The organism is Rahnella ecdela (genome assembly GCF_019049625.1).
GTDB lineage: Bacteria > Pseudomonadota > Gammaproteobacteria > Enterobacterales > Enterobacteriaceae > Rahnella > Rahnella ecdela.
Map to the genome: position 1 here is coordinate 1 of NZ_JAFMOY010000119.1, position 57,671 is coordinate 57,671.

Below are 57,671 nucleotides of genomic sequence, written 5' to 3' on the forward strand. Positions count from 1 at the left end.
CTTCTGGTGCGTTATCGATCTGGTCGAATGCGCGTGCAGAACCGCCGTAGGTTTTAGCCAGAACGGTAGTGATTGCTGCAGTCAGGGTAGTTTTACCGTGGTCGACGTGGCCGATAGTACCAACGTTGACGTGCGGTTTGTTACGTTCAAATTTTTCTTTAGACACGGCTATATTCCTTACTCTTGTGCTCTCCCTTCATAGAGAGAGCACGGGATCATTGTGTTTAAACCAGTGGCTTATTTGCCACGAGCTTCAATAACGGCCAGGGCCACGTTATTCGGCGCATCATCGTACTTCAGGAATTCCATGGAGTAAGATGCACGGCCTTTGGTCAGTGAACGCAGCTGAGTCGCATAACCGAACATTTCGGAAAGCGGAACTTCAGCATGAATCACAACGCCAGTAGCGTTAGATTCTTGACCTTTCAGCATACCACGACGACGGCTAAGGTCACCGATGACGTCACCAGTGTTCTCTTCCGGAGTTTCTACTTCAACCTTCATGATCGGCTCAAGCAGAACTGGTTTCGCTTTCTTAAAGCCATCTTTGAAAGCGATAGAAGCGGCCAGTTTAAACGCCAGCTCGGAGGAGTCAACGTCATGGTAAGAACCGAAGTGCAGACGCACGCCCAGATCTACTACCGGGTAACCCGCCAGTGGACCAGACTTCAGCTGTTCCTGGATGCCTTTGTCAATCGCGCTGATGAATTCGCCAGGAATTACACCGCCTTTGATTTCGTTGACAAACTCATACCCTTTCGGATTTGTGCCAGGCTCTAATGGATACATGTCGATCACAACGTGACCGTACTGACCACGACCACCAGACTGCTTAGCGTGTTTACCTTCAACATCGGTAACTTTCGCGCGGATAGCTTCACGGTATGCAACCTGCGGCTTACCGACGTTAGCTTCAACGTTAAATTCACGACGCATACGGTCAACCAGGATATCCAGGTGAAGTTCACCCATACCTGCGATGATTGTCTGACCAGACTCTTCATCAGTCCAAACGCGGAATGATGGGTCTTCTTTCGCCAGACGGCCCAGAGCCAGACCCATTTTTTCCTGGTCAGCTTTGGTTTTCGGTTCTACCGCAACGGAGATTACCGGCTCAGGGAATTCCATGCGTTCCAGAATGATTACGTTATCTGGATCACACAGGGTATCACCTGTAGTCACGTCTTTCAGACCGATCGCTGCGGCGATATCGCCTGCACGAACTTCTTTAATTTCTTCACGCTTGTTAGCGTGCATCTGAACGATACGGCCCAGACGTTCGCGCTGTGATTTCACTGGGTTAAATACAGTGTCACCAGAGTTGACGAGACCGGAATAAACACGGAAGAACGTCAAGTTACCCACGAATGGGTCAGTAGCGATTTTGAACGCCAGAGCAGAGAACGGCTCGGAATCGTCAGAATGGCGAACTGCAGGAGTGTCTTTACCGTCATCCAACAGGCCGTTGATAGCTTCAACGTCGGTTGGTGCTGGCAGATACTCAACAACAGCATCCAGCATTGCCTGTACGCCTTTGTTTTTAAACGCAGAACCACAGGTAACCAGGATGATTTCGTTGTTCAGAACGCGCTTACGCAGAGAAGTTTTGATCTCTTCTTCGGTCAGCTCTTCGCCACCAAAGAATTTCTCCATCAGCTCATCAGAGCCTTCAGCAGCGGCCTCGACGAGTTTCTGACGCCATTCTTCAGCCAGTTCTTGCATGTTCGCAGGGATCTCTTCGTATTCGAAGGTCACGCCCTGATCAGCTTCGTTCCAGTTGATAGCTTTCATCTTCACCAGGTCAACAACACCGGTGAATTTTTCTTCCGCGCCGATTGCCAGTTGCAGTGGCACCGGAGTTGCGCCCAGACGTTTTTCAATCTGGTCAACAACTTTCAGGAAGTTAGCACCCATACGGTCCATTTTGTTAACGAACGCGATACGAGGAACTTTATATTTGTTTGCCTGACGCCATACGGTCTCAGACTGTGGCTGAACACCACCAACAGCACAGTAAACCATTACCGCGCCATCAAGAACACGCATGGAACGTTCAACTTCGATGGTGAAGTCAACGTGCCCTGGGGTGTCGATGATGTTGATGTGGTGTGGTTCGAACTGCTTAGCCATACCTGACCAGAAACAGGTGGTCGCAGCGGACGTGATGGTAATACCACGCTCCTGCTCCTGCTCCATCCAGTCCATGGTGGCTGCGCCATCATGCACTTCACCGATTTTGTGGTTTACACCGGTGTAGAACAGAACACGTTCGGTAGTGGTTGTCTTACCGGCGTCGATGTGAGCACTGATACCAATGTTACGGTAGCGCTCAATGGGTGTTTTACGAGCCATTTGATTCCTCTATAACTAGGACGTTCAAGTTCAGTTAACCCAAGCGGGTTGGCTTCTTGAAGCGCCCGCTTGGTTAGCATAACTACTGCGAAGTGATTACCAGCGGTAGTGGGCGAACGCCTTGTTGGCTTCAGCCATACGGTGAACGTCTTCACGTTTCTTAACTGCAGTACCTTTGTTCTCTGCAGCATCAGAAAGTTCGTTCGCCAGGCGGAGAGCCATGGATTTATCACCGCGTTTACGAGCAGCTTCAACGATCCAACGCATTGCCAGAGCATTACGACGAACCGGACGGACTTCAACTGGAACCTGATAAGTAGAACCACCTACGCGGCGGGACTTAACTTCGACAGTCGGACGAACGTTGTCCAGAGCGACTTCGAAAGCTTCCAGGTGGCCTTTACCGCTACGTTGAGCCAGGGTCTCAAGAGCAGTGTAGACGATTGCTTCTGCAGTAGATTTTTTACCATCTACCATCAGAATGTTTACGAATTTAGCCAGCAGTTCGGATCCGAACTTAGGATCTGGCAGGATTTTACGTTGACCAATGACGCGACGACGTGGCATGGAAATACTCCGTTGTTAATTCAGGATTGTCCAAAACTCTAAGAGTTTATTTTGACAGTAATGTAAAAATGTTTGGCCTTACTTAACGGAGAACCATTAAGACTTCGGCTTTTTAACGCCGTATTTAGAACGAGATTGCTTACGATCCTTAACGCCTGAACAGTCCAGCGCGCCACGGACGGTGTGATAACGCACACCTGGCAAGTCTTTTACACGACCGCCACGGATCAGGATCACGGAGTGTTCCTGCAGGTTATGACCTTCACCGCCGATGTAGGAGGTAACTTCAAAACCGTTAGTCAAACGTACACGGCATACTTTACGCAGTGCGGAGTTTGGTTTTTTAGGGGTGGTAGTATATACACGAGTACATACGCCACGTTTCTGCGGGCAAGCTTCCAGCGCTGGAACGTTGCTTTTAGCAACCTTCGTAGAGCGTGGTTTGCGTACCAGCTGATTAATTGTTGCCATTAAAAAGCTCCTGGATTTTGGTTCATAAACTACTTTGTAAACGCGTGATAAATCGCCCCACAAAAAGCATTAGCTAATATGGGGACGCAGAATTTTAGGGCTGACCTAAGAGGGTGTCAAGAAATATACAGCACATCAGTAAATCACCATGCTGTTTGCTGGGTGTGTTTCTCAGTCAGCGCGACGAATCCAGTATAGTCGATCAATGTGATTTTGTGCGAAATTTGACCAACCAATCCTCGGGCTGCCAGATCTTCGCTGAGGGCATAAACTGACTGAACATGCCGGCTGAGCAGGTTACAGGCCTCGCTGCCATCGATCGCAGCCAGTACGCCATCCTGCATCAGCAAAAGTGCATCTTCCTGAGTGACCAGCTTAACAATCAATGAGAAATCACATTGTTGCGGGGAACGGGCAAGAGTAAAAAGCATGAGGTTTCCTGATTTAAAACGTCATCACCACATCAAAACTGGCCAGACGTCCGCGAATTTCTGCCGCGGACAGCGGCTCCACATCCAGCACCCATTCATGTCCCACAGACAATCCACGTGACTTCAGAGAGTCCTCACAGACAAAGCACTGGTCGACGTCGTAAAGTGATAACACACCGAATGTGGCAATATAATTACGGGCGAGAATTTTTTCGGGTTGCTGTGCTGGCATGAGCTGAAAAACACCATCAGCCATAAAAAATACGCCGATCTCTTCCGTCAGGGCTGACGTTGCCAGCAGCGCATCGAGGCCTTCTCTTCCCGCCGAAGTGCCGTGCGGGCCCTGAGTAAATACAAACGCTATCTTCTTCATTGCCTGGTCCTGCCATAGTCCATCAGAACTGCACCATGCGGTCGCAGGTCAGCGACGCTTCTGCGAGGCTGCCCAATCCGGTCAGAGCAAAACCGGCTTGTAAATTCGTCTGACCGTGTCCCTGATTATGGGCTTCTGTTTCATCGATGACACCGCGACGTAATGCTGCTGCCACGCAAACATTGAGAGCAACCTGATGGTCCGCTGCCATACGCTGCCAGGATCTGACGAGGTCAAATTCATCGGAAGCAGGTGCAGAAAGCATATTGCCGTTAAGGACGCCTTCACGATAAAAAAACACGCTGCCCAGCTGATGACCGCAGCTTATCAACGCCAGTGCGAACTGATACGCTGCACTGGCTTGTTGTGTTCCGTATGCAGGACCGGTTACCAGAAGGCAATAACGCAGTTTCAACGCTCGTTCCCCACCAGATCCCCGCTTTTAAACTGGCGGATATACAGGTAAACCGTGTGCTTGGAAATATTCAGACGGTCAGCGACCTGATTGATGGCATCTTTGATATCAAAAATACCCTTTTCATAAAGATTCAGCACCACCTGACGGTTCTTCGCATTGTTGGAAACATTGCGGTCAGCGTTCACTTCTTCAATGGTGAATTCCAGCGTTTGTGCCACGAGGTCATCCACAGAAGAGGCAAAGTTTACCGACGATGCCACTTCCTGAGTTTCTGGCGGCATAAAGGTCTGAATAATTTGCGAGAAAGGTACGTCGAGATTCATGTTGATACAAAGAAGACCAATGACACGCTGCTCACGGTTACGAATGGCGATGGTGACAGATTTCATCAGCACACCACTTTTCGCACGGGTGAAATAGGCTTTGGACACATTGCTGTCCGCGCCGGTCATATCATGCAACATGCGCAGGGCTAAATCGGTAATCGGTGAGCCGATCTTACGGCCGGTATGCTCACCATTTGCAATACGAACCGCTGAACATTTCAGGTCTTCCAGTGAATGCAGAACAATTTCGCAATGCTCACCGATCAGCATCGCAAGCCCGTCCACCACGGCCTCGTATGAAGACAAAATCTCATGATCGACCTGGCTGAACGGACGTTGGTCCAGCAAATCCAGTTCACCGGTTTCGCCAGTTATAAGCGAATTAGACATCGAAGCTACCACCCTCTCTATCGCGCCTTCCAACGGGAGTCAGGACGCATTATTCATCATTTCACGGTCGTTACTGTATCAAAGACACAGATAAAACGGCCTTACGATTATATGGATCTGTGACGTTATGCCGGGGAAACAAAAGCGTCAAGTTATCATCATAGAGTAACCTCAATAAAATGAAGGCCGGGCCCGAAGAAAAGTTAAAGGCGAAAAAAAACCGCCGCATTTAGCGACGGTTTTCTGTAACAGCTCAATAGCAAATTAGTTTGCTTTTGGTGCCGCTTCAGCTTCAGCTGGTTTTTCAGCTGCTTTCGGGTCAGCCTTCGGTGCCGCTTTCACGTCCAGCAGTTCAACATCGAACACCAGAGTGGAGTTAGCAGGGATCCCCGGGACGCCAGTTTTACCGTAAGCCAGTGCTGGTGGAATGACCAGCTTGATTTTGCCGCCTTTCTTAATGTGTTTCAGGCCTTCGGTCCAGCCTGGGATAACACCATCAAGACGGAAGGACAGTGGCTCGCCGCGGGTATAAGAGTTATCAAACTCAGTACCGTCGGTCAGAGTCCCTTTGTAGTTTACTACAACGGTGTCACTGTCTTTAGGTGCTGCGCCAGTACCTGGTTTTTCTACCTGATACAGCAGCCCTGATTCAGTCTTCTTCACGCCTTTTTCTTTGGCGAAATCAGCACGGAATTTGTCGCCTTTGTCAGCATTAGCTTTAGCGTCCTGCTCCATCTTAGCCTGTGCAGATGCTTTCACACGGCCTTCGAAGGTTTGCAGAGTTTGCTCAATTTCCTGATCGGACAGTTTGCTTTTGTTAGCAAACGCATCCTGAACACCGGCGATCAGCTGGTCTTTATCCAGTTTGATGCCCAGCTTTTCTTGTTCTTTCAGGGAGTTGTCCATATAACGACCCAGTGATGCACCCAGAGCATAAGCAGCCTGCTCGTCGTCGCTTTTGAACTTGGTCTTATCTGTTGCTGCCGGTGCAGCTGCAGCGGCTGGCGCAGGAGCAGCAGCGGCCGGTGCGGTGGCTTCAGCAGCCATAACCTGAGTGGCATTCAGGGCAATTGCCATGGTGGTTGCCAGCAGAGTTACTTTAAACAGTGATTTCATCCATTTCTCCAAGACCAGAAGCGTATGACCTCTGGTAATAATTACGAAAGTTCGGCGGTTACTATAACTGTCCGTCTCACGACAAAACAATCTCTATACACGCCATTAGCGTCATATTCAGACCTTTTTTGCATCAATTAGTTTCGTCTGGCTATGAAGAGTCCGAGATAAAGCACCGCTGAGTTCAGGCAATTAAGCCGGTTTACGGGTAGAATCGCCGGTCTACAATACAGTATGGGGTTCCGGTCAGTGCTCAATCTGATCAACTTGAGCCGCACAATGAGGGAAAGATTATGGACTCAAACACCGTTGAACAACGTCTGGAGATGCTGGAAAACAAGCTGGCTTTTCAGGAAATCACTATCGAAGAACTGAATTTGATCGTCACCCAGCACCAGCTGGAAATGAGCAGACTGCATGATCACCTGCGTCTGCTGACAGATAAACTGCGCGCCAGCCAGCCATCAATGATTGCCGACCAGTCGGAAGAAACGCCTCCGCCACATTATTGATTCTGTTTCTGACGCAACAAAAAGGCGCCCATAAGGCGCCTTTCGTTTTTATCGCTTTGCAGGCAAAGTGATCAGTGGCAACCGCAGCCGCCGTTACCGCCACAACCGCCTTTTTTACCGTGATCATGACCGTGGTCGTGATCATGGTCGTGGCCGTGACCACCGCAGCAGCCTTCGCCGTGTTCATGGTCGTGATCATGGTCGTGTCCGTGTTCGCCGTGAACGTGGCCGTGAGCGAGTTCTTCTTCGGTTGCTTCACGGATTGCCACAACTTCAACGTGGAAGTTCAGATCCTGACCTGCCAGCATGTGGTTGCCATCGACAACAACGTGGTCGCCGTCAACTTCAGTGATTTCAACAGGAACCGGGCCCTGATCGGTGTCAGCCAGGAAACGCATACCCACTTCCAGCTCATCAACACCCATGAAGACGTCTTTAGGTACGCGCTGAACCAGGTTTTCGTCGTAGTTGCCGTAAGCGTCGTTTGCGCCAACATGCACGTCAAATACATCACCAATTGCATGACCTTCCAGCGCAGTTTCCAGACCGGAGATCAGGGAACCGTGACCATGCAGGTAATCCAACGGCGCGCTCACCGGAGATTCATCAACCAACACACCGTCTTCTGTACGTACCTGATATGCCACGCTGATGACCAGGTCTTTTGCTACTTTCATGATAACTCCTACCGTTGGAAACTCAATTTGTTGTCTGCGGGCGTTTCATAACGCACGCAACTTCGCTTAAGGCTAATTCAGTGACGGCCACTTTTCGATGAGATCATCCTGAAAAGCGCGACCGGATAAATTTGGCGAAGAGTGTAGCGGAAATCCGCGTCTCTGTACTACCAGCATAAAAAAACACGAGCAATAACGCTACTTCGGATCGAAAATACCAATCACCTGCTCTTCCGGGCGAAGCTTCTTGCTGACCTGAGCATCGGTCTGACGCTGATGGTGCCCGCACTTCACACACTCCACCACTTCAACCTGATCTTCCTGCCATAAAGCCAGCGTATCCATCGCCTTACATTTCGGACATACCGCACCAGCGATAAACCGTTTACGGGTTGTAGCCATGTTACTTCTCCTGAAAGTTGCGACATTGCGTCCGGTCATTTTTCATTCAGACGGCAAAATTATTTTTCCGCCAGCCGGACTATTCGTCGTCGTCCCAGCCATCTAGCTGACGACGTTCGTTATGCATTTCGCTCTGGAAGATATCCTCCAGCTCGCGCCGTGCTTCTTTCACACGGGAAATCTGCGCTACGTCGCCGCGATTTTGCGGCACCAGTTCACGCAGCATCCGCATGTCGAGACGGCGGAAATGTTGTTGCGCGCGATACGCACTGTGCGGATGCATACCCAGCGTGACAAGCGCCTTTTTGCCTAATTCCAGCGCACTGGAGAACGTCTCACGGGAGAAATTAGCTACACCGGCCTGCAACAGTTCATGCGCCTCAACACGTCCACGGGCGCGCGCCAGAATATTCAGATGCGGAAAATGCTGCTGACACAAATGCACGATGGTCATGGTGTCCGCGGGCTCATCACAAGTGATCACAATCGATTTTGCCTTTTCAGCCCCCGAAGCCCTGAGCAATTCGAGCTCCGTTGCATCGCCGTAATACACTTTATAGCCGTAGGTCCGCATCAGACCGACGGCGCTAATATCACGCTCAAGCACCGTGATGCGCATTTTATTTGCCATCAGCAAGCGTCCGATCACCTGCCCGAAACGTCCGAAGCCGACGATAATCACCTGCGGCTCATCATCCTGCACAAAATGCTTTTCGTCGCTCTCTTCACCGTCGTTGTAACGACGCACCAGGATCCGGTCGACCCATTGCATCAGTAGCGGCGTAGTCATCATTGATAACGTCACCACCACCAGCAACAAAGAAAGCTGCGATGAGGAAATCACTTTCTGCGCGCCAGCCGCCGAGAACAGCACGAAAGCAAATTCACCGCCCTGGCTCAACACGGCAGAAAACTGCAAGCGTACGGATGTCCGCAGGCCAAATATTCGCGACAACCCGTACAGCACCGCTCCTTTGACCGTCACCAGAATAATCACGCCTGCCAGAACCAGCAAAATGTGGGTGTAAAGCACGCCCAGATTCAGCGCCATGCCGACAGAAATAAAGAACAGCCCGAGCAGTAAACCCTTAAACGGCTCGATAGCGATTTCCAGTTCGTGCTGATATTCGCTTTCGGCCAGTAAAATCCCGGCGATAAACGTGCCGAGCGCCATCGAAAAGCCCAGCGTATCCATAAAGAGTGCTGAACCGAGCACCACCAGCAGCGCGGCGGCAGTAAACACTTCACGCACGCCGGAAGCCACAATCAGCCGGAAAATTGGTCGCAGCAGATAACGTCCGCCGATCAGCATTCCGCCAAAGGCCAGCACTTTCAGGCCGATCATTTCCCAGTTATTGCCGCCTTCGGAGCCGCCCGCAAGAATCGGGATCAGCGCCAAAGCCGGAATAACCGCGATATCCTGGAACAGCAGCACGGCAAAACCCAGCTGACCGCCTTCGTTACGCGTCATGCCTTTGTCACGCATAAGCTGCAACGCCATCGCCGTAGATGACATTGCCAGCCCGATACCGCCAATTACCGCGGCCTGCCAGGAAAACTTCGTCAGATAAAGCAGACCACCGAGCACCAGCGCAGTCAGGATCACCTGTCCAGCACCGACGCCAAATATTTGCCGGCGCAATGCCCACAGCTTGCCGGGATTCAGTTCCAGCCCGATGATAAACATCAGGAAAACCACGCCAAGTTCGGAGAAATGCAGAATTTCATCCACGTCGCGGATAAAACCCAGTCCCCACGGACCGATGGCAATACCGGCCAGCAAATAGCCGAGCACCGCACCAATCCCTAAGCGTTGGGCAACAGGCACGGCGACGACGGCGGCGAACAGAAACAGCAGGATCGCCATCGGAATATTGGAAACATCCATTATGCAATCCCTCCATGTGGCAACGGGGATTGCAGCCATTCGCCGTAAGCTTCGGCATGGCTTTGCAGCACATCAGGTTTCTGACGGCGCGCCCAGTAAATGATGATGGGCGTCATCCAGTGCATATGGCACATGGCTGAAGTCAGCTCGAAAGGACGCATAATGTCGGACATCGGGTAACGGTTATAGCCGCCCGCACGGTAAGCGCCCTCCGGTTCACCGGTCGTGACTACCGAACGCCAGTACTTACCATTGAGCGCATTGCCGCCTGCCCCGCTGGCAAAACCGCGCGCCAGCACGCGATCCATCCACTCCTTCAACAACGCCGGACAACTGTAGGTATAAAGGGGATGCTGGAAAACAATCACCTTATGGTCGCGCAGCAGTTGCTGCTCACGATGGATATCAATAAAAAAATCAGGATAGTGGGCGTACAAATCATGCACGGTGACATGTTCAAGCTGTTGTGCTTGTTGCAGTAAAACGCGGTTGGCGACCGAATCGGGTGATTCCGGATGGGCATACAGCAGCAAAACCTTTGGTGGCTGCGACATCAATACCTCCAAAGCGTCGTCAGGGTGCGGTTTTTCCGTTACCATGCTTCGCAAAGACAAAATGGGACGCGATACGTCTTGTTTAGATCATTATCATGACAATTTAACATACTCTCAACACGGCGCTTTATGATTGTTTTCTCCTCCTTACAAATCCGACGCGGCACTAATGTGCTGCTGGACAACGCGTCTGCGACCATCAATCCCGGCCAGAAAGTCGGACTGGTGGGTAAAAACGGCTGCGGTAAATCCACCCTGATTTCCCTGTTAAAAGGTGAAATGAGTGCCGATGCAGGCAACCTGACGTTTCCGTCTAACTGGGCTCTGGCCTGGGTAAATCAGGAAACGCCAGCGCTGGACGAACCGGCGATAGAGTATGTTATCGACGGCGACCGCGAATTCCGCCAGCTCGAAGCACAATTACAACAAGCCAACGAGCGGGATGATGGCCACGCCATCGCCACGCTGCACGGTAAACTCGACGCCATTAACGCCTGGACCATTCCGGCACGCGCCGCCAGCCTGCTCAGCGGATTGGGCTTTACTCAGAATCAGCTACAGCAACCGGTGAAATCGTTCTCCGGCGGCTGGCGTATGCGCCTGAACCTGGCGCAGGCGCTGATTTGCCGTTCTGATTTACTCCTGCTCGACGAACCGACCAACCACCTGGATTTGGACGCGGTGATCTGGCTGGAGAAATGGCTGAAAAGCTACACCGGTACGCTGGTGCTGATTTCCCATGATCGTGATTTCCTCGATCCGATCATCGATAAAATCATGCATATCGAACAGCAGTCGCTGAACGAATACACCGGTAACTACTCGTCTTTCGAACGCCAGCGAGCGACCAAACTGTCGCAACAGCAGGCATTGTTTGAAAGCCAGCAGGAAAAAGTGGCGCATCTGCAAAGCTATATCGACCGTTTCCGCGCGCAGGCGACCAAGGCCAAACAGGCGCAAAGTCGCATCAAAATGCTGGAACGCATGGAACTGATTGCACCGGCGCACGTTGACAATCCTTTTCATTTTAGCTTCCGTTCGCCGGAAAGTTTGCCCGATCCGCTGCTGCGCATGGAAAAAGTCAGCGCCGGTTATGGTGACACCACCATTCTGGAGTCGATCAAACTGAATCTGGTGCCGGGGTCGCGTATCGGCCTGCTGGGCCGTAACGGTGCCGGTAAATCCACGCTGATCAAATTGCTGGCGGGTACCATGCCGCCGCTTCAGGGTGATATCGGACTGGCGAAAGGCGTTAAGCTCGGTTATTTCGCTCAGCATCAACTCGAGTTTCTTCGTGCTGAAGATTCGCCGCTGCAACATCTGGTCCGTCTGGCCAATAAAGAAACCGAACAGCAACTGCGCGATTATCTCGGCGGATTTGGTTTCCACGGCGATAAAGTCACGGATCCGACGGGACGTTTTTCCGGCGGCGAAAAAGCACGTCTGGTGCTGGCCCTGATTGTCTGGCAGCGCCCTAACCTGCTGCTGCTCGATGAACCGACCAACCACTTAGATCTCGATATGCGTCAGGCGCTGACCGAAGCGCTGATCGACTTCGAAGGCGCGATGGTCGTCGTTTCGCATGACCGTCACTTACTGCGTTCCACCACCGACGATTTGTATCTGGTTCACGGCGGTAAAGTGGAACAGTTCGACGGCGATCTGGAAGATTATCAGCAATGGCTGGTGGACATTCAGCGTCAGGAAAGCCAGCAGGATGCGCCGGCCAAAGACGGTGGCATCAACAGCGCGCAGTCGCGTAAGGACCAGAAACGTCGCGAAGCCGATTTCCGCAACCAGACTCAGCCTCTGCGTAAACAAATCACCAAACTCGAAGCGCAGATGGAAAAACTGAGTACCGAGCTGGCATCCATCGAAGAGCGTCTGGCAGATTCCGCGATTTACGAAAACAGCCGTAAAACTGAACTGACTGAATGTCTGCAACAACAGACCAAAGTCAAAAGCGCGCTGGAAGAAACCGAAATGACCTGGCTTGATGCACAGGAACAGCTGGAAGAAATGTCGAAGGCCTTTGATCTCGACTAAATGACCGTCTGCCAGATAATGGAAAGGAGCCACGAGGCTCCTTTTTCATTTTATCTTAATGCCAGATCAACAACACACAAGCCGCAGTCAGAATACCCATCGCGATATTGAAGGTGTACCACGCGCGCTTGCTGCGCAGCAGGCGACCAATCACGGTACCGAACCCGAGCCAGATGATCCCAGAGACCAGATTCACCAGGAACATCCCGAGGCTGATACCGGCAATCGAATGGTTATACGCTGCGCCTGCCAGACTGAAACTCGCAACCGCCCCCAGTCCCATCAGCCAGGCTTTCGGATTGAGAAATTGCAGTAACCAGCCCTGATATAACCGGATCGGCTTCGGTGGCGGCGCACCGGTTTCCAGCTTTTCGTAGGCCGACGTCGCTATCTTCCACGCCAGCCACAGCAGGTAAAGGCTACCGGCGATTTTCAGGAAAAGGTGTAACGCAGGATAAACCGTGATCAGCCCGCCAACGCCGAAGGCCACCAGCAGCAAAATACTTTGCATACCGAGCATAATGCCGACCATCAGCCAGATTGAGCGTAAGAAACCGAAGTTAGCGCCGGACGTGGTTAACAACATATTGTTCGGGCCTGGGGTAATAGCGGCGACCCATAAAAATCCGAGCATAGAGAAAAATAAACCGAGTTCCATTTAATTTGGGTACTCCGACCCGAAAGATGTGCGATAGCATTGAAGCTAACAGCGTGATATTGATCGCACAAGAGCCTCTTAAGAGAAATTTATTCATCTTATGGTTGAATCCTTTCGTCCCCTGCGCGGGGCCAGTAATCCGCACATCCAGACGCTGTTACCGCGGCTGGTGCGCCGTCATGCAAAACTTAAACCTCACTGGCAAAGACTTGATACGCCGGACGGCGATTTTCTGGATTTAGCCTGGAGCGAAGACCCGGAAAAGGCGCGGCATAAACCGCGTATGATTTTGTTTCACGGTCTGGAAGGCAGCTTTTACAGCCCTTATGCCCACGGTTTATTGCAGGCGTGGAAAGACCAAGGCTGGCTCGGCGTGGTGATGCATTTTCGCGGATGCAGCGGCGAACCGAATAAACTTCAGCGGATTTATCATTCCGGCGAAACCGAAGATGCCCGCTTTTTCATTCACTGGCTCAGTGAAACCTATGGCGAAGTGCCGACGGGTGCCGTCGGCGTTTCACTGGGCGGCAATATGCTGGCCTGTTATCTCGGTCAGGAAGGCGAAAACTGTACCCTTAAAGCGGCCGTTGTGGTGTCCGCGCCGCTGATGCTGGAACCTTGTGCGTACCGACTGGAACAGGGTTCATCGCGGATTTATCAGCGTTATCTGCTCGATCAGCTCAAAGGCAACGCCTCGCGCAAACTGGCGAAATATCCGGGAACATTGCCGGTGACGCTGGCGCAACTGAAAGCCATGCGCCGCATTCGTGATTTCGACGATGCCATTACTTCAAAGGCGCACGGCTTTACTGACGCGCTCGATTATTACCGCCGTTGCAGCGGGATGCCGCTGCTGTCACAGGTCAGAACGCCGTTACTGATTATCCATGCCAAGGACGATCCGTTCATGACGCCGGACGTCATTCCGAAAGCAGAAGATCTACCGGATTGTGTGGAATATCAGCTGACGGAGCACGGCGGGCATGTCGGCTTTGTTTCCGGGAGCCTGCGTCATCCGAAAATGTGGCTGGAACAGCGCATTCCGGCCTGGATCGCTCCGCATTTAGAACCAACGACCGAACTTAAAAAGGAAGCATTGTTTTGATTATTCCCTGGCAGGAACTGGACGCCGAACTGCTCACCAGCGTGGTGGAATCCTTCGTACTTCGCGAAGGCACCGACTACGGCGAGCAGGAACGTTCTCTGGAGCAAAAAGTCGATGACGTGAAACGCCAGCTGAAAAGCGGCGAGATCGTGCTGGTCTGGTCAGAATTGCATGAAACCCTGAACATTATGCCCCGCGGCCAGTTCCGCGCAGGACAGGAAGAAGTGCCGCAGGATTGGTAAAAAGAAGTTTTAAGCCAAATTCCGAGTGATTGATCTTCCGACCAATCACTCTCATCTTATCCTCCCGCGATTGTTAAGCTTTACTTCTCCCCCCTTCCTGAAAATTGTGATCTTCATCGCAGCCTGCATTTTGCATCAGGTTTATCTTTGCGAAAATTTGTTTAACTCCATGATTTATTTATATTTATCAGAGTAATGGAACACTAAAAAAATCACTTTCTCATTAATGGATTGAAACGCACTCAAAGGAATGACCTGGGTGTGACCCGTTGTGGCAAGAGATCAATATGTTTTACGTGATGATGACTAACCCTGTTCCGAAAAGGGGTTAAACCAAGAATCCAGGGAGTGGAAAGCATGATAACCATAAATATTAATGGGTTAACGTTATGTCATAAAGGCAGTGGCGGGGTGACTCACAACACGTTGCCCGATGTGTGTAAGACACCTCCTTTTGCTGTTCCCGTACCTTATGACAACGAAGCGTATTCTGCCGATTTAACCAACGGCACCAGCAGCGTGTTTGCCGACGGCGGTAATATGATCGCCAATTTCGGCTCAAAGTTTGCACGCAGCGTTTTTGACGAGTCTGGCAGCATGGGTGGCATCAAGTCAGGGACTAACCGGGCAGAAGCTGACTGGATAAGCCATTCATTTAACGTATTTTTTGAAGGTCAGCCCGCCTGCCGGTTGACTGACAAAATGTTTATGAATCATCACAATACGGTAAACATGGCGGGGTTGTGTCAGGCCGATCTCACTCAGTTTGAATTAATCGATAAAATCTGTGAGGCCATTTGCAAATGCCGCAACCTCATTGCGCAGGAATTCAGGAAGCAAATAGATCAATTTTTCTCGGCTCCAGCACTGGGGCTGGCGCAAGAAATGATGAAGCGGTTTCTAAGTGATGACTCAGAGTTACCCCAAACCGTAGACAAAGGTTTAAAGACCGGTCCGCGCCAGCAATGTTTTGCGAAAGAGTTTAATCAGAAAGGAACAATTCCCTGGTACGGCGCAACACCGCAGGATCCGTGTTACCTGACCGAAGTACCTTATAAAATATTTTCAAAGGACCTTATTACGTCAGGCAGTGGCCGAACCACGTACAGCGAAGGCCCGACTGCTCCGGCATCGGTTAGAAGAGCGCTCGGCACAGCAAGGCAAATGGGTAAAGAACAAGTTGTTATCTGGGATCTGGTTGCCTTAAAAGATCCCGGGTTAACCGCTGAATGGGACAATATTCATCAAATTATTGAGATTAAGTTTGAGGGTGATGAAGCTACAAAAAATCAGAAAATCGCACTCAACGCAGGTATGCAGAAGAAAGTCCGCCTTATTTATGAGAAAGAGTGCGGCTGCGATGATAAGGATGACAGGGAAAAAGTGAGGATGCGACAAAAAGTAGAAGAATTTATCCGAAAACTCAGTGAGTCGGCTGCCAAAACCTTTGGTATCGCGCCGGGCGGCGGACCAATTCCCTTACTTCTGTAATCAGTTCACAAAGACAAATTTCACATCAAGGACTAAAAATGACCACACTGCAGGAGAGTATTAATATTTTCTCAGACTACCGCCTTGAAGAAGACGATATCACACGGTTTGAACCCTGTTTTTGCATCACCTTATTCAGTCTGGAAACCGTGACGAAGGAAAATGCACCCGAAAGCTTACTGACCCCCTATAAAGTTTTTTGGGAAGACTTCGGCAGTCAGGTTAACCGTATTCTTTATGACGGAAACCAGAGTTACGGAGTAAGAATTACCGAAAAAAATAAATCGGTTCCTTTTGAATGGCTGAGAAATGTCCGGAGTCGTATAAAAGATAATATAAGCGTAGAGCTTTATGCTGGGATTAATAAAAGGGACCGCAGGCTGCCCTTCCTCGACTGGGAATATAACAAGGCTTATCCTGAGTTAAGTCAACCTAGCCGTAGTTATTTCCGTATTTCATTACCCTTGTCCTGGCTGGCAGAGCGGGGTGTCAAAGGCGTTGAGGCTTACATTAAACGACTGACCGGGGACTTTCCTTTATCCTGGGGTTATGCCGGATTTGCGTTAGGTTTTGATGGTTGCGCAGTAGTAGGACACAAAGATTTAGAAGAATATATAAAACAGTGGATTAACCGACATCCCGGGATCATGTCACCCAATCCACGCATAGAATCATTGTGGACTGCGACAACAGACGGTATTACCAGTTTGGGTTGGATAACACTGTTAGGCGCTGAGTTTTGCCAACGGATGGGCGGCATCGCTGAGTTACAGCAGAAAATGTCTGCCATCGCAGAGGTTCAGGTCACTCCATTTGTGCAAAACGGCGTCCTAATCCGCATCGGTGAAACGCCGTTGCTGGGTGATACCATGAGAAATGACCGCCTCGACAGTTATCGCGCTGTAGCACAAAGATTAAAACCTCTTCATCGGATGGCCGAAAGACTGGACACGGATTATCTGTATGTCTCCGGTATGGATGATGAAGAAGAATGTAAAAAATGGTTCACCCGTTTTTTTGATCTGCCGGATATAAAATAAAATGCAGATTAACGATACACTTTGGATAATTGATAAAGAGCTAAGTATTGCACCGGTTTTAGAGATTATTTTCAGGTTTAAGAGAAATACGGAACTCGGTGAGTTTTTTGATTGTCTGTTTCCTTTATTATTAAATCTTGAAGCTTTTCCATTTTCGAATGAACAATCTATCAGCGTACTTTCGCACGATAAAGATCAGGGTGGATGGCCTGGAGCAATGACGCCAGAATTATGGTTGAAAATCCTGGCGGAGATGAAAGCAGCTGCAGTGCGAAAAATACGGAAAAAACAAACTGTTTTAAAAATTTGCGCAGTGGAGGCATTAACATCTAATTATATTGATGACCTTTGCATTTCTTTGAGTCAAAACAACTTTCCCGATCAGGCTTGTGTTGTTTCTGTTCAGCTCAGTACATCGCGGACTGATGCATGGGAACACCTGAAATATGTTCGTGACAATATTATCACAGCCATGAGTTCACGTTTTTTCTGGGCATCTTTAGGCTACCGGTTTGTTATGAATCCATTTGCACAAAAATCGGCTGTAGAAATGCAGGTATCCTGCATGCGCTATCTGGGCGCTGATTTACAAGATATCGTTTGTGTTCAGAACGGCTGGTGGTGGAATAAACTCAGAACTGTAAACTGGCAAACGACGATAAATTACGCCGATCCCGTGAAGGATGGTTGGGATGTACTCCCCGATATCGTCACATTTCTGACAGGCGAACACCCTTCAGTTTGTGATCGTAATAATATCGAACCCGATAACATGACCGTTTTTCACGAATACAAAAACCTTTCATCCAAATTGTCCCCATTCATAGTTGATAGGGATGACATGATATGGTCAGTGAATTGGGATCCTGATATCTACACGCGCTGGGCGAAAAGATGGAATGAAATTAATATTTAATACAACGTGGCCCGTGAGATATTTACTTCGGGAAAATCATCATAAAGAGAGATGGATATCATGTTTATTCCTGCATACCAGTTAGATTCATTTAAATCAGAACAAGAAGCCCTGACTTCGGCAGAAATGAGTGTCGAGGATCTGAAACACAGCGTACCGGCTATTGCCGTAAGCGGTGACGTTGCTGAAAACAGCCCGGCAAAAGTGATCGCTGGTGATGGAACAGTTGTGTTCGTTTACGAAACAGATGGCCGGTTAAGTCTTTGGTTCAGCGACGATTACTGGGAATGTGCCGGGCTTGATGACGCAGAAGAATTAATTGAAAGCGTCGAAGGCGGCATAAGTGCCGAACACTGGGCAATATTCGAAACGGAGTGATGACAACGTCGGTGTCGAACGCGGCGAAACCCTGACAGATCAATATTTTTTTAAAGCGCAGATCATGACCATAACTTTTCCGGTCTGCGCTTCATCGTTACGCAGTAAGAGGCTCACCCAACAATGGATTGCCTGCTACGCTCCTGTCACTTCTCGAATAATTATGGTAACAATAGGCTTAAATATGCGCAGCGTTAACACCAGGTCTTCACCCCCAGAAAAGACCACAGCGCGCTTGCCGGCATCACCTTTATGGAGAACAGCTCACTATGTCAGCAAAACATCCTGTCATTGCAGTGACCGGCTCCAGCGGAGCAGGCACCACGACCACCAGCCTGGCATTTCGTAAGATATTTCAGCAGCTTGGCCTGCGTGCGGCTGAGCTGGAAGGCGACAGTTTCCATCATTTCACCCGACCTGAAATGGATGCAGCGATCCGTAAGGCGCGTGACCTCGGGCGTCATATCAGCTATTTCGGGCCGGAAGCCAACGACTTTGGTCTGCTGGAAAAAAGTTTTATCGAATACGGTAAAACCGGTACCGGCCGTTCGCGCAAGTATCTGCATACTTATGACGAAGCCGTTCCCTACAATCAGGTGCCGGGCACCTTTACGCCGTGGCAGGCGCTCCCGGAACCGACAGACATTCTTTTCTATGAAGGGCTGCACGGCGGCGTCGTCGCGGACAAAATTGATGTTGCCGCTCAGGTTGATTTACTGGTCGGCGTGGTTCCTATCGTCAACCTTGAGTGGATACAGAAACTGGTTCGTGACACCGGCGAGCGCGGACATTCCCGTGAAGCGGTGATGGACTCCGTGGTGCGTTCGATGGATGACTATATCAGTTACATCACGCCACAGTTTTCCCGCACACATATCAACTTCCAGCGTGTGCCGACTATCGATACTTCGAACCCGTTTGCTGCAAAAGCCATTCCATCCCTTGATGAAAGTTTTGTAGTGATTCACTTCCAGGGACTGGACGATATCGATTTCCCTTATCTGCTGGCGATGTTGCAGGGCTCGTTTATCTCACACATCAAAACGCTGGTGGTACCGGGCGGAAAAATGGGGCTGGCGATGGAGCTGATTATGGCGCCGCTGGTGCAGCGCCTGATGGAAGGGAAAAAGATCGAATAACGGACTCAGGCGTCGTTCATCAGCAACTGACGGATAAACCCGACATGCAATGCGACGCCAATCTGTAACGCCTCTTCATCCAGACGAAAACGCGGGTTATGCACGCCGTAAGTCGCGCCAATTTTCTCATTCCCGCTGCCAATAAACAGGAAGCACCCCGGCACTTTTTGCTGGTAGGAAGAGAAATCTTCTCCGCCAAACAGCGGCTGAGTGACTTCATGCAGAGCTTGTGGTCCCAATGTTTTTTCGACCACCTGACGCGCAATCGTGCAGGCCTCAGGATGGTTATCACCGTTCACGTAGCCCCGTGTCCAGCGCAGTTCGTATGTTGCGCCATGCGCCGCCGTAATCCCTGCGATAATCTGCTCCATCACCTGCGGCACCTGTTCGCGCACATTGCTGTGATGAGTCCGCAGGGTACCGGCAAGTTTTACCCTTTCCGGGATCACGTTATAACTCTCACCACTTTGGAAGGTCGCGATAGTCAGCACCGGCACCTGAAGCGGATCAACACGACGCGCCACGACGTTTTGCAGCGCAGTGACGACTTCTGCGCCAATAACCACCGGGTCGATGCACAAATGTGGCATTGAACCGTGGCCACCTTTGCCGGTAATGATGATATCGAAGTTATCCGTGGAGGCACAGAATACGCCCTCTTTCAGCCCCACTTCGCCGGTCGGAGAATTTGGCATAACGTGCAGGCCGAAGATTTTTGCCACTCCGTCCAGCACACCCAGATCCACCAGTTCCTGTGCACCGCCAGGCGGCACTTCTTCTGCATGCTGGAAGATAAATCGCACGGAGCCATGCAACTCTGAGCGGCATTGAGTCAGCACTTTCGCAGCACCCAGCAACATCGCGGTATGAGCATCATGTCCGCAAGCGTGCATCACGCCAGGCACGGTGGAACAGAAGGGTTCATCGTTCTCTTCCTGGATCGGCAATGCATCGATGTCTGCCCGCAGCGCATACCTCGGCCCCGGATGTGCCCCTTTCAGATCAGCAATCACGCTGTTGGGCGTCAGATGTGTCAGGGTCAGTCCGCCGAAACTTTCCAGCTGCTCTGTGATGTACGCCGCCGTTTTATGCTCCTGAAAAGAGAGCTCAGGATGGGCATGAATATGTCTGCGCCAGCGCAGAACGTCCGCTTTGACTTCAGCCAGCATTGCATCGAAATTAAAAGTCATCACTCTTCTCCTCAGTTAAGCCACATCGCGCATTGGCGCACGAGGTTTCACTGCCAGCGGCAGGATAGCCAGACCGGCCATCACCATAGCCAGCGCCAGAAATACAAACGTAGAAAGATAGCCGTGGCTGGCGGTAATGAGATATCCCATCGCAATCGGCGCCACAAATCCGCCGAGGGTTCCGCCGGTATTAATGATCCCCATCGCCGCACCCATGACGTCAGAAGGCAGGCGTTTCATCGGCAGCGTAAAGACAGTCACAAAGGAGGTCATCAGGAAAACGTAGCCGAGGAACAGGAACAGCCCGGCCGTAACTGCCGATGCCGACGTAAAGACCAGCCAGATGCACAACGCGCTGAGCAGTGCGCAGCAGAAAATGACCTTCGGCTCATTGCCCTGCATGTATCGCCCGACCAGCCATCCGGTCGCCAGCGACGAAATCCAGATACCCAGTCCGCCGGTAGCAACCACCAGGCCGGATACGTCGAGCGACATCCCGCGCTGCTGCACCAGATATTTCGGCAACCACGCCATCAGGCCGTAAGACGGAATATTGATGCAGAAAATTGAGATAAACAGCAGCAGGACGATGGGATTTTTCAGCAACTCGCGATAACCGGTTTTCGCGCCCGGGCGGGCTTCCGCTTTCGGTGGATTGGGCACAAAAATCACAATCGCGGCAGCAATGGTGAACGCCAGTAATCCGAGAATAGAGAAGGAACCGCGCCAGCCAAGGTGATCAAGGCTGTACACTGCAATCAGCGGCCCGGCGGTCATCGCCAGCCCGGCGGAGGACAGCAAAATCGACTGAGCAAAAGTACGTTTCTCCACTGCAAAATTAGACACCACCGCTTTGGCGCATGATGCGGGATAACCGGAATGGCCGACGCCGGAGAGAAAACGGAATGTGACCAGTAATCCCAGGCTAAAGCCCAGTGCCCCGAAACACAGCGCGAAGCCGCCCAGCAGGAACAATGATGTGCCGAGCACTTTTTTATAGCCGAACCGATCATTCAGCCAGCCCGCGGGGATCTGAAACAATGAATAGGCCAGGAAGAAAATTCCGGTGATATATCCCAGCTGTTCCGGTTGCAGATTAAATTCGCGTTCAATCGGCAGTAATGCAAAGCCCATAACCGTTTTGTCGATATACACCACGGCATAGCCGACAAATAGCAGGAAGATCATCAGGGAACGACTTTTCATAGCGGATATCCCTTTTTGTTATCACTACGCCAGAGATTCGCCCTGTCGGGCAAAAAGTAAAATGCGACATACGTCACGTAATCAACTGAATAACAACGCATTATTTTCACATTGCTGACGCTATCAGCTTTACAGCGCGGCCATAAGATGCAATTTTTGGGCGGGTGATGCTTTTTACTGATAGGAGTCCAATGCGCTATTTGCCGAAATTACAGCAACTGAAGGTTTTCCAGCAGGTTATACGCAGTGGCAGTATTCGGGGCGCAGCGCGGGCGATGGGACAATCGCAGCCAGCCGTCAGCCGGACATTACGGGAACTGGAACAAGCGCTCGATACTCAGCTGATTGTGCGTGGCAATCAGGGGATGACGCTGACCGAAACGGGTCGGGCGTTTTCCCGCCGCATGCAGTTTATTCTGGAAGAACTCGAGCGCGCCGCGGACGAGATACGCCAGATTGACCAGTATTCTCAGGGTTCTGTCGCCATTGGATTATCCTCGCTGCTGGCGCTGACGGTCTTGCCGGGGCTGGCCGGAGAATTCAAGACGCAGTTTCCGCAGTCCAAACTGCTCATCAAAGAGGGGCAACTCTCCACACTATTACCTGCGCTGCGCGAGGGAAAACTGGATTTTGCCGTCGGTACCGCCGGACCGGGGTTACCGCTGGAGGATCTCGTGCGCGAACCGCTGTTCAGCGCGCCTTTCGGCGTTATAGCCCGGCGCGGACATCCGCTGGCGGGTGCCACCACGCTTGAAGAATTACAGTACGCACGCTGGTTGTTACCTGAAACGGATATGGGGTATTACCAGCAAATCAGGCTGTCGATGGGCGGATTTCATCAGCCGGCAGCAGAAATGCCGGTGCATACTGATTCGGTGGTGTGCGGGCTGAATATGGTATTGCAGACTGATTATCTGACTATTGTGGCGCGGGCGATGAAAGCGCCGTTCGGACTGGAAGACAGATTATGTCTGCTTAATATCGACGCCCTGCCGCAGGCGGAATATTGTGTACTTTATTCGCAAAAATCGCCGCTGACGTTTGCCGCGCGACGATTTTTGGATTTACTGCGCAACCAGTGCCAGTCCTACGACTGGACCTGATTTATTCGACGCTGATCACTTCAAAACTGTGAGTGATGGTTGCCGCTTTACCGAGCATCAGTGAAACCGAGCAATATTTTTCGGCAGACAGGCTGACCGCACGCTCCACAATTTTATCACTCAGGTCTTTACCGGTGACGATAAAATGCAGGTTGATATGCGTGAACAGACGCGGCGCTTCTTCACGGCGCTGTGACGTCAGTTTCACTTCGCAGTCACGGACATCGTTGCGGCCTTTTTGTAAAATTGACACCACATCAATGGCGCTGCAACCGCCAGCGGACATCAGCAACATTTCCATCGGGCTCGGCGCTTTATCGCCCGCATTGCCATCCATAGTAATCTGATGGCCTGACGCTGACTCGCCTAAAAACGTCAGCCCTTCTACCCATTTTACGCGTGCGTGCATGTCATATTCTCCCGGTGAATAAATTCGTCAAACTTTCCCCTCAGACTACCCTTTCACCTAAAATCTGGCAACGTAACCCGATCGCCATCATGCTGAAGCGAGACAACAGAAGACAGCATTGCAAACCTGTGCTACAAACAAAGCCGAAACATACTTTCCAGTGAATTGCGGTGACGGTTTTCGCGGTTTAAGAACAGAACCCATGGTGATAACGGCAATAATCAGGCTGTTTCACTCCGACACCCGCTTGCAGCATTTCTGGGGAGTTATATGCTGAAAGGGCGCTTTTGAATTTGAAGTGCCGTACAGGGAACTCTGAGCCCTGTGATTTTGGGCAGCGATAACAACAGAGGATAATAGCAAATGGTTCTCGGCAAGCCACAAACAGACCCGACTCTTGAATGGTTCCTGTCTCACTGTCATATACATAAGTATCCTTCTAAAAGTACGCTGATTCACCAGGGTGAAAAAGCCGAAACGCTTTACTACATCGTGAAAGGGTCAGTTGCTGTCCTAATCAAGGATGAAGAAGGCAAAGAAATGATACTGTCCTACCTTAACCAAGGTGACTTCATCGGCGAGCTGGGACTCTTCGAAGAAGGTCAGGAACGTAGTGCGTGGGTTCGTGCAAAAACTGCCTGTGAAGTGGCTGAAATTTCGTATAAAAAATTCCGCCAGCTGATTCAGGTTAACCCGGATATTCTGATGCGTCTTTCCGCGCAGATGGCAAACCGTCTGCAAGTGACGTCAGAGAAAGTCGGCAACCTTGCCTTCCTCGACGTAACAGGTCGTATCGCTCAAACCCTGCTTAATCTGGCTAAACAGCCTGATGCGATGACCCATCCGGACGGGATGCAAATTAAGATCACTCGTCAGGAAATCGGCCAAATCGTCGGTTGTTCACGTGAAACAGTCGGACGAATTCTCAAAATGCTGGAAGATCAGAGTCTGATCTCCGCACACGGTAAAACGATTGTCGTTTACGGCACACGTTAATCCATTAAAAATCGGCGCGACTGAACACTGTCGCGCCTTTTTTATGGGCTAAGCTTTACCCATGACGCTATGGCGAAGACTGTTTTACCATCCGGAAGTTAACTACGCGCTGCGCCAGACGCTGGTGTTGTGCCTGCCTGTTGGTATCTGCTGGTTGTTCGGCAATCTGCAAATGGGTCTGTTGTTTTCTCTTTGTCCTGCCTGCTGTAACGTCGCGGGTCTGGATACTCCGCACAAACGCTTTTTCAAACGCCTGATCGTCGGCGGCTCTCTGTTTGCCGTGAGCAGCATTCTGCTGCAAGTCATGCTGGAAAGCTGGCACATTCCCCTGCCGCTGATCATGCTTTCGCTGGCGCTATTGCTTGGCGTGACCGGCGAAATAAGCCCGCTGCATGCGCGGCTGTTGCCCGGCGCACTGGTCGCCACCATCTTCACGCTGAGTATGGTCGGCGTACGCCCGATGTGGCAGGCTCCGGTACTGTTCGCCGCAGGCACCGCCTGGTACGGCTTGTTCAACTGGGCGTGGTTTCGTATTTCAGAAGAACAGCCGATGCGCGAAACCCTCAGCCAGCTCTATCTTCAACTCGCGGATTACTTCGAAGCCAAATACAGCCTGCTGACGCAACATACCGACCCGGAAACCGCATTACCGCCACTGCTGACGCGCCAGCAGCAGGTCATCGACCTGATCGCCCTGCTTTATCAGCAACTGCACATGCTGCCGCAGCACGGACATCATCATCACCATAAGCGACTTTTTCAGCGTTTTCAGGTCGCGCTCGATTTGCAGGAACACATCACAGTGAGCCTGCATCAGCCGGAAGAAGTGCAGAAACTGGTTGAGGAAAGCCATGCCGAAGCGGTTATCCGCCGTAATGCACAGGTGATTTCTGCGCGTTTACGTGTCATTGCCGATGACATTCTTTATCACCGTTTATCCGAGCGGTTTACGATGGCGAATGAACTGGCTGCGCTGGAGAAAATCGCCGCACGCAACCCTGATAATCCGGTCGGCCAGTTTTGCTATTACCATTTCAGCCGCATTGCGCGACTTCTGCGTACCCAACGCCCGCTGTATCGCCGCGACCTGATGAACACTCAGCCGCGTTTACCGTTCTGGCCTGCGCTAAAAAGTTATCTCTCTTTTAAATCTTCCGCCCTGCGCAATGCTGCGCGTCTGGGGATTATTCTGGCAATTGGCAGCAGCCTGGGACTGTTCTTCAATCTGCCCAAGCCCTACTGGATTTTGCTGACCATCATGCTGGTCAGTCAGAACGGCTATAACGCCACACGCGTGCGTATCCAGCACCGTGCGCTGGGTACGCTGGCCGGATTACTGATTGCCGCCGGATTACTGAAACTGGAATTACCCGAGGGCATCACGCTGATGTGCATGCTGATCGTCACTCTGGTGTCGTATACGGTGCTGCGGAAAAACTACGGGCTGGCGATGGTCGGGATGACGGTCACGGCGGTTTACACCCTGCAACTGCTGGCGATGAACGGCGTGCATTTTCTGGTTCCGCGTCTGGTTGATACACTGATCGGCTGCGCGCTGGCTTTCGGTGGCACCATCTGGCTGTGGCCGCAATGGCAAAGCGGGCTGCTGCGCCAGAATGCGCATCAGGCGCTGGAAACCTATCAGGATGCCATCCGATTATTGCTTGAAGAAAATCCGGACACCCCGAAGCTCGCTTACACCCGCATGCAGGTCAATCAGGCGCACAATAAGCTTTTCACTTCACTGAATCAGGCGATGCAGGAACCGGGTTTTAACTCGCATTATCTGGCGGATATGCGCCTGTGGGTGACGCACAGTCAGTTTATCGTCGAGCACATCAACGCCATGACTATTCTCGCCCGCGAGCACTACATGCTGCCGGAGAAACTGGCGACGGAATATTTGCAGACCTGTGAAATCGCGTTGCAGAGTTGCCAGCAACGGCTGCTTTATGACGGACCGGGAAATGAGAGCACGCCGATCATTGCACCGGAACTGCATCCCGATATGCCGCTGACCGAAATGGAACGCCACCTGCGGCGCGTGATTTCGCACCTCAGCGTGATGCATACCATTTCGTCACTGGCGTGGAAGCAGAGGCCGCATCATGGGATCTGGCTGACGCGGAAAGCGTGAAGGGGAGCTCCTTTCAAATCCCCTTTTTACTGTGCGGAGGCCGCGCACTGACGGTCTTTTAAACGGATTGCGAAAGTTTCGGTTTCTCAAGTACGGTGATCATTTAAAGCGCTGCGCCGAAACCGCCCGAAGGATCTTAAATTCAACCGCAGATGGGATCGCAGGGCTTATCCCCCTACAACTTTCCCCACAGCCTTCTCAAACCGCTTCATCCCTTCATCAATATCCGCGAAGTCGATAACGAGCGATGGCGCAAATCGCATCACGTTAGGTCCGGCAATCAGCATCATCAGACCGAATTCAGCAGCGGCGGCGTGGAATTCACCCGCGCGGTTTTTATATGCGTCGGAAAGCTCAGCACCGATCAGCAGACCCTGACCACGGAGCTCGCTGAAAATCTGATATTTCTGATTGATGGCATCCAGCGCGCTGATGAATTTCTCGCGACGCTCGTTGATACCTGCCAGCACTTCTGGCGTATTGATAATGTCCAGCGCGGCTTCGGCGACGGCGCAGGCCAGCGGGTTACCGCCGTAGGTGGTGCCGTGTTTACCCGGCTCCATCACCGAGGCCACTTCTTCGGTTGCCAGCATCGCTGAAATAGGGAAGCCACCACCCAGCGCTTTGGCGGAGGTCAGAATGTCCGGCGTCACGCCGTAATGCATATAACTGAACAGCTTACCGCTGCGCCCCATCCCGCTTTGTACTTCATCGAGTACCAGCAGCGCCTGATGCTTATCGCAGAGCTCACGCAAACCTTGCAGGAATTCTTTCGTAGCCGCCGTCACACCGCCCTCGCCCTGCACTGGCTCGACAACGATAGCGCAGGTATGGTCGTCGATCACCGCTTTCACCGCGTCCAGATCGTTAAACGGTACATGCACAATGTCAGCAGGTTTCGGACCGAAACCGTCTGAATATTTCGGCTGGCCGCCGACAGAAACGGTAAACAATGTACGGCCGTGGAAAGCGTTATGGAAAGCGATAATCTTGCTTTTGTATGGGCTGTGGCGGTGCGAAGCATAATAACGCGCCAGTTTAAAAGCGGCTTCATTGGCTTCAGCGCCGGAATTGGCAAAAAACACGCGGTCAGCAAAGGTCGCGTCGATCAGCTTCTGAGCCAGTCGCAGCGCAGGTTCATTGGTAAATACGTTACTCAAATGCCACAGAGTTTCACCCTGTTCGTGCAACGCTTTTACCAGAGCAGGATGGCAATGGCCCAGCGCTGTCACCGCGATGCCCGCAGCGAAATCAACGTATTCCTTGCCCTGCTGATCCCAGACACGACTGCCTTTACCTTTAACGGGAATAAATTTCGCAGGTGAATAAACCGGCAAAATCACTTTGTCGAACGTACCCCGATCTACCGCTGATTTATCTGCCATAACCTTTCGCCCTTACTGATTGTGATATGAAAACATAATCATAAAATATGCATAAAAAATCACATACAGGCAAACAGAAATCGCACCTGATGGGTAAGTTATTTTTGCAGCGATGTTAACGAGGAACTAAACGGTTAGATTTTAAGGAAATTATCCAGAAGCTGATGACCCTGTTCACTCAGAATGCTTTCCGGATGGAACTGAACCCCGTGCAGCGGCAGGGTTTTGTGCATGATGCCCATTATTTCGTCGCGCCCGCCTTCCCGCTCGGTCCACGCGGTGACTTCAAAACAGTCCGGCAGCGTTTCAGGGGAAACCACCAGCGAATGGTAGCGGGTGGCCGTCAGCGGATTGTTCAGCCCGAAAAATACACTCTGGCCGGTATGGCGGACCGGAGAGGTTTTACCGTGGATCGCCTGACGCGCCCGCACGATTTTCGCGCCAAATGCCTGCGCCATTGCCTGATGCCCGAGGCAGACGCCGAGGATCGGCAGATGACCGGAAAAATGAGTGATGGCTTGCAGGGAAATCCCCGCCTGATCCGGCGTGCAGGGGCCGGGAGAAATCACCAGATGTGACGGGGTAAGTTGCTCAATATCGGTCAACGTCAGCTGATCGTTACGCATCACTTTCACCTCTGCGCCCAGCTCGCAAAAGTATTGATAGAGGTTGTAGGTGAAAGAGTCGTAGTTGTCGATCAGCAGCAGCATAGCGTTTCCGGTAAAAGTCGAAAATTTACCGGGCGATTCTACGCATTTTTCAGCACGGACTCAGTATTTTGTGGTTCTGATCGGGCCGATCAATGCTCATCATCAATTTCACTGATGACTTTGTTGAAGATGGCGACCAGATCGGTTTCATCGCCAAACACCGCCGTTTTATTGGCGGCCAGCCAGTTTTCACGGCTGATTTTGGACCAGTCAATGTCATAACCTGCGTGGATAACCAGCTGCTCGACAAAAATCCTCAGCACCCGCCCGTTGCCTTCGCGGAACGGATGCAGCAGATTGAGGCCGGTATAGTAATGCGCCAGCCTCTCCGCGAGCTTGTCCAGTGGCAATCCGACCAGAAACTCCTCGTCCTCCAGCTCCTGCATGAGACCGTTGCCTTCATTTTCGATGTATTCGAAATGGCAGAACTGGGTATCATCTTTGTAGATGTCGATCTCCCGAAATTCCCCTGCCCAGGGATAAATATCCTGAAAGAGCGACAGGTGAATAGCGCAAAGATGTGGCAATCCCATCACGGCCGGACCGAGCGGCATCGCCGCGGCGCGCAGTGCCGTAAAAGCCAGTTCAGCCTGTAGCAGGCGATGGGCTTCGCGGATTTCGAGAGAGTTTTTCAGGACATTGATGCCGGGATAGTAATAAGGATCCGCACCGGCCACGAGTTTATCGTTCATAGTGCCCCCTCAGTTCGGCCAGACGTTGTGCGATTTGCTCGTTATCCAGAGACACGACTTCCACCTCAAGGCCATCCAGCGCGCTGCTGGCCTGAAAGTTCTGCCGCTGACGTTCGCGAAAGAGTTTTTCCTGCTGTCTGAGTGTCAGTTTCTTGGCCATATTTCCTCCCTGGTTACCGCCATCGGGCGCATACCTTGTGGAGTTAAGTATAGACGGAGAAAAAAGGGCACCGGAAAACGCCCCCTAAACTCGGATTAATCGAAAATTACTTTTTACGGCCCCCCATAATCGAACCGAGTACGCCGCGCAGGATCTGGCGTCCTAAATCTCGCGCCATACTTTTGGCAGCCACCTGCACCACACCGTCGCGTTTGCCCCCGCGCGGACCGGTGCTGCCGAACAGAATGTCATTCAGTCCCCCCATCAGACCGCCGCCGGAAGACGTTTGTTCTGCCGGTTTTTGCGTGCCAGTCTGCTGCGGCGTAGTCACCGTGCCGAAACCTTGTGCGGTAATTTTTTCATACGCCGATTCGCGGTCAATACTGTCTTCGTAGCGGCCATACAGCGGGGACTGGTTAATCACTTTGTTGCGTTCATCTTCGCCCAGCATGCCCATTTTGGATTCCGGCGCGATCACCATCGCCCGCTGAACCACTTCCGGACGCCCTTTTTCATCAAGGAATGACACCAGCGCTTCGCCGACGCCAAGCTCAGTAATGGCTGTTTCAGCATCGAAAGCCGGATTCGCCCGCAGAGTTTGCGCCGCCGCTTTCACGGCTTTCTGATCCCGTGGCGTAAAGGCGCGCAGCGCATGTTGTACACGGTTACCCAGTTGTCCGAGCACACTGTCGGGAATATCCAACGGGTTCTGGGTCACGAAGTAAATTCCCACGCCTTTGGAGCGGATCAGGCGCACCACCTGCTCGATTTTGGTCAGCAACGCCTGCGGCGCGTCGTTAAACAGCAAATGCGCTTCATCGAAGAAGAACACCAGTTTCGGCTGCTCCGGGTCGCCCACTTCCGGCAGATGCTCAAACAGTTCTGCCAGCAGCCACAGGAGGAAAACAGAGTAGAGCTTCGGCTGATTGATAAGCTTATCCGCCGCCAGCAGATTGATAATACCGTGACCGCTTTTATCGGTTTTCATCAGATCATTGATATCCAGCATTGGCTCGCCGAAGAACTGGTTGGCGCCCTGACCTTCCAGCGTCAGCAGTCCGCGCTGGATGGCACCGATGGAAGCAGAGGAAATATTGCCGTACTGCGTCTGAAACTGTTTCGCGTTATCGCCGGTAAACTGCACCATCGCGCGCAAATCTTTCATGTCGAGCAGCAGCAGACCATTGTCGTCGGCAATCTTAAAGACCAGCTGTAATACACCGCTTTGCACGTCATTCAGATCCAGTAATCGCGCCAGCAGCAACGGCCCGAGGTCAGAAATCGTGGCGCGGATCGGATGGCCCTTCTCACCAAAAATATCCCACGGGATAATGCTGCACGACTGCGGCTGCCAGCCGGTGACGCCGATACTGGCAAGCCGGGCATTCAGTTTTTCAGAAGGCACGCCGTCTGCACCGATGCCGGACAGATCGCCCTTCACATCCGCCAGAAACACCGGAATGCCGATACGGGAAAACTGCTCGGCCATTCTTTGCAACGTAACCGTTTTGCCGGTACCGGTCGCGCCGGTAATCAGTCCGTGGCGGTTGGCCAGCGCGGGGAGGATCACCAGATCCTGTGCCGGTTTACCTTCATTCATGGCTTTTGCAATCAGACGGGCTTCACTCATTTCATTTTCCTTGAAAGTGGACGCAGGGCGTTCCTTAAAACCTATTAGTCAGCGGGATGGGCGTCAAGAAAGGGGCATAAAATGGGCAAGAAAAAGCCCCCGGCTGGCGGAGGCTTCATCTTCTACTAAAGAAAGGAACTGCAAGGCTAAAAAATTAAGGCAGGACTTTCGCAGACAAAATCACAATCGGCGTAGTCGGTACGTTCTGGTAAGGCCCGACGTTGTCCGTTTTCACCTGTGACATTTTGTCTACGACGTCCATCCCTTTGATGACTTTACCGAAGACGGCATAGCCGAAATCACGCTGACCGTGATCCAGGAAGGCGTTATCCGCCACGTTGATGAAGAACTGGCTGGTTGCACTGTCTTTATCCGCCGTACGCGCCATCGCTACGGTACCGCGCAGGTTACGCAGGCCGTTGTCGGCTTCGTTCTTAATAGGTTCTTTGGTCGCTTTCTGCTGCATATCCGCAGTGAAACCGCCGCCCTGAACCATAAAGCCCGGGATCACGCGATGGAAAATGGTGTTGTTGTAATATCCGCTCTGGGCGTAATCAACGAAATTCTTCACGGAAACCGGTGCCTTAGCACTGTCGAGTTCCAGTTCGATATTCCCTGCTGAAGTGGTCAGCATGACGTGAGTTTGTCCGGCAGCAAAAACCGGCGACATTGCAGTCAGGGAAAGCACCGCAGTTAAGGCCACCAAAGTACGTTTAAACATGACAATTCCTTTCCAAAAATACAAATAACAGATCCCACTGATTCTAAAGAGCCTTTAACCTCAGCGCCAGACCTTTACGGTTATTTACGCTTTACGGTAACTTTTTCAGATATTTCAAATTGTTACTACCAAATTCTGAAAGGTTAGCTGTTGAAATCAACGGGATAATCTTTATCGAGATGAAGAGTTGTTTTTGCAGGCAGAGTTTCAGCAATCACCGAGCCCATACGAATGGAATAGCGAACCGGGACTTGCCTGCGCACCGCATCAAAACCGCTTTCTGCGGGCAGGATCACCAGGCTGGCGGCGTTGCCACTTTCCAGTGCGTAACCGTCCAGATTCATAGTACGCGCACTGAAAGTCGTAATGAGTTTCAGCCCGTCGTTAATTTGCTGATAGCCCATCAGCTGGCAAACATGCAACCCCATGTGCAGCACCTGCAACATATTAGCGGTACCCAGCGGATACCACGGGTCGAACACATCGTCATGCCCGAAACAGACGTTAATACCGGCATCCAGCATCTCTTTGACGCGCGTAATGCCGCGGCGTTTCGGATAGGTATCAAACCGCCCCTGCAGATGGATATTCACCAGCGGATTGGCGACGAAGTTAATTCCCGACATCTTAAGCAGACGGAATAGCCGCGACGTGTAAGCACCGTTATAGGAATGCATCGCCGTGGTATGGCTGGCGGTGACGCGTGCGCCCATATTTTCACGCAGCGCGAGCGCTGCGACCGTTTCAACAAAACGTGACTGCTCGTCGTCAATTTCGTCGCAATGCACATCAATAAGCGCATTGTATTTTTTCGCCAGCGCGAAAGTTTTATGCAGTGATTCCACGCCGTATTCGCGGGTGAATTCGAAGTGCGGGATTGCGCCCGCGACGTCTGCGCCCAGCTTCAGCGCTTCTTCCAGCAGGGCTTCGCCGTCCGGGTAAGACATTATACCTTCCTGCGGAAACGCCACAATTTGCAGCGTCACCCACGGCGCGACTTCGGCTTTCACTTCAAGCATCGCTTTCAGCGCAGTGAGCGTGGGGTCAGAAACATCAACGTGCGTGCGCACATGCTGAATGCCGTTGGCGATTTGCCATTTCAGCGTCTGCCACGCGCGCTGTTTGACATCTTCATGGGACAGCAACCCCTTGCGTTCTGCCCAACGCTCGATGCCTTCGAATAATGTGCCTGACTGATTCCACGATGGCTGACCGGCAGTCTGAGTGGTATCGAGATGAATATGCGGCTCGATAAAAGGAGGTATTGCCAGCCCGCCTTCGCCGTCCAGAATATGTTCGCCGTAGTCGGCATTATCCAGCTGAGAAGCAATATGGCGGATCACGCCGTCTTCGATATCTATCTGCCACAGCCCTTCCCGGTCAGGCAGGCGTACATTTTTAATGATACGCAAAGGAGTTTTCGTCACGCGTTACCTCATCGTTTTCAGAAAGACTTCATCATCAGTGATTTTATAGCCAATCTAAGAACAATAGCCTGAAAGTGTTTATAAATCGAAAGGTTACATAAAAACCCAATGAAATCAGTCAAATACCACCTAAGGAGTATATTGGAACCGGCTTGATTTGTATCAATACCCCCTGTTACGCGCGCGTTATGTTTAGCCTTAGAAAATCAAATTTGAGGCAATTATGAGCAAAGTCAGACTCGCGATAATAGGCAACGGCATGGTGGGCCATCGCTTTATCGAAGATTTACTGGATAAAGCAGAACCGGGCCAGTTCGATATCACGGTATTGTGTGAAGAACCGCGCGTGGCCTACGACCGCGTGCATCTTTCCTCTTATTTTTCCCATCACACCGCCGAAGAACTGTCACTGGTTCGCGAAGGCTTCTACGAAAAACATAACGTCAATGTACTGATCGGCGAACGCGCCATTACGCTCAACCGCCAGGAAAAGGTCATTCATTCCAGCAGTGGCCGCACGGTGTATTACGACAAACTGATTATCGCGACCGGTTCCTATCCGTGGGTTCCGCCGATCACCGGTTCTGACGGTCAGGATTGCTTCGTTTACCGCACCATTGAAGATTTACACGCGATTGAATCCTGCGCCCGTCGCAGCAAACGCGGCGCTGTTGTCGGCGGCGGTTTGCTGGGTCTGGAAGCCGCAGGCGCGCTGAAAAACCTCGGCATTGAAACGCACGTTGTTGAATTCGCACCGGGCCTGATGGCCGAACAGCTTGATGTGATGGGTGGCAGTCAGTTACGCCAGAAAATCGAAAGCATGGGCGTGCAGGTTCATACCGCCAAAAATACCAAACAGATTGTTCAGGGCGGCACGACTGCCCGTAAAACAATGGAGTTTGCCGACGGAACTTTCCTCGAAGTCGATTTCATTGTGTTCTCCACCGGTATCCGCCCGCAGGACAAACTGGCGCGCCAGTGTGATTTAGACATCGCCCCGCGCGGCGGCATCGTGATTAACGATCAATGCCAGACCAGCGATCCGGACGTGTACGCCATCGGCGAATGCGCGTCGTGGAACCAGCGCACCTTCGGGCTGGTCGCTCCGGGCTACAAAATGGCGCAAGTCACCGCCGATCATCTGCTCGGTCGCGATAACGCCTTCACCGGCGCGGACATGAGCGCCAAACTGAAACTGTTAGGCGTTGATGTGGCCGGTATCGGTGATGCACATGCACGCACACCGGGCGCGCGCAGCTACGTTTATCTCGATGAAAGCAAAGCGCTCTATAAACGTCTGGTGGTCAGCGAAGACAATAAAACGCTGCTCGGCGCGGTGCTGGTCGGCGATACCAGCGATTACGGCAATCTGCTGCAACTGGTGCTGAACAGCATTGCGTTGCCGGAAAATCCGGATGCGCTGATCCTGCCCGCCTACGCAGGCAGCGGTGGCGCGGTGATCGGTACAGATGCATTGCCGGAAACCGCGCAAATCTGTTCCTGTTTCGACGTCACCAAAGGCGACATCATCAAAGCGGTTCAGGGCGGTTGCCATACCGTCGCAGCACTGAAATCAGCGACCAAAGCCGGTACCGGCTGCGGCGGCTGTATTCCGCTGGTGACGCAGGTGCTGAATGCCGAACTGAGCAAACAGGGCATCGAAGTTAACAATCATCTGTGTGAGCACTTCGCCTATTCGCGTCAGGAGCTTTATCACCTGATCCGCGTGGAAGGCATTCGTTCGTACGAGGATTTGCTGAAAAAATACGGCAAAGGCTACGGCTGTGAAGTTTGTAAACCGACCGTCGGTTCACTGCTGGCGTCGTGCTGGAACGATTATATTCTCAAACCGCAAAACACGCCGTTGCAGGACACCAATGATGTGTTCCTCGCCAATATGCAAAAAGACGGGACGTATTCCGTGATCCCACGCTCGCCGGGTGGCGAAATTACACCGCAAGGTTTGCAGGCGATTGGCGAAATCGCGGCGCAATACAATCTCTACACCAAGATCACCGGTTCGCAACGCATCGGGATGTTTGGCGCGCAGAAAGACGATTTACCGGCCATCTGGCAGAAGCTGATTAACGCCGGATTCGAAACCGGTCAGGCTTACGCCAAAGCATTACGCATGGCGAAAACTTGCGTCGGCAGCACCTGGTGCCGTTACGGCGTGGGCGACAGTCTCGGTTTTGGCATCAGCCTGGAAAACCGCTACAAAGGCATCCGCACCCCGCACAAAATGAAGTTCGGTGTGTCCGGCTGTACCCGCGAATGTTCAGAAGCGCAGGGCAAAGACGTCGGGATTATCGCAACAGAAAACGGCTGGAATCTGTATGTCTGCGGTAACGGCGGCATGAAACCGCGTCACGGCGATTTACTGGCAGCCGATCTGGATAACGCCACCCTGCTGCGTTATCTCGACCGCTTCATGATGTTCTACATCCGCACCGCCGATAAGCTGCAACGTACCTCAGTGTGGATGGACAACCTCGAAGGCGGCATCGACTACCTGCGTAAAGTCATCATCGACAACAAACTCGGGCTTAACGATCAGCTGGAAGCGGAACTGGCGCGTCTGCGCGAATCGGTCATCTGCGAGTGGCAGGAAACGCTGAACGATCCTGCGGCGCAAACCCGCTTTACCCACTTTATCAACAGCAGTCAGCGTGACCCGAATGTGCAGTTCGTCGGCGAACGTCAGCAGCATCGTCCGGCGCGTCCTGACGAGCGAATTCCGGTGACACAAATCGCCGACGGGGAGGAAGTATTATGAGCCAGTGGTTAACGCTTTGTTCTGTCGGTCAGATCCTGCCGGGCTGCGGTGTTTGCGCGCTGGCAGGCGATCAGCAAATCGCCCTTTTCCGTCCGTATGCCGATGAGCAGATTTTCGCGTTGTCGAATATCGACCCGTTCGCGCAGGCCAGCGTGCTGTCACGCGGGATTATCGCTGAACATCAGGGCGAACTCTGGGTGGCCAGTCCGCTGAAAAAACAGCATTTCCGCCTGACAGACGGCCTGTGTATGGAAGATGAAGTACATTCAATTTCAGCCTACGAAGTGCGTGTCCGCGAGGGGAATATTGAACTGAATACCGCCAGTCTTCAGGCGCAAGCCTGCTAAACTCCGCGCTTTCCACGCCGCCTCCGGGCGGCGTTGTTCTTTATTTAAAATAATGTCGCTTCAGGAACGTTGTCTCAGAGAATATTTGCTATGGATTACCTGCCCCTTTTTTGTCAGTTAAAAAACAGAGCCTGTTTGCTGGTCGGTGCCGGCGACGTGGCTGAACGTAAAGCGCGCCTGCTGCTTGATGCGGGCGCAAAACTGACGGTTAACGCCCTCGCCTTTACGTCGCAATTTCAGATCTGGGCTGATGAAGGCAAAATCCGGCTGCTGAAAGGCGAATTCTCCCCGCTGCTGGTGGATGAAAAATGGCTGGTTATCGCTGCGACCGATTCAGACCTGGTGAATCAACAAGTGAGCGAAGCCGCCGAACAGCGCCGCGTGTTCTGTAACGTGGTCGATGCGCCGGAAAGCGCCAGCGTGATCATGCCGTCGATTATTGACCGTTCACCGCTGATGATCGCGGTGTCTTCCGGAGGCAATGCGCCGGTGCTGGCGCGTTTGCTGCGTGAGCGTCTGGAATCCATTTTGCCGCAGCATCTGGGTAAACTTGCACAGGTCGCTGGCGGATTACGCGCCCGCGTTAAAGCACATTTCACCGATGCCGCTGAGCGCCGCCGCTGGTGGGAAAAACTGTTCAATCATCATCGTCTGGCGCAGTCACTGGCCAATAATGACAACGCGCAAAGTGGGCAATATCTCGAAGAACTGTTCAGCGAACCCGTCGATAAACGGGGTGAAGTCATTCTGGTCGGAGCCGGTCCGGGTGATGCCGGATTGTTGACACTGAAAGGTTTGCAGCAAATGCAGCTGGCCGATGTGGTGGTGTACGACCGGCTGGTTTCTGACGGTGTGATGAATCTGATACGTCGTGACGCCGAGCGTATTTTTGTCGGCAAACGCGCCGGACATCATTGCGTGCCGCAGGAGCGTATCAACGAAATCCTGCTGGAACAGGCGCAAATGGGCAAACGCGTTGTTCGGCTTAAAGGCGGCGATCCGTTTATCTTTGGTCGTGGCGGCGAAGAACTGGAAGCCCTGAAAGCCGCGGGTATCGCATTTTCCGTGGTGCCGGGAATTACGGCGGCCTCTGGTTGTTCAGCCTACAGCGGCATTCCGCTGACCCATCGTGACCATGCGCAAAGCGTGCGGCTCATTACCGGTCATGCGAAGCAGGATGGTGTTTTAGACTGGGCCTGTCTGGCTCAGGGTCAGCAAACGCTGGTGTTTTATATGGGCCTGACGCAGGCCGGGGAGATCCAGCGCCGCCTTCTGGAGAACGGGCTGGCAGCAGAAACGCCTGTCGCGCTGGTTGAAAACGGCACCAGTCAGACGCAGCGCGTGGTCACCGGCAGCCTTACTGAGCTCGAAAATCTGGCGAAACAGGTGCAGAGCCCGAGTTTGATTATTGTCGGTACCGTCGTGAATTTGCGTCAGAAACTGAACTGGTTTGCCAGCGAAACCCTTCTGTAACGTCTTTCTGCTCAGAGAATCTCCATTTATTTTATTAATCAATTCAGAGAAGTGAATTCAGATTCACTTCTCGCCCTCCACTTATAAGATAAATCTCATAACAGAATATAATTCCTGTTATCTCACCTTGTACATCCTTAATTCAAAATAATAACCCCTATCAAATGGAATATTCAGAATCTTCAACTTAAACTTTAATTACGCCAACTGTGGCGTAATCTCCCGTGGAGGGTCAAATCATGCGCCATGCCATTCATGTTGGTCATGTTAACAAGGTTGCCCTGGCAATCTTAGTCGCCCTGTCACTGGCTGCCTGTAGCGGCAGTGGCGGCGGCGGTTCTTCTCATACGGCAAAAACATCCACGACCGGAACGGCAACGACCGGCGATGGAACCACTTCAGGCAGTGACGGAACGAACACCGCAGGCAACGGTACCGGTACCGGTACCGGTACCGGAACAGGATCAGGGACCACTACGACAGGTGACGGCAGCACAACCGCCGGAAATGGAACAGGCACCGGAACAGGGACTGGGACTGGGACTGGAACAGGAACGGGAACGGGAACGGGAACGGGCACCGGCACAGGAACGGGTACCGGAACCACGTCAACCACACTCACGACCGGCACCATCCTGAGCAATGCGGGTGGAGCAGTCAGTGGCCTGGGGACACAAGTCAGCAGTATCGCCAGCCAGACACCGGTAGGTAATATTCCGGTGGCAGGCACCGGCGTAGTCACCATCATCGACAGCACCGGGAAAGCCGTGACGGACGTTGGCAGCGGTGTACAAAACGGCGTGGGACAACTCGGCACCAATCCTAATGCCATCGGGACAACTGTCGCCGGAGTTCCCATCGCCGTGGCTGATTTAGGCACCGGCGTTTCTGGCCTCGGGACTTCGCTGGCAGCCAATACCACCGGAACTCCGGTCGGCGGAGTCACCACCGCGGCTGGCGGACTGGTGAATAATGTCGGGAAAGTCGTCACCACAACGGGTAACGGATTAGCCACCAACGTGCAAACCGGCGCACTTTCGGGTGTGACAACAGCAGCCACCGGCGTGGTCACTCCCGTTGTCGCACAGGTACAAAACACAACCCAAACAGTGGGCGGCTCGACAGGTCTTGGCGCACCCGTTAATGGCCTGCTGAATCAGGTCGGCACTACGGTCAGCAACACAGGAACACAGCTCTCCACCAGCACGCCAGCGCTGGCCGGTCTGGGCACTGCGGTTACCGATACCGGACAGGCTGTTTCTAAAACCGGCACCATTCTGGTTCCGGCCAGCAGCAGCACGACGACAACGGCCAGTAATTCCGGCGGTATTTCGGCAGGTGCAGGCGCCTCTGTCTCGCAGTCAGGCGGTTTGCTTGCAGGTGTGGGGACCACCGTTGGTGGGATCACTGGCGGACTGGGTCTGAAGTTGAATAAAACACAGTAATCTTTCGTGATACAAAGCCCGTTCTCCGACTCTGCCGGAGAGCGGGTTTGCCCCTTCTGCTCAACTTTTGCCTGTGCGTTCAAAGGAATGTTTATGAGAATAAAATCCTGCATAGTGGCTTTATTGGGTTCTGCCATTGGTTACAGTTCGGCAGATATGTTTCCTACCCTGATCGACCCGAATAACCCGGCCAAACTGGCTGAGCCTATTTCACAGCCTCCGGCGAAATCACAAAAAATCAATTTACCCGCTCATTCCTCATCATCAAAAGAATCATCCCCTGGCGTGACGCCTCAGACACTGGTCGAGGTGAAACACATTCAGTTTGTCGGCGGCACGCAATATCCGCTCGATTCACTTGCCGCGCCCTTTGCCCCGTTTATCGGCAAGAAGGTGCCGGTTTCTTCATTGCTGGCGGCGACGGATTCCATTACCCAGCGCTACCATCGCGATGGGTTTATCCTCTCGTATGCCTATATTCCGACGGACAACTTCGAAGATGGCGTACTGAAAATTGGTCTGGTCGAGGGATATATTTCCGGAACCCAAATCCACAGCGACAATCAACAGGTCGGCCGCTGGCTGAGCAAATTATCGCAACATATCATGGCGGAGAAACCACTGACGCAGGATACCTTCGAGCGCTACACCCTGCTCATGCAGCGCACACCCGATACCAAAATCAGCGCAACAGCTAAAACACCGGACAATATTTACGGCGCAACCACGTTGAATGTCGATGCCACACGTCCGCGGAACTGGAATATCGCCACCGCCGTCGATACCCGTAAAGGCGACAGCTCTGCGGTGGTCAATGCCACGCTGAGTGGCCTGAGCACTTACGGTGAGCAACTGGGGATAGCGACATTAATCCCGCTGGAAAGTGATACCCGCAAAACCTACGCCGGTCTGAACTATCAGCAATATCTCGGTGACGATGGTTTGCTGATGCAACTGAAAGGCAGCTATTACCAGCAAAAAGACAAAGATTACAACACCATTCTGTTTCTGCCCAATGGCATCACGGTGGGTTCACAGGATAAGCAAACGCAATATAACGGTGGCGTGGTCTTCAGTTATCCGTTGCAGCTGGCGCGCAAAAAACAGTGGACGGTCAGCGGCGGCCTGGATTATCTCGACAAGAAATATGAGTACGATTTACTGGCAAGACTCGGCGATCAGAAACTGCAATTACCGCAGGTGAGTCAGCGGATACGCTATCCGGCAGCCGAGCTTTCCCTGACCGGATACCGTGAATACGATCAGGCATACTGGAATACCACATTCAACGTTCGTCAGGGCATTGACGGGCTCGGCGCAACCAATTCGACACCCAACGCCGACCTGACCTTTACCCGCTGGAAATTTAACGGTGACTCAGCTTATCTGTTTGATAAAAAATGGCGGCTCAGCGCTTCGGTTGAAGGTGACTGGTCGGATAATGATTTACCCGAGCCGGAGCGGGTGAATTTTGGGGCCCTGCATTACGGGCGCGGCTATCCGGACAGCGATGCGCAGGGGGATTATGGCGTCGGCGGGCAGGTGGAAATGCGCTATATCCACAGTCTGGAACAGGGTATCTGGCTGAAAACCATTCAACCTTACGCTGTGGTGGATGCGGCGCATACCGGTTTCAATCAGCAGGGATTACCGAAACAGAACCTGTCGTCTTACGCCATCGGCGTGATGTTTGGTGATAACCGCCATTACACGTTATCCGTTGAGGCCGCGCGACCGATCGGCGACGCGCCGCTCGACAGCTCATCCCGCGACTGGCGTTATAATGCGACATTTACCTATAACTTCAGTGCCGGTTCCTGATGTCCTGAAAATAAAAAACCACGTCCAAAGACGTGGTTTTTCGGTTTAGTGCAGGACCAGAATTATTCGTAGCTGACGAAGCCGATTGCTTCATAGGCTTTCTTCAGCGTTACGCTGGCACGGGCGCGGGCTTTCTCAGCGCCCTCTTTCATCACCTGTTGCAGGTAAGCTTCGTCACTGCGGAAGCGGTTAAAACGCTCCTGCACTTCGGTCAGCATGCCTGAGACGGCTTCGGCCACTGCGCCTTTCAGATGACCATACATCTGGCCTTCGAATTCAGCTTCCAGCTCAGGGATCGCTTTGCCGGTGACACCGGAAAGAATATCCAGCAGGTTAGAAACGCCCGGCTTGTTCTTAATGTCGTAACGGATGACCGGCGGCTCTTCGGAATCGGTCATCGCGCTTTTGATTTTCTTGGTCACCGCTTTCGGATCTTCCAGCAGACCGATAACGTTTTTACGGTTGTCATCAGACTTGGACATCTTCTTGGTCGGTTCCTGCAAAGACATCACGCGTGCGCCGGATTTCGGAATGAACGGTTCTGGCACGGTAAAGACATCGCCATACAGCGCGTTGAAACGGGCGGCGATATCGCGGCTCAGTTCCAGATGCTGTTTCTGGTCTTCACCGACCGGCACCTGATTGGTCTGGTACAGCAGAATGTCGGCCGCCATCAGCACAGGATAATCGAACAGACCGGCAGTGATGCTTTCGCTGTTGGAGGTTTCGTAGCGAGCAGACTTATCTTTGAACTGCGTCATACGCCCCAGCTCACCGAAATAGGTATAGCAGTTCAGCGCCCAGCTCAGCTGGCTGTGTTCAGGAACATGAGACTGCACGAAGATGGTACTTTTCTTCGGATCAATGCCGACCGCCAGATACAGCGCCAGCGTGTCGAGCGTCGCTTTGCGCAGTTTTTCCGGATCCTGACGCACGGTGATCGCGTGCAAATCGACGATGCAGTAAATGCATTCGTAATCGTCCTGCATTTTGACCCATTGACGCAGCGCACCCATGTAGTTGCCAATGGTCAATTCGCCGGAGGGCTGTGCGCCACTAAATACGATGGGTTTACTCATTTTATGCTTCCTGATCTTTTAAAGATGACAGCCCTAATGTGGGCAAAAGGTCGGCAAAATTATCCAGCACGCGATCGGGTTTGGTCAGCGCGATGGTTTCACCGTAGTTATAGCCGTAAGTCATGCCGACACACGGACAGCCTGCGGCCTGTGCAGCATGAATATCATTGCGGGAATCGCCCACGAATACCATTTCACTGGCACGAAGCCCCAGCAACGCTAACGTCATATAGACCGGCGCCGGATGCGGTTTTTTCGCCACGACGTCGTCACCGCCAATCACCACGGTGAAATAGCTGTCGATACCCAGCGCTTGCAGTAAAGGCGCGATGAAAGGCGTAGGTTTGTTGGTCACCAGCCCCATAGGTATTCCGGCTTCGGCCAGAGCGGCCAGCGTCTCTTTCACCTGCGGGTATAAACGGCTGCCACCTGCGGCGGTATCGGCGTAATAGTGATCGAATTTATCGCGTACATTCTGCAAAAATTCAGGGGATAAATCACCTTCGGCCCAGCGCACGGCGCGCTCAACCATGATATCCGCGCCATTACCAATCCAGGTGCTCAGGCGTTCAACGCCTGCGGCAGGCAAATTAAAATCTTGCAGCGCCAGATCCATCGCTTCTGAAAGACCCGGCGCGCTGTCGACCAGTGTGCCGTCGAGATCAAATCCTAAACCGAGGGCTTTCAGTGGCTCAGTCATGGGTGGCCTTAGCCAGCTCGCTGCGCATGTGGTCGATAACGGCGCGGTAATCTGGCTGATTAAAGATGGCAGAACCGGCGACGAACATATCAGCACCCGCCGCAGCGATTTCACCGATATTTTCAGCTTTCACGCCGCCATCAACTTCCAGACGAATGTCATAACCGCTGGCATCAATGATTTTACGAACCTGACGCAATTTATCGAGCGTGCCCGGAATAAACGACTGACCGCCGAAGCCCGGATTTACCGACATCAGCAGGATCACATCAAGTTTATCCATCACGTAATCGAGATAGCTCAGCGAAGTGGCAGGGTTAAACACCAGACCGGCTTTACAGCCGTGACTTTTAATCAGTTGCAGCGAACGATCAACGTGCTCAGAGGCTTCCGGATGGAAAGTGATGTAAGTGGCACCGGCCTCGGCAAAATCCGGGATAATGCGATCAACCGGTTTAACCATCAGGTGAACATCAATCGGCGCAGTAATACCGTAGTTGCGCAGCGCTTTCAGCACCGCCGGTCCCATCGTCAGATTGGGTACGTAGTGATTATCCATCACATCAAAATGGACAACATCTCCACCAGCTTCCAGTGCTTTGGCCGTGTCCTCACCCAGACGGGCAAAGTCAGCCGACAGAATGGACGGTGCAATCAAAAACTGTTTCATCCGCTTCTCCAAACGATAGGGTTATCGGTGGATTACCGCTGAACGGCAATCACCGGTAGAGCGCTAAAAGTTCATTCACCATGCTGCGTTTTGCAACTTTACTGCTGATAGTACGCCGCGCCGAAACACGGTGCAGATCGGCCTCTGCGTACCATTCCAGCGTTTGTGGTGTTTCGTGATTGGAAATCAGCACCGGCACGTCATTCTCACGGGAAAGCTGATGCGCCAACCGCGCCAGATTGCGCTGATCATCCATACTAAAACTGTTGGTGTGGTAAGCCGTAAAGTTCGCGGTCGCAGAAAGCGGGGCATACGGAGGATCGCAATACACCACCGAGCCAGTCTGCGCTTTCAGCAAAGTGTCCTGATAATGCTCACACACAAACACTGCATTTTTCGCTTTTTCAGCAAACCAGTGGAGCTCTTCTTCCGGAAAATACGGCTTTTTATAACGGCCAAAAGGCACGTTAAATGCCCCACTGAGATTGTAACGGCACAGGCCGTTATAACAATGGCGGTTGAGATAGAGGAAAAGCACGGAACGACGATAAGGGTCGCGGCTGGCATTAAACTCAGCCCTCAGGACGTAAAAACGCTCTGAATCATTAAACTCTGGCGTGAAAAGCACACGGGCATCACGCACAAATTCCGCCGTGCGTGTCTTCACAATGTTGTAGAGGTTGATCAGGTCGTTGTTGATGTCCGCCAGAATATAAGCGTCATACTCGGTATTCAAAAATACCGAACCCGCGCCAACAAAAGGCTCAATCAGGCAATCTCCCGCCGGAAGATGACGTTTGATGTCATCAATCAGCGGGTATTTGCCGCCAGCCCACTTCAAAAACGCGCGGTTCTTCTTCATGCCGTCAGTTAGCTACTTATACAATTCACAGCCGCGGATTGTATCCTGTTTTTAGACAGCAAATCGCGTTGAGATCAGTTTCATTTTTTCAGGTCTTGCTGTACCTGATGTACAGGTTTGACCCACGGTTTTTTAGCCTGAACTTCCGCAGGCAAGCTGGAAATGGCACGTTTGGCTTCTGCTGAAGAAGCGTAGTTACCACTGACCAGCACAAACCACGGCTTCCCGTCGCGGGCTGTCTGATATACCAGATAATTCTTCAGACCTTGCTGTTTAGCAAAGGCGTTCAGCGAGTTCGACTGAGAAGCTCCGCTTAATTGCAGGGTAAAGTGCGTACCCGGTGCTGACTTGATGGCCGCAGAACTGCCTGACGACGCGACAGAAGATGACGCCGCCGGAGCCTGAGCTGCGGAAGATTTAGAAGCCTGCGGTTTCGCCGCATGTGCAGTCTGGTTCGTTGCAGCAGGTTTGTGCTCTGCCGGTTTCGCCGTGTGCGCAGTCTGCGGATTACGGACAACCGGAGCCGGACGAGTATGCGAGGCTGTCGGCTGAGAACCTGCCGGTGCCTGGGTACGTGCAGAACCGTTAACGGTCGCCGGCGCCGTTGGCAAAGAAGTCAGTGACTGTGCAGCAGGATTCATACCGCCCTGCGCGGCATTATCGACCTGATTTTGCTGGGAGGATAATGCATCACTCATATCGCCTGGCAAATCCACACGCTCTTTCGCCTGACCGTTATCCGGAACTGGCTGAGCTTCTGTTGGTGTGGAGGAAACCGGCGGTAAACCGATACTCTTCGGTTGCTGGCCATCAGCAGGCTGCTGACCATTAACGGCCTGTGCCGTATTAGCCTGAGCTTGTGCAGAAGGCTGAGCAGGTGCTGCAGCATCGTTACCGGCAAGACTAATGTCTTTCGGACCGTTGTTCTGCTGGGCTGGCTGATTAGATGTTGGCGACTTCATGGCAGAGCCGATGCCGACAATCAGCAATACCAGCACCACAATACCGATACCGATCATCACGTACTGACGGGAAACAGCAACTTTTGGAATGGAAGGAGACGGTTTGCGGGCGCGCGGCGGGCGGCGATCGCTGGTGTCTGGTTTGAGATCGTCTTCCGGTGTTAAATCATCCATCTAAAACCTCCAACCCGGCTAAAAGCCTTAACTGGCTTTACGCGGAGCAACTATCCTGACTAAAAAATAAAGCTTGCTGGGCATTGGTGAAATCGGTCGTTATCTGGCCAACATTATGGCCGCAGTCTTAACGGCAATCTTCAATCGAAGCCAGCACCATTTCATGTGATACGCCGGAGCGTACTTCAGACTGACCAATTGCTTTTGGCAAAACCAGACGCAGTTCGCCAGCCAGCACTTTCTTATCACGCATCATATGCGGCAGATAAGACGGGGCGTCCATGACTTCGGGACCGGCCACCGGTAAACCTGCGCGGGTCAGCAACGCTTTCACCCGGGCAATATCACCCAGACTAAATTGTCCCAGACGATGTGCCGTATAACAGGCCATCATCATCCCGGCCGCTACCGCTTCGCCATGCAACCAGTTGCCATAACCCATTTCTGCTTCAATAGCATGGCCGTAAGTATGGCCCAGATTCAGCAAGGCGCGCAGTCCGTTTTCGCGTTCATCGGCCGCCACAACCTCAGCTTTCAGCTCGCAGCAACGACGGATGCAATAAGCCAGCGCATTCATATCCAGCGCCAGCAAAGATTCCATGTTGTCTTCAAGCCAGGTAAAGAAGTCGGCATCTAAAATAATGCCGTATTTGATGACTTCCGCGAGGCCCGATGACATTTCACGGGCAGGCAGAGTTCTCAGACAATCGAGATCAATCACCACCGACGCAGGTTGATAAAACGCGCCGATCATGTTTTTTCCGAGGGGATGGTTTACCGCTGTTTTACCGCCAACAGAGGAATCGACCTGAGAAAGCAGCGTGGTTGGCACCTGAATAAAGCGCACACCGCGTTGATAACTGGCTGCGGCGAAGCCGGTTAAATCACCGACGACGCCGCCGCCAAGGGCGACAAGCGTAGTATCACGTCCGTGCGGCTTTTCAAGCAGCGCGGAGAACACGTCATTTAGAACAGCCAGGGATTTGTATTGTTCACCATCAGGCAAAATCACCTGATCAACACGAACGCCTGCCTGCTCCAGCACTGAACGGATCGCGTCCAGATAGAGAGGGGCGAGGGTTTCATTGGTCACTATCATGACCTGATCGCCTGCCTTTACCGGCATAAAAGAAGCCGGATCGTGGAACAATCCGGCAGCAATCGTAATGGGGTAGCTACGTTCCCCTAACGTTACGGTAATCCTCTCCATGTCGTGCTCTGTGACCTTCTTTAACTGACACCCTCAGGCAATGATGGACACCAATAATCAGTTACTTTCCAGCATGTTAATAATCTGGTTGGCAACGACTTTGGCACTTTGATCATCGGTACGAATAGTGACGTCGGCAATCTCTTCATACAAAGGATTGCGCTCTCTCGCCAGTGCTTCAAGCACTTCACGTGGCGGAGCACTCACTTGTAATAATGGACGTTTTTTGTCGCGTTGTGTGCGCGCCAGTTGTTTTTCGATGGTAGTTTCAAGATAGACGACAACGCCACGCGCTGACAAACGGTTACGGGTTTCACGTGATTTCACGGAACCGCCACCTGTCGCCAGAACAATGCCTTGTTTTTCGGTAAGTTCGTTGATCACTTTTTCTTCGCGGTCGCGGAATCCGTCTTCGCCTTCTAAATCAAATACCCAGCCCACATCAGCTCCGGTACGTCGCTCAATTTCGTGATCGGAGTCGAAAAACTCCATATTGAGTTGCTGAGCTAACTGTCGACCAATAGTGCTTTTGCCGGCACCCATAGGCCCAACCAGAAAGATATTGCGTTTCTCTGCCATGTTTTTCGGTATTACTAAGACAATTCGTTGATGATAACCCGCCCCGCCAATCAAATTAGCGGCGGGACCTAAACTGAAACCTCATGAGCGATATAGTGCGAGATCAGAAAAAAATTATCTCAACACTCTTGGTAGTTTGGCAACCGAATAAATCACTTTGCACGCCGCAGGAGGGAAACCGTACGTTTTTATCGGCGTGTCTGTCGTAATAAAAAGATCACGGTGCTCAATTCGGTAACCCTTGTAAGCTAAATCGACGGCAGCGTCAAACGCAGAAGCCTCTTGCGACACAAAAAGTTGCATGCGCTCAACGTTATTGTGCAATTTACGTTAAGTCAGAATACCCACCTACTGTGTGTGGATTAGGGTCGGAGTGATGAAAATCACCAACTCGCGCCGCTGTTCATTTGTGTACTGATGTTTAAACAAGGAACCGACCACAGGAATATCGCCCAGCACCGGCACTTTGGTATCTGTTTTTTGATTTTTACGCTGGAATATCCCGCCGAGCACAATGGTTTCCCCGTCCTTGACCGTCACCTGAGTTTTAATTTCCTGCTTGTCGATAGCCAGCGCCTCGCCTTCTGACTGTTTGATACTTCTTCCCGGCATGTTCTGGCTTATCTGTAACGCCATCTGAATGCGCCCGTCACGCAAGATTTTCGGTGTCACTTCCATGCCGAGCACTGCTTCTTTGAATTCAATCGACGTGCTGCCGCTGGCACCGCTGGAAACCTGATAAGGAATTTCGGTACCCTGCTTGATACTGGCCGTTTGCATGTGCGCCGTCAGCAGACGCGGGCTGGCGATGATATCCACCTTATCTTCCTGCTCAAGGGCGGTCAGTTCCAGATCGAGGATCCGTCCGCTGATATGCGCCAGATTAAAGCCCGCCGTAAATATCGGATTTTCTACCGGCATGCCCATACTGAAATTGTTCATACGTACAGCTTTGGTGATCGGCTCATCACCGTTGAAACCCCATTGCACGCCTAACTCACGCAGGCTTTCACTGTTCATCGTCACGATATGCGCCGCCAGTTGCACCTGCTGTAGCGGGAAATCCATTTCTTTTACCCAGGGCGCAACTACGTCCAGCGCCTCCTGTGTATCGCGTAATAACAACGTATTCGTACGAGTATCGGCCGAAGCATTGCCCTTTACCGAGAGCAGTGACCCTTTTTGGGCATTCAGGCTCTGCGCAGTTTCTTTGGCATCGGCATACTGGAGCGGCACGGTCATGCTGATGATCGGGCTGTTCAGTGCCTGTTGCTCGGCGGCATCTTCCATTTTTTGTCGCTCAACCAGCGGGTCAGCGACCGGCGATACCAGTAAAACGTTGCCCTGTAATTCACTGGTGAGATGGCTCATTTTTAGGATAATATCAAGCGCCTGCTGCCACGGAACCTCTTTGAGCTTCACGCTGATTTGCCCTTCCACACCCGGAGCAGTGACCAGATTAAGCTGCCGGGAATCCGCCAGTGCCTGCAAAACCAGGCAGACCGGCGATGACGGAAACTCAAGAGAGATAAGCGCAGGGGCCGCGTTAACCGGACTGAGGCATAAGCACAGCAGAATAAGCGTCACTTTATGATTAATATATTTCATTATTTTCCTTTCCGTGGAGAATCAATTTTCTTACCTAACTGTAGAGTCTGACGCTGTAAACCGCATTGTGGCTCGCTGAGACTGAGTTCTGCCTGAGACGCGTTCAGGGTTTCGACCGTCCATGCCGGAGTTCCCACCTGATTACCTGCCTCGACTTTTGTCCACTGACCATCAGACGACAGCAGCCAGCCGGATTGCCTGCCATTCGCCTGCGAAACTCCGCTCAGGATCCATTCAGACATCGCAGAAACTCCGGGACACGTTGAGGAAGCCAGAGGTGAAAACGGATCCCTACCGGCTGCAGCGTTTGAAGATGAATCTGCGAATTCGTCTGTACCGGTGGTTTGTGTCAGCAGAAGCGATGCTTTTATACCAGAGGCCGTCACCCTGATATCCGGCTCACTGAACGTAGGATGTTCCGGACGTTGCAGCAACGCATAAAGAAATCGCGTCAGACCGGTAAAAGTCAGCTGCAAATCCAGCATTCCCTGTTCTGCTGTTTTCGTCTGCACGGCTGGCGTCCAGTGAAGCAGTTCTGCTCCGGCATCTTTCAGCGGCTGAGCAAATTGTTGCGCCAGCGGCAAACTCTCTCTTGCAAGAGCAACATTGCTTTGAATTTCCTGCCTCAGTACGCTCAGCGGGTGCTGACTCAGTAACGCCGCCTGCGACTGAAAAACGTTGCGCTGTGCGACTGCAATCGCCCGCGTCAGCGCATCCTGTTGCTGCCACAGTCCGCGAAGCACAAAGACATACAGCAACAAGATCAGTGCCAGCATACCGGCGACCAGCGTTAGCGCTCTTTGCCAGGCCGGTTTTTCCATCAGCGGCTCAAGACGTTCTGACAAAAACATCATCATGGCGCTTTCTCCTGCTCCGCCACCGGACGGGCTGACTGAAACCGGGTTTTCATCACAAAGCTCAGCATCTGGTCTGGCTGTTGCTGAACATCTGAAAGACTGACTTTGTCCAGCAAACCGCTGGCAGCCAGCACGTCGCGGAAAGATAAAATATCGTGATAAAAGCGCCCTTCTCCTTTAAACGTCAGCGCTTCCTGATGCTCCGTTATTTCAGTCAGCCGCACGTCTGCCGGTATCTGTGCGGCCACTAATTCCAGTAACTGAAGATAATCCTGACTCCGCTTCAGTCGCTTAAGAGCGGCCAGACGCTGCGCCTGCAGAGCTTTTACCTGCTCATCTGCCGTGTTCACATCCCGCTGCTGTCGTGAGAAAACCTGAACGGAAGTATTCAGTGCCGATAAATGCAGTTGCAGCAGGGCCCGTTCCTGAGCGAGAAAAGCAGCAAACGTCAGAAAGACGATCAAGATGACAGCCGGAAAACAGATAAACATCCTTAGCCAGTATCGGGTTCTGCGCTGCAGGCGAAGTCTGCGCCACGGCAATAAATTCACCTGCAGCATTAGCAGTCGTCCTGTCGCAGAGCCAGCCCGACTGCGGGCGCAAAATCACCCGGATTGGCGGGCAGCGGCGCAGATAACTGCGCAATGGCACTCAGAGGTGACCAGCATTGCATCGCCGCAGGCGGAGACATTCCGCTGAAAAAACACTCGCTGTGGCATAGCGCCGCCGCACGATATTGCTGGCGGATGCGTTCTGACAGCGACACGTCTTGTGGTGCGGTATCAGAAAAACCAAACTGAAAGGGCAAACTGTGCGGAGAGGCCCAGAGGAATGCGTCATCAAGCGGATGCACCAGCAGCGCATCTCCCGGAAGGCCGGCAGCAAAGGCCGCAACCTGAAGTGCGCAGGGGGTCAGTTCAATGGCATCCGGATAAAGCCGCGCCTGAGACAGACATTCCATCCACTGCTGGATTTCCTGTTGTCTGGCCGCCGTGACTACCACCTGATTGTCGCCGTGGGGATCCGCGCGGTAGTCCATCATCAGATGTTCCATGCCCAGCGGAAACTGTTTTGCCGCATGAGCTAAGATGAAGGCACTGCGGGCCGGTTCGCGTAGACGGGCATCCGGCGCCGCCATCCGTTGCTGCATAATGCGTTGTGCAGGAAGGGTAATTCGCAGAGAAAATGTCGTCGGAAGCGTTTTTCGCCAGCACGATAAAATGGCGATCAGTTGCGTGGTCTCATGTAATATCCCCTCCCGCAATGTGAAGGAAGGCAGCGGATGCTGCCACCAGTGACGTAATTGCCAGCCATGCCGCCGCCGCTGAACGGCGATCGCACGGGCAAAACCGGCTTGAATATCCAGACCTACCTGCCATGCTTGTAGTCGCATTTTCGCCCAATCTCCATATCGTCAGGTAAATAAAAGAACGTATCCATGTTGCTGGCTTGCCTTTATACTACCGCGCGGTTGTTTATAAACTGCCCAATTGACACTTAATGGGAAATCTCAGGTGAAGTTCGTAAAGTATTTATTGATTCTTGCAGTGTGTTGCATTTTGCTGGGAGCCGCCTCGATCTTCGGTTTGTATAAATATATCGAGCCTCAGTTACCCGATGTTGCCACTCTCAAAGACGTGCGCCTGCAAACTCCTATGCAGGTCTTCAGCGCGGATGGCGATTTGATCGCCCAATACGGCGAAAAACGTCGTATTCCGTTGAAACTCGACCAGATCCCACCGGAGATGGTGCATGCGTTTATTGCGACCGAAGACAGTCGTTTCTATGAACACCACGGCGTGGATCCTATCGGTATTTTCCGTGCGGCTTCCGTTGCGCTGGTGTCTGGCCACGCCTCACAGGGTGCGAGTACCATTACTCAGCAGCTGGCCCGTAACTTCTTCTTAAGTCCAGAACGCACGCTGACCCGTAAAATTAAAGAAGCGTTTTTGGCCATCCGCATTGAGCAGATGATGTCCAAAGATGAAATCCTCGAACTGTACCTCAACAAGATTTATCTCGGTTACCGTGCCTATGGCGTGGGTGCTTCTGCACAGGTTTATTTCGGTAAAGATGTCAGCCAGTTAACACTGAGTGAAATGGCGGTGATTGCCGGTCTGCCAAAAGCGCCGTCAACCTTTAACCCGTTGTATTCACATGACCGTTCGTTAGCGCGCCGCAATACCGTGCTGGCCCGTATGCTGGACGAAAAATACATCACGCAGGCGCAGTATGATCAGGCACGCGCTGAACCGCTGGTGGCGAATTATCACGCCCCGCACATCGAATTCTCTGCGCCGTATCTGACTGAAATGGTGCGCCAGGAAATGGTGAAACGTTATGGCGATAACGCATATAACGATGGCTACATGGTTTACACCACCATTACTAAGAAAACTCAGCTGGCCGCGCAGGAAGCCCTGCGTACCAACGTTCTGAACTACGATATGCGCCACGGCTATCGCGGCCCGTCTAACGAGTTGTGGAAAGTGGGCGAACCCGCATGGGATCAGGACAAAATTGTTCAGTCGCTGAAAACGCTGCCGGTCTATGGCCCGCTGTTCCCTGCTGTTATCACGGCAACGGATGACGCACAGGCGACGGCGACCATGTCTAACCGGGCGGTGATAAGCCTGCCGTTCAGTGGCATGCGTTGGGCACGTCCTTACCGTAACGACAATGCTCAGGGTGCGACGCCGAAAAAAGTGTCTGACGTGGTGCGCCCAGGTCAGCAAATTTGGGTACGTAAAGTAGGCGATGTCTGGTGGCTGGCGCAGGTTCCTGACGTCAACTCAGCTATCGTTTCGCTTAATCCAAATGACGGTGCGATTGAAGCACTGGTCGGCGGTTTTGACTTTAACCAGAGCAAATTCAACCGTGCGAATCAGGCAGTGCGTCAGCTCGGTTCAAACATCAAACCGTTCCTGTATACCGCAGCAATGGACAAAGGCCTGACGCTGGCGACCATTCTCAATGACATGCCGATTACCCGCTGGGATGCCGGTGCTGGTACAGACTGGCGTCCGAAGAACTCACCGCCAACGTATTACGGTCCGATCCGCTTACGCCGGGGTCTCGGTGAGTCTAAAAACGTGGTGATGGTGCGTGCAATGCGTGCGATGGGTGTGGATTACGCGGCAGAATATCTGCAACGTTTCGGCTTCCCGGCGTCTAACATTGTGCATTCCGAATCTCTGGCTCTGGGCTCGGCTTCTTTCACCCCGTTACAGGTTGTGCGTGGTTACGCCACACTGACTAACGGCGGTTATCTGGTCGATCCGTATTTCATCACTAAAATCGTTGATGAATCCGGTCAGGTTCAGTTTGAAACGAAACCTAAAATTGCCTGCCGCACCTGCAATATTCCGGTGATTTACGGCGATACACAAAAATCAGCCGTGCTGTCCAATGACAACGTAGAAAACGTTGCGACATCGACCACCGGCAACAATACCAGCGTTCCGACTCCTCAACTGGAGCAGGTTCCTCCTAACTCACCGCAGGTTGATGCCGCGCAGCAATACGCGCCGCACGTGATCAGCACACCGCTTTCGTTCCTGATAAGCGATGCGCTGACCTCTAACATCTACGGTGAACCAGGCTGGATGGGAACCGGCTGGCGTGCAGGGCGTGATCTGAAACGCCACGACATCGGCGGTAAAACCGGTACGACCAACAGCTCGAAAGATGCGTGGTTCTCAGGTTATGGCCCGAATGTGGTGACCTCGGTCTGGATTGGATTTGACGATCACCGTCGTGATTTGGGCCGTTCAACAGCTTCAGGCGTGATCCCTGATCAGATTTCCGGTGCGGAAGGCGGCGCGAAAAGTGCTCAGCCAGCCTGGGATGATTACATGAAAGCCGTGCTGGACGGCGTACCGGAGCAGCCACAAACGCCACCACCAGGCGTGGTGACCGTCACTATCGATAAGAGTACCGGTAAGTTGTCTGACGGCGGCGGTAACAGTCGTCCGGAATACTTCATCGACGGAACTCAGCCGACAGAACATGCGGTGCATGAAGTCGGGACAACCATCATGGATAACGGCCAGGAACACGAACTGTTCTGATGCGTAAGCTGTAAAGCAAAAAGCCGGTCTGCATAAAGCATGACCGGCTTTTTTAATGGCGTTTTATCAGGGATTCAGCGGACATTACGCGTCAGAAAATCATGCGCAAGGAACAACGCGCTGACGTTGCGGGCTTCGCAAAAATCAGGATGTTGCAGCAATTCCATCATGCGGGAAACAGGCCAGCGGGTTTGCGGCAATGGTTCCGGCTCATCCCCTTCCAGACTTTTCAGATAAAGGTCTTTGGCAATGACGATATTCATGCGGCTGGAAAAATAGGAAGGCGCCATTGTCAGTTTTGCCAGCACATCAAAATGTCGGGCACCAAAGCCAACTTCTTCCATTAATTCGCGGTTAGCCGCCTCCAGAATGCTCTCGCCCGGATCAATCAGCCCTTTAGGAAAACCCAGCTCGTAGCTTTCGATGCCAACAGCATATTCCTGGATTAACACCAGCTCATCATCAATGACAGGAATAATCATCACTGCTTCGCGATCTGAAGGCCGCATACGTTCGTAAACACGCTCTGCGCCGTTGCTGAAAGTCAGATCAACGGATTCGATGGTGAACAGACGCGAACGTGCTACGGTTTCCACCTTAGTGATTTTCGGTTTTTGCAGGTGTTGTGTCATTTCATCCCCAACTTATTATTCACCTGACCAGAGGTGTTCTAATGGGTTCGTTGTTCTGTTTAAAGACCGCTATCAGTGAGCATTGTGCGTTATTGAGAGCCGGAATCGCAATCTTTACTGCAAACCGGTTCAGCCCGCACTCATTTTTTGCACAAAAAGCCTCTAAAAAGTCAGCATAAAAAGCGCAAAAAGCATCCGAACGCTCACGCTGGTCACATTTTTGCTTTAACAAAAACGCTGACACATCAAAATAGGATTATACCGATACCAGACAGTTCTTAAATGCAGGTATCCTCAACCGTGGTATTTTTTGTGCTTAATATTCCGCCATATAATAATTAAATTCCTACCTAAAGGCACTCGCGCGCAGAATGTGCTTTCCATTTATGTATAATACTTTCACAGAGTTGACGTAAGTCACCCACGTCTGAACGGGGATCGGATGAGCACAGTTGTCGTGACATTGGTGTTGTTGTGTATCGCAATCATTGCCACAGCGTCTTATTTTTGGCTTGTATTGCGCCGCCGCCAACGCGACGAATCTGTCGTGCGTTTTTCCGCACCGAGTCAGCGCAAACTTTCGCAGAAAGAACGTGATGCCGTAGAACGCTACCTGCGCCAGCATGAAGGGCTCGGGCAGACGCCGATCACCCACCGTAATAATCTGATTATCCTGCAAGATAAACTGACGCTGACCACCAAAAGCGAAAATGTTTACAGTCTGAAGCGCGCGATCACCCGCTATGGCGTGGCGAGCGAAGACCCAAACAAATGGCGTTATTTCCTGGATGCGACTGAAATTCACCTGCCGCCTTTCTGGGAGCAGTACATCGCTCAGGAAAACGAAGTCGAGCTGATCAAAACGCAGACTCTGCCACTGGTGATTTCACTCAACGGTCATACTCTGGCCGATCACGTCTATGAAGGTCCGGCGCCGGTTTCAGCAGTAATTCCTTCTCAGCCGCAAAACGCGTCGATACGCCATGAAGAAAGTGAACATATCGAACTGGTAAAAGTGCGCAGCGAAACCCGCGAGGAACGCGCCCTGACCCGTTCGAACGGCGTTAAAGAAGCGCTGGCCGTGTCGGGTATTCTCCTGCTGTTATTCATCACGCTGCAAAGTCCGGTGATGTTCCTTCCGTGGATCCTGATGATTGCCGCAGCGCTGGCGGGCTGGGTTATCTGGCGGGTGGTGGCTGAACGTTTTGGTAAAAACCGTAAAGAAATCCATTGCCTGCGGGGTTTGCCTAAACGCTGGGGATTGTTTGGTGAATCCAAGCAAGGGGATATCAGCAATATTTCCCTCGGCGCTATCGACCTGATTTATCCGCCGCACTGGCAACCCTATATTGGTCGCGATTTGGGCCAGCCGACCGATGTCGAAGTGTATATGAACAGCCAGGTTGTCCGTCAGGGCAGCATTTTGTCATTGCATGATGAGGTCAAAAAATTCCCGCTACAGCTTTGGGGAAAAAATCTGGTGCTTGCCACCAGCGCATTCCTTCTGCTGCTGGCATTACTGGTGTATGTCCCCCTCGGTCTGCCGCTGAAACTCAGCATCGCATGGCTTCAGGGCGCGCAAAGTACGCAGGTTAACAGCGTTCAGGATCTGGAAAAAACCACGCTGCGTGTCGGCGATACGCTGAAAGTTCAGGGCACCGGCATGTGTAATGTGCCACCGTCAGCCAGCCGTACGGCCTCCGGTTATATGCCTTTCGATTGTTCAGCCATCTACTGGAATAACGCCACGCCGCTGCCTGTTCCGCAATCAGAAATCATTGAAGCGGCGACGGCGTTGCAGACGACTGTGAATAATCAGATGCACCCCGGCGAAAGTCCGGAGCAAAATATCAACCCGCAACTGGCAACCGCGATTGAGAAATCCGGCATGATCCTGCTGGATGATTTTGCCGATATCGTGCTTAAAACAGAAGCGTTGTGCGGAAACAATAATGATTGCGTACGTCTGAAAAACGCACTGGTCAATCTGGGGAACTCAAGCAACTGGAACTCACTGGTCAAGCGCGCGAAAGCGGGTTCATTGCAGGGTATCAACGTGCTGCTGCGACCGGTCAGTGCGCAGTCGCTGAGTGAACTGGTGAATAACGCCACCTCATCGTTCTTCATGCAGGAAACCCGACGTGCCGCTGACAGCCTGAACAGCCCGCCACCGGGCGGTTTCTTAATCAGTAACGATGAAGGCCGCGATTTAATTGAGATGCCGGTGCCACCTGTCGGGCTGTACGCAAATCCGCCGCAGGATCAGTGGAAACAGCTGCAACATTTATCAACTCTGCTGCTTCATACCCCGTTCAGTGCGCAGGGTGTGATCACCGGTATCAGCGTGGACGCTAACGGAACCCGTCATATTTCATTGCACAGTGAACCGGATATTTCCACGCTGTGGCGTTATCTGGGTACCAGCTTATTGTTATTCCTGTTGTTCGGCATTTTGCTGGTGAACAGCGTGATGTTTATCCGCCGCTTCGTAAAAGATAAGCGCCGTATTGATGATATCCAGCAACACTACAATTCGTGTTTCCACCCGACGTTAACGCCAGTCATGCCGCGTACCCTGGGCTGAAAACCACCGGGTGGCTCTGCGCCACCCGGTGAGATTGTGCTACCCTGATGCCCTTCCCTGCTTTTACTTTTTCTCTCCTGCGGCGCCCGCACCACTTCAGCCGCCAGGACATGGAGTTTTCATGCCCCCTGATTTTAACTGGAATTGTATTGATACCGTTTTGCTGGACATGGACGGCACGCTGCTGGATCTGGCGTTCGACAGTCAGTTCTGGTTGCAGGATGTGCCCTTAGCCCTCAGCCAGCAACGGTCTATTCCGCTTGAAAATGCCCGTCAGGTTATTCATGACGAATATCTGGCGGTGCAGCACACCATGAACTGGTATTGCTTTGATTACTGGAGTGAGCGGTTGGACATGGATATCTATCAGATGACCACTAACATCGGCAAAAATGCGCAACTGCGTGATGATACGCTGCCATTTCTGACGCATCTGCGTAACAGCGGACGTCAGACCATTTTGCTGACCAACGCGCATCCGCACAGTCTGTCCGTTAAAATCGAGCATACCGGTTTAGACCAGCACCTTGATTTATTACTTTCCACCCACACATTTGGTTATCC

General features: G+C 52.2%; 56 protein-coding genes (1 of these 56 running past the window's edge). 20 read left to right on the forward strand and 36 right to left on the reverse strand.

What is annotated here, in order from left to right:
- From J1784_RS07875 to fkpA, 9 genes are all read right to left on the reverse strand, one after another.
- On the reverse strand, positions 1 to 166 hold a 166-nt coding region (locus tag J1784_RS07875; protein WP_238485321.1), incomplete at its 3' end, for a GTP-binding protein.
- A gap of 71 nt (positions 167 to 237) precedes the next feature.
- Positions 238 to 2,352 carry an elongation factor G gene (gene fusA, locus J1784_RS07880; protein ID WP_217148725.1) on the reverse strand — a complete coding sequence of 705 codons (2,115 nt, stop codon included), beginning with the start codon at positions 2,350 to 2,352 and terminating at the stop codon, positions 238 to 240.
- A gap of 96 nt (positions 2,353 to 2,448) precedes the next feature.
- Positions 2,449 to 2,919, reverse strand: a complete 471-nt coding sequence (gene rpsG, locus J1784_RS07885; protein ID WP_005969574.1) for a 30S ribosomal protein S7 — start codon at positions 2,917 to 2,919, stop codon at positions 2,449 to 2,451.
- A 96-nt stretch (positions 2,920 to 3,015) separates the two neighbouring features.
- Entirely contained in the window at positions 3,016 to 3,390 is a 375-nt protein-coding gene (gene rpsL / locus J1784_RS07890) for a 30S ribosomal protein S12 (RefSeq protein ID WP_013573668.1), read from the reverse strand.
- Positions 3,391 to 3,533: 143 nt separating this feature from the next.
- Complete coding sequence (gene tusB, locus J1784_RS07895) at positions 3,534 to 3,821, reverse strand: sulfurtransferase complex subunit TusB (RefSeq protein WP_217148726.1); 288 nt, start codon at positions 3,819 to 3,821, stop codon at positions 3,534 to 3,536.
- Between the two features lie 13 nt (positions 3,822 to 3,834).
- Entirely contained in the window at positions 3,835 to 4,194 is a 360-nt protein-coding gene (gene tusC / locus J1784_RS07900) for a sulfurtransferase complex subunit TusC (RefSeq protein WP_217148727.1), read from the reverse strand.
- Between the two features lie 22 nt (positions 4,195 to 4,216).
- A complete protein-coding gene (gene tusD / locus J1784_RS07905) occupies positions 4,217 to 4,609 on the reverse strand; it encodes a sulfurtransferase complex subunit TusD (protein ID WP_217148728.1) in 393 nt (130 codons plus the stop codon).
- Complete coding sequence (locus tag J1784_RS07910) at positions 4,606 to 5,328, reverse strand: helix-turn-helix transcriptional regulator (protein WP_013573664.1); 723 nt, start codon at positions 5,326 to 5,328, stop codon at positions 4,606 to 4,608. The genes tusD and J1784_RS07910 overlap by 4 nt, the downstream gene beginning before the upstream one ends.
- Before the next feature lie 264 nt (positions 5,329 to 5,592).
- Positions 5,593 to 6,444: an FKBP-type peptidyl-prolyl cis-trans isomerase gene (fkpA, locus tag J1784_RS07915; RefSeq protein ID WP_217148729.1), complete on the reverse strand. Its 852-nt coding sequence runs from the start codon at positions 6,442 to 6,444 to the stop codon at positions 5,593 to 5,595.
- A gap of 293 nt (positions 6,445 to 6,737) precedes the next feature.
- On the opposite strand from fkpA, the gene J1784_RS07920 reads away from it, so the two are divergent.
- Complete coding sequence (locus tag J1784_RS07920) at positions 6,738 to 6,956, forward strand: protein SlyX (RefSeq protein ID WP_112288598.1); 219 nt, start codon at positions 6,738 to 6,740, stop codon at positions 6,954 to 6,956.
- A 71-nt stretch (positions 6,957 to 7,027) separates the two neighbouring features.
- On the opposite strand, the gene slyD is transcribed toward J1784_RS07920, so the two are convergent.
- The 4 genes from slyD to kefG all read right to left on the reverse strand — a co-directional run bounded on the left by slyD (position 7,028) and on the right by kefG (position 10,477).
- Positions 7,028 to 7,633, reverse strand: coding sequence for a peptidylprolyl isomerase (gene slyD / locus J1784_RS07925; protein ID WP_217148730.1), 606 nt, complete (start codon positions 7,631 to 7,633; stop codon positions 7,028 to 7,030).
- Between the two features lie 198 nt (positions 7,634 to 7,831).
- Positions 7,832 to 8,035, reverse strand: a complete 204-nt coding sequence (locus J1784_RS07930) for a YheV family putative zinc ribbon protein (protein ID WP_013573660.1) — start codon at positions 8,033 to 8,035, stop codon at positions 7,832 to 7,834.
- Positions 8,036 to 8,114: 79 nt separating this feature from the next.
- A complete protein-coding gene (kefB, locus tag J1784_RS07935) occupies positions 8,115 to 9,923 on the reverse strand; it encodes a glutathione-regulated potassium-efflux system protein KefB (RefSeq protein WP_217148731.1) in 1,809 nt (602 codons plus the stop codon).
- Positions 9,923 to 10,477: a glutathione-regulated potassium-efflux system ancillary protein KefG gene (kefG, locus tag J1784_RS07940; protein WP_217148732.1), complete on the reverse strand. Its 555-nt coding sequence runs from the start codon at positions 10,475 to 10,477 to the stop codon at positions 9,923 to 9,925. Before kefG ends, kefB begins: the two co-directional genes overlap by 1 nt.
- 129 nt (positions 10,478 to 10,606) lie before the next feature.
- On the opposite strand from kefG, the gene J1784_RS07945 reads away from it, so the two are divergent.
- Complete coding sequence (locus J1784_RS07945; protein WP_217148733.1) at positions 10,607 to 12,523, forward strand: ABC transporter ATP-binding protein; 1,917 nt, start codon at positions 10,607 to 10,609, stop codon at positions 12,521 to 12,523.
- A gap of 55 nt (positions 12,524 to 12,578) precedes the next feature.
- Here the strand turns inward: J1784_RS07945 and J1784_RS07950 are convergent, their stop codons facing one another.
- On the reverse strand, positions 12,579 to 13,181 hold the full coding sequence (locus tag J1784_RS07950; protein WP_217148734.1) for a LysE family translocator: 603 nt from the start codon (positions 13,179 to 13,181) through the stop codon (positions 12,579 to 12,581).
- A gap of 100 nt (positions 13,182 to 13,281) precedes the next feature.
- On the opposite strand from J1784_RS07950, the gene J1784_RS07955 reads away from it, so the two are divergent.
- The 7 genes from J1784_RS07955 to J1784_RS07985 all read left to right on the forward strand — a co-directional run bounded on the left by J1784_RS07955 (position 13,282) and on the right by J1784_RS07985 (position 19,492).
- Positions 13,282 to 14,286 (forward strand): hydrolase, encoded by a 1,005-nt coding sequence (locus J1784_RS07955; protein WP_217148735.1) that lies wholly within the window; start codon positions 13,282 to 13,284, stop codon positions 14,284 to 14,286.
- The gene (locus J1784_RS07960; protein ID WP_217148736.1) at positions 14,283 to 14,528 is read left to right on the forward strand and encodes a YheU family protein; all 246 of its coding nucleotides are present in this window, start codon (positions 14,283 to 14,285) and stop codon (positions 14,526 to 14,528) included. The genes J1784_RS07955 and J1784_RS07960 overlap by 4 nt, the downstream gene beginning before the upstream one ends.
- Positions 14,529 to 14,885: 357 nt before the next feature.
- Positions 14,886 to 16,019, forward strand: coding sequence for a DUF4150 domain-containing protein (locus J1784_RS26485; protein ID WP_238485448.1), 1,134 nt, complete (start codon positions 14,886 to 14,888; stop codon positions 16,017 to 16,019).
- A 38-nt stretch (positions 16,020 to 16,057) separates the two neighbouring features.
- The gene (locus J1784_RS07970; RefSeq protein ID WP_217148737.1) at positions 16,058 to 17,059 is read left to right on the forward strand and encodes a type VI immunity family protein; all 1,002 of its coding nucleotides are present in this window, start codon (positions 16,058 to 16,060) and stop codon (positions 17,057 to 17,059) included.
- Between the two features lies 1 nt (position 17,060).
- The gene (locus tag J1784_RS07975) at positions 17,061 to 17,975 is read left to right on the forward strand and encodes a hypothetical protein (RefSeq protein WP_217148738.1); all 915 of its coding nucleotides are present in this window, start codon (positions 17,061 to 17,063) and stop codon (positions 17,973 to 17,975) included.
- A 60-nt stretch (positions 17,976 to 18,035) separates the two neighbouring features.
- On the forward strand, positions 18,036 to 18,353 hold the full coding sequence (locus tag J1784_RS07980; protein ID WP_217148739.1) for a hypothetical protein: 318 nt from the start codon (positions 18,036 to 18,038) through the stop codon (positions 18,351 to 18,353).
- 269 nt (positions 18,354 to 18,622) lie between these two features.
- On the forward strand, positions 18,623 to 19,492 hold the full coding sequence (locus tag J1784_RS07985; RefSeq protein ID WP_112288608.1) for a phosphoribulokinase: 870 nt from the start codon (positions 18,623 to 18,625) through the stop codon (positions 19,490 to 19,492).
- A gap of 5 nt (positions 19,493 to 19,497) precedes the next feature.
- Here the strand turns inward: J1784_RS07985 and J1784_RS07990 are convergent, their stop codons facing one another.
- Positions 19,498 to 20,682: an amidohydrolase gene (locus tag J1784_RS07990; RefSeq protein WP_217148740.1), complete on the reverse strand. Its 1,185-nt coding sequence runs from the start codon at positions 20,680 to 20,682 to the stop codon at positions 19,498 to 19,500.
- Positions 20,683 to 20,697: 15 nt separating this feature from the next.
- Positions 20,698 to 21,888 (reverse strand): MFS transporter, encoded by a 1,191-nt coding sequence (locus J1784_RS07995; RefSeq protein ID WP_217148741.1) that lies wholly within the window; start codon positions 21,886 to 21,888, stop codon positions 20,698 to 20,700.
- 191 nt (positions 21,889 to 22,079) lie between these two features.
- Here J1784_RS07995 and J1784_RS08000 point away from each other — a divergent pair, with 191 nt between their 5' ends.
- Positions 22,080 to 22,991, forward strand: coding sequence for a LysR substrate-binding domain-containing protein (locus J1784_RS08000; RefSeq protein WP_217148742.1), 912 nt, complete (start codon positions 22,080 to 22,082; stop codon positions 22,989 to 22,991).
- Position 22,992: 1 nt separating this feature from the next.
- On the opposite strand, the gene J1784_RS08005 is transcribed toward J1784_RS08000, so the two are convergent.
- Positions 22,993 to 23,400 (reverse strand): OsmC family protein, encoded by a 408-nt coding sequence (locus tag J1784_RS08005; protein ID WP_217148743.1) that lies wholly within the window; start codon positions 23,398 to 23,400, stop codon positions 22,993 to 22,995.
- A gap of 363 nt (positions 23,401 to 23,763) precedes the next feature.
- Here J1784_RS08005 and crp point away from each other — a divergent pair, with 363 nt between their 5' ends.
- Positions 23,764 to 24,396: a cAMP-activated global transcriptional regulator CRP gene (crp, locus tag J1784_RS08010; RefSeq protein ID WP_013573634.1), complete on the forward strand. Its 633-nt coding sequence runs from the start codon at positions 23,764 to 23,766 to the stop codon at positions 24,394 to 24,396.
- 61 nt (positions 24,397 to 24,457) lie between these two features.
- Entirely contained in the window at positions 24,458 to 26,533 is a 2,076-nt protein-coding gene (locus J1784_RS08015) for a YccS/YhfK family putative transporter (RefSeq protein WP_217148744.1), read from the forward strand.
- Positions 26,534 to 26,700: 167 nt separating this feature from the next.
- Here J1784_RS08015 and argD read toward each other — a convergent pair whose 3' ends face one another.
- From argD to J1784_RS08050, 7 genes are all read right to left on the reverse strand, one after another.
- Entirely contained in the window at positions 26,701 to 27,918 is a 1,218-nt protein-coding gene (gene argD, locus J1784_RS08020; RefSeq protein WP_217148745.1) for a bifunctional acetylornithine/succinyldiaminopimelate transaminase, read from the reverse strand.
- A gap of 134 nt (positions 27,919 to 28,052) precedes the next feature.
- Complete coding sequence (locus J1784_RS08025; RefSeq protein WP_217148746.1) at positions 28,053 to 28,628, reverse strand: aminodeoxychorismate synthase component II; 576 nt, start codon at positions 28,626 to 28,628, stop codon at positions 28,053 to 28,055.
- Positions 28,629 to 28,717: 89 nt separating this feature from the next.
- A complete protein-coding gene (locus J1784_RS08030) occupies positions 28,718 to 29,320 on the reverse strand; it encodes a putative adenosine monophosphate-protein transferase Fic (RefSeq protein ID WP_217148747.1) in 603 nt (200 codons plus the stop codon).
- The gene (locus J1784_RS08035) at positions 29,310 to 29,480 is read right to left on the reverse strand and encodes a YhfG family protein (protein WP_217148748.1); all 171 of its coding nucleotides are present in this window, start codon (positions 29,478 to 29,480) and stop codon (positions 29,310 to 29,312) included. The genes J1784_RS08030 and J1784_RS08035 overlap by 11 nt, the downstream gene beginning before the upstream one ends.
- 106 nt (positions 29,481 to 29,586) lie before the next feature.
- Complete coding sequence (locus tag J1784_RS08040) at positions 29,587 to 31,110, reverse strand: helicase HerA-like domain-containing protein (protein ID WP_217148749.1); 1,524 nt, start codon at positions 31,108 to 31,110, stop codon at positions 29,587 to 29,589.
- A gap of 154 nt (positions 31,111 to 31,264) precedes the next feature.
- Complete coding sequence (gene ppiA / locus J1784_RS08045; RefSeq protein WP_217148750.1) at positions 31,265 to 31,831, reverse strand: peptidylprolyl isomerase A; 567 nt, start codon at positions 31,829 to 31,831, stop codon at positions 31,265 to 31,267.
- 143 nt (positions 31,832 to 31,974) lie between these two features.
- The gene (locus J1784_RS08050; RefSeq protein WP_217148751.1) at positions 31,975 to 33,258 is read right to left on the reverse strand and encodes a cytosine deaminase; all 1,284 of its coding nucleotides are present in this window, start codon (positions 33,256 to 33,258) and stop codon (positions 31,975 to 31,977) included.
- 223 nt (positions 33,259 to 33,481) lie between these two features.
- Here J1784_RS08050 and nirB point away from each other — a divergent pair, with 223 nt between their 5' ends.
- The 5 genes from nirB (at position 33,482) to J1784_RS08075 (ending at position 41,120) form a co-directional block, all read left to right on the forward strand.
- Positions 33,482 to 36,034, forward strand: a complete 2,553-nt coding sequence (gene nirB / locus J1784_RS08055) for a nitrite reductase large subunit NirB (protein WP_217148752.1) — start codon at positions 33,482 to 33,484, stop codon at positions 36,032 to 36,034.
- A complete protein-coding gene (nirD, locus tag J1784_RS08060; RefSeq protein ID WP_217148753.1) occupies positions 36,031 to 36,381 on the forward strand; it encodes a nitrite reductase small subunit NirD in 351 nt (116 codons plus the stop codon). Before nirB ends, nirD begins: the two co-directional genes overlap by 4 nt.
- Positions 36,382 to 36,471: 90 nt before the next feature.
- Positions 36,472 to 37,854, forward strand: coding sequence for a siroheme synthase CysG (gene cysG / locus J1784_RS08065; RefSeq protein WP_217148754.1), 1,383 nt, complete (start codon positions 36,472 to 36,474; stop codon positions 37,852 to 37,854).
- 239 nt (positions 37,855 to 38,093) lie between these two features.
- A complete protein-coding gene (locus J1784_RS08070) occupies positions 38,094 to 39,299 on the forward strand; it encodes a collagen-like triple helix repeat-containing protein (protein ID WP_217148755.1) in 1,206 nt (401 codons plus the stop codon).
- An 87-nt stretch (positions 39,300 to 39,386) separates the two neighbouring features.
- On the forward strand, positions 39,387 to 41,120 hold the full coding sequence (locus tag J1784_RS08075; protein ID WP_420803960.1) for a ShlB/FhaC/HecB family hemolysin secretion/activation protein: 1,734 nt from the start codon (positions 39,387 to 39,389) through the stop codon (positions 41,118 to 41,120).
- 62 nt (positions 41,121 to 41,182) lie between these two features.
- Here the strand turns inward: J1784_RS08075 and trpS are convergent, their stop codons facing one another.
- From trpS to pilM, 11 genes are all read right to left on the reverse strand, one after another.
- On the reverse strand, positions 41,183 to 42,199 hold the full coding sequence (gene trpS, locus J1784_RS08080; protein WP_112288630.1) for a tryptophan--tRNA ligase: 1,017 nt from the start codon (positions 42,197 to 42,199) through the stop codon (positions 41,183 to 41,185).
- 1 nt (position 42,200) lies between these two features.
- The gene (locus J1784_RS08085; RefSeq protein WP_217148757.1) at positions 42,201 to 42,899 is read right to left on the reverse strand and encodes a phosphoglycolate phosphatase; all 699 of its coding nucleotides are present in this window, start codon (positions 42,897 to 42,899) and stop codon (positions 42,201 to 42,203) included.
- A complete protein-coding gene (gene rpe, locus J1784_RS08090) occupies positions 42,892 to 43,569 on the reverse strand; it encodes a ribulose-phosphate 3-epimerase (RefSeq protein ID WP_217148758.1) in 678 nt (225 codons plus the stop codon). The genes J1784_RS08085 and rpe overlap by 8 nt, the downstream gene beginning before the upstream one ends.
- 49 nt (positions 43,570 to 43,618) lie before the next feature.
- Positions 43,619 to 44,431, reverse strand: a complete 813-nt coding sequence (gene dam / locus J1784_RS08095; RefSeq protein WP_217148759.1) for an adenine-specific DNA-methyltransferase — start codon at positions 44,429 to 44,431, stop codon at positions 43,619 to 43,621.
- An 80-nt stretch (positions 44,432 to 44,511) separates the two neighbouring features.
- Positions 44,512 to 45,567: an SPOR domain-containing protein gene (locus J1784_RS08100; RefSeq protein WP_217148760.1), complete on the reverse strand. Its 1,056-nt coding sequence runs from the start codon at positions 45,565 to 45,567 to the stop codon at positions 44,512 to 44,514.
- 127 nt (positions 45,568 to 45,694) lie between these two features.
- The gene (gene aroB, locus J1784_RS08105; protein ID WP_217148761.1) at positions 45,695 to 46,777 is read right to left on the reverse strand and encodes a 3-dehydroquinate synthase; all 1,083 of its coding nucleotides are present in this window, start codon (positions 46,775 to 46,777) and stop codon (positions 45,695 to 45,697) included.
- A 57-nt stretch (positions 46,778 to 46,834) separates the two neighbouring features.
- Positions 46,835 to 47,356 (reverse strand): shikimate kinase AroK, encoded by a 522-nt coding sequence (gene aroK / locus J1784_RS08110; protein ID WP_014333540.1) that lies wholly within the window; start codon positions 47,354 to 47,356, stop codon positions 46,835 to 46,837.
- A 348-nt stretch (positions 47,357 to 47,704) separates the two neighbouring features.
- Entirely contained in the window at positions 47,705 to 48,964 is a 1,260-nt protein-coding gene (gene hofQ / locus J1784_RS08115; protein WP_217148762.1) for a DNA uptake porin HofQ, read from the reverse strand.
- Positions 48,964 to 49,821, reverse strand: coding sequence for a pilus assembly protein PilO (locus J1784_RS08120; protein ID WP_217148763.1), 858 nt, complete (start codon positions 49,819 to 49,821; stop codon positions 48,964 to 48,966). Before J1784_RS08120 ends, hofQ begins: the two co-directional genes overlap by 1 nt.
- Positions 49,818 to 50,381 (reverse strand): PilN domain-containing protein, encoded by a 564-nt coding sequence (locus J1784_RS08125; RefSeq protein WP_217148764.1) that lies wholly within the window; start codon positions 50,379 to 50,381, stop codon positions 49,818 to 49,820. Before J1784_RS08125 ends, J1784_RS08120 begins: the two co-directional genes overlap by 4 nt.
- On the reverse strand, positions 50,381 to 51,214 hold the full coding sequence (gene pilM / locus J1784_RS08130; RefSeq protein ID WP_217148765.1) for a pilus assembly protein PilM: 834 nt from the start codon (positions 51,212 to 51,214) through the stop codon (positions 50,381 to 50,383). Before pilM ends, J1784_RS08125 begins: the two co-directional genes overlap by 1 nt.
- Positions 51,215 to 51,335: 121 nt before the next feature.
- On the opposite strand from pilM, the gene mrcA reads away from it, so the two are divergent.
- Complete coding sequence (mrcA, locus tag J1784_RS08135; protein ID WP_217148766.1) at positions 51,336 to 53,891, forward strand: peptidoglycan glycosyltransferase/peptidoglycan DD-transpeptidase MrcA; 2,556 nt, start codon at positions 51,336 to 51,338, stop codon at positions 53,889 to 53,891.
- Between the two features lie 74 nt (positions 53,892 to 53,965).
- Here the strand turns inward: mrcA and nudE are convergent, their stop codons facing one another.
- Positions 53,966 to 54,523, reverse strand: coding sequence for an ADP compounds hydrolase NudE (gene nudE / locus J1784_RS08140; protein WP_217148767.1), 558 nt, complete (start codon positions 54,521 to 54,523; stop codon positions 53,966 to 53,968).
- Positions 54,524 to 54,965: 442 nt separating this feature from the next.
- On the opposite strand from nudE, the gene J1784_RS08145 reads away from it, so the two are divergent.
- The gene (locus J1784_RS08145; protein WP_217148768.1) at positions 54,966 to 57,107 is read left to right on the forward strand and encodes an intracellular growth attenuator family protein; all 2,142 of its coding nucleotides are present in this window, start codon (positions 54,966 to 54,968) and stop codon (positions 57,105 to 57,107) included.
- Between the two features lie 121 nt (positions 57,108 to 57,228).
- Positions 57,229 to 57,671, forward strand: the 5' portion of a protein-coding gene (gene yrfG / locus J1784_RS08150) for a GMP/IMP nucleotidase (RefSeq protein ID WP_217148769.1). 247 nt of this gene lie beyond the right edge of the window; only the first 443 of its 690 coding nucleotides appear in the window; it begins with the start codon at positions 57,229 to 57,231; its stop codon lies beyond the right edge, outside the window.

What these genes read in the sequence shown, in the direction of transcription:
- fusA (WP_217148725.1), bottom strand. Translation starts at nt 2,352, where the DNA reads ATGGCTCGTAAAACACCCATTGAGCGCTACCGTAACATTGGTATCAGT.
- rpsG (WP_005969574.1), bottom strand. Translation starts at nt 2,919, where the DNA reads ATGCCACGTCGTCGCGTCATTGGTCAACGTAAAATCCTGCCAGATCCT.
- rpsL (WP_013573668.1), bottom strand. Translation starts at nt 3,390, where the DNA reads ATGGCAACAATTAATCAGCTGGTACGCAAACCACGCTCTACGAAGGTT.
- tusB (WP_217148726.1), bottom strand. Translation starts at nt 3,821, where the DNA reads ATGCTTTTTACTCTTGCCCGTTCCCCGCAACAATGTGATTTCTCATTG.
- tusC (WP_217148727.1), bottom strand. Translation starts at nt 4,194, where the DNA reads ATGAAGAAGATAGCGTTTGTATTTACTCAGGGCCCGCACGGCACTTCG.
- J1784_RS07910 (WP_013573664.1), bottom strand. Translation starts at nt 5,328, where the DNA reads ATGTCTAATTCGCTTATAACTGGCGAAACCGGTGAACTGGATTTGCTG.
- fkpA (WP_217148729.1), bottom strand. Translation starts at nt 6,444, where the DNA reads ATGAAATCACTGTTTAAAGTAACTCTGCTGGCAACCACCATGGCAATT.
- J1784_RS07920 (WP_112288598.1), top strand. Translation starts at nt 6,738, where the DNA reads ATGGACTCAAACACCGTTGAACAACGTCTGGAGATGCTGGAAAACAAG.
- slyD (WP_217148730.1), bottom strand. Translation starts at nt 7,633, where the DNA reads ATGAAAGTAGCAAAAGACCTGGTCATCAGCGTGGCATATCAGGTACGT.
- J1784_RS07930 (WP_013573660.1), bottom strand. Translation starts at nt 8,035, where the DNA reads ATGGCTACAACCCGTAAACGGTTTATCGCTGGTGCGGTATGTCCGAAA.
- kefB (WP_217148731.1), bottom strand. Translation starts at nt 9,923, where the DNA reads ATGGATGTTTCCAATATTCCGATGGCGATCCTGCTGTTTCTGTTCGCC.
- kefG (WP_217148732.1), bottom strand. Translation starts at nt 10,477, where the DNA reads ATGTCGCAGCCACCAAAGGTTTTGCTGCTGTATGCCCATCCGGAATCA.
- J1784_RS07945 (WP_217148733.1), top strand. Translation starts at nt 10,607, where the DNA reads ATGATTGTTTTCTCCTCCTTACAAATCCGACGCGGCACTAATGTGCTG.
- J1784_RS07950 (WP_217148734.1), bottom strand. Translation starts at nt 13,181, where the DNA reads ATGGAACTCGGTTTATTTTTCTCTATGCTCGGATTTTTATGGGTCGCC.
- J1784_RS07955 (WP_217148735.1), top strand. Translation starts at nt 13,282, where the DNA reads ATGGTTGAATCCTTTCGTCCCCTGCGCGGGGCCAGTAATCCGCACATC.
- J1784_RS26485 (WP_238485448.1), top strand. Translation starts at nt 14,886, where the DNA reads ATGATAACCATAAATATTAATGGGTTAACGTTATGTCATAAAGGCAGT.
- J1784_RS07970 (WP_217148737.1), top strand. Translation starts at nt 16,058, where the DNA reads ATGACCACACTGCAGGAGAGTATTAATATTTTCTCAGACTACCGCCTT.
- J1784_RS07975 (WP_217148738.1), top strand. Translation starts at nt 17,061, where the DNA reads ATGCAGATTAACGATACACTTTGGATAATTGATAAAGAGCTAAGTATT.
- J1784_RS07980 (WP_217148739.1), top strand. Translation starts at nt 18,036, where the DNA reads ATGTTTATTCCTGCATACCAGTTAGATTCATTTAAATCAGAACAAGAA.
- J1784_RS07985 (WP_112288608.1), top strand. Translation starts at nt 18,623, where the DNA reads ATGTCAGCAAAACATCCTGTCATTGCAGTGACCGGCTCCAGCGGAGCA.
- J1784_RS07990 (WP_217148740.1), bottom strand. Translation starts at nt 20,682, where the DNA reads ATGACTTTTAATTTCGATGCAATGCTGGCTGAAGTCAAAGCGGACGTT.
- J1784_RS07995 (WP_217148741.1), bottom strand. Translation starts at nt 21,888, where the DNA reads ATGAAAAGTCGTTCCCTGATGATCTTCCTGCTATTTGTCGGCTATGCC.
- J1784_RS08000 (WP_217148742.1), top strand. Translation starts at nt 22,080, where the DNA reads ATGCGCTATTTGCCGAAATTACAGCAACTGAAGGTTTTCCAGCAGGTT.
- J1784_RS08005 (WP_217148743.1), bottom strand. Translation starts at nt 23,400, where the DNA reads ATGCACGCACGCGTAAAATGGGTAGAAGGGCTGACGTTTTTAGGCGAG.
- crp (WP_013573634.1), top strand. Translation starts at nt 23,764, where the DNA reads ATGGTTCTCGGCAAGCCACAAACAGACCCGACTCTTGAATGGTTCCTG.
- J1784_RS08015 (WP_217148744.1), top strand. Translation starts at nt 24,458, where the DNA reads ATGACGCTATGGCGAAGACTGTTTTACCATCCGGAAGTTAACTACGCG.
- argD (WP_217148745.1), bottom strand. Translation starts at nt 27,918, where the DNA reads ATGGCAGATAAATCAGCGGTAGATCGGGGTACGTTCGACAAAGTGATT.
- J1784_RS08025 (WP_217148746.1), bottom strand. Translation starts at nt 28,628, where the DNA reads ATGCTGCTGCTGATCGACAACTACGACTCTTTCACCTACAACCTCTAT.
- J1784_RS08030 (WP_217148747.1), bottom strand. Translation starts at nt 29,320, where the DNA reads ATGAACGATAAACTCGTGGCCGGTGCGGATCCTTATTACTATCCCGGC.
- J1784_RS08035 (WP_217148748.1), bottom strand. Translation starts at nt 29,480, where the DNA reads ATGGCCAAGAAACTGACACTCAGACAGCAGGAAAAACTCTTTCGCGAA.
- J1784_RS08040 (WP_217148749.1), bottom strand. Translation starts at nt 31,110, where the DNA reads ATGAGTGAAGCCCGTCTGATTGCAAAAGCCATGAATGAAGGTAAACCG.
- ppiA (WP_217148750.1), bottom strand. Translation starts at nt 31,831, where the DNA reads ATGTTTAAACGTACTTTGGTGGCCTTAACTGCGGTGCTTTCCCTGACT.
- nirB (WP_217148752.1), top strand. Translation starts at nt 33,482, where the DNA reads ATGAGCAAAGTCAGACTCGCGATAATAGGCAACGGCATGGTGGGCCAT.
- nirD (WP_217148753.1), top strand. Translation starts at nt 36,031, where the DNA reads ATGAGCCAGTGGTTAACGCTTTGTTCTGTCGGTCAGATCCTGCCGGGC.
- cysG (WP_217148754.1), top strand. Translation starts at nt 36,472, where the DNA reads ATGGATTACCTGCCCCTTTTTTGTCAGTTAAAAAACAGAGCCTGTTTG.
- J1784_RS08070 (WP_217148755.1), top strand. Translation starts at nt 38,094, where the DNA reads ATGCGCCATGCCATTCATGTTGGTCATGTTAACAAGGTTGCCCTGGCA.
- J1784_RS08075 (WP_420803960.1), top strand. Translation starts at nt 39,387, where the DNA reads ATGTTTATGAGAATAAAATCCTGCATAGTGGCTTTATTGGGTTCTGCC.
- trpS (WP_112288630.1), bottom strand. Translation starts at nt 42,199, where the DNA reads ATGAGTAAACCCATCGTATTTAGTGGCGCACAGCCCTCCGGCGAATTG.
- J1784_RS08085 (WP_217148757.1), bottom strand. Translation starts at nt 42,899, where the DNA reads ATGACTGAGCCACTGAAAGCCCTCGGTTTAGGATTTGATCTCGACGGC.
- rpe (WP_217148758.1), bottom strand. Translation starts at nt 43,569, where the DNA reads ATGAAACAGTTTTTGATTGCACCGTCCATTCTGTCGGCTGACTTTGCC.
- dam (WP_217148759.1), bottom strand. Translation starts at nt 44,431, where the DNA reads ATGAAGAAGAACCGCGCGTTTTTGAAGTGGGCTGGCGGCAAATACCCG.
- J1784_RS08100 (WP_217148760.1), bottom strand. Translation starts at nt 45,567, where the DNA reads ATGGATGATTTAACACCGGAAGACGATCTCAAACCAGACACCAGCGAT.
- aroB (WP_217148761.1), bottom strand. Translation starts at nt 46,777, where the DNA reads ATGGAGAGGATTACCGTAACGTTAGGGGAACGTAGCTACCCCATTACG.
- aroK (WP_014333540.1), bottom strand. Translation starts at nt 47,356, where the DNA reads ATGGCAGAGAAACGCAATATCTTTCTGGTTGGGCCTATGGGTGCCGGC.
- hofQ (WP_217148762.1), bottom strand. Translation starts at nt 48,964, where the DNA reads ATGAAATATATTAATCATAAAGTGACGCTTATTCTGCTGTGCTTATGC.
- J1784_RS08120 (WP_217148763.1), bottom strand. Translation starts at nt 49,821, where the DNA reads ATGATGATGTTTTTGTCAGAACGTCTTGAGCCGCTGATGGAAAAACCG.
- J1784_RS08125 (WP_217148764.1), bottom strand. Translation starts at nt 50,381, where the DNA reads ATGCTGCAGGTGAATTTATTGCCGTGGCGCAGACTTCGCCTGCAGCGC.
- pilM (WP_217148765.1), bottom strand. Translation starts at nt 51,214, where the DNA reads ATGCGACTACAAGCATGGCAGGTAGGTCTGGATATTCAAGCCGGTTTT.
- nudE (WP_217148767.1), bottom strand. Translation starts at nt 54,523, where the DNA reads ATGACACAACACCTGCAAAAACCGAAAATCACTAAGGTGGAAACCGTA.
- J1784_RS08145 (WP_217148768.1), top strand. Translation starts at nt 54,966, where the DNA reads ATGAGCACAGTTGTCGTGACATTGGTGTTGTTGTGTATCGCAATCATT.